The 56,854-nt window shown below is 73.6% G+C and carries 56 protein-coding genes and 1 riboswitch (1 of these 57 cut by a window edge); of the genes, 39 read left to right on the top strand and 17 right to left on the bottom strand.

Going from position 1 to position 56,854, the window contains the following annotated elements; translation table 11 throughout:
• Both GCL84_RS21805 and GCL84_RS21800 read right to left on the bottom strand, forming a co-directional pair.
• On the bottom strand, positions 1-14 hold the 5' end (the start) of the coding sequence (locus GCL84_RS21805; protein ID WP_156757391.1) for a DUF4397 domain-containing protein. 853 nt of this gene lie to the left of the window's left edge; the window shows 14 of its 867 coding nt (coding positions 1-14); it begins with the start codon at positions 12-14; its stop codon lies off the left edge, out of view.
• A 13-nt stretch (positions 15-27) separates the two neighbouring features.
• On the bottom strand, positions 28-1,848 hold the full coding sequence (locus GCL84_RS21800; protein WP_156757390.1) for a hypothetical protein: 1,821 nt from the start codon (positions 1,846-1,848) through the stop codon (positions 28-30).
• Positions 1,849-2,298: 450 nt separating this feature from the next.
• On the opposite strand from GCL84_RS21800, the gene GCL84_RS21795 reads away from it, so the two are divergent.
• The 6 genes from GCL84_RS21795 (at position 2,299) to GCL84_RS21770 (ending at position 7,704) form a co-directional block, all read left to right on the top strand.
• The gene (locus GCL84_RS21795; RefSeq protein ID WP_156757389.1) at positions 2,299-2,571 is read left to right on the top strand and encodes a DUF167 domain-containing protein; all 273 of its coding nucleotides are present in this window, start codon (positions 2,299-2,301) and stop codon (positions 2,569-2,571) included.
• 132 nt (positions 2,572-2,703) lie between these two features.
• Entirely contained in the window at positions 2,704-4,185 is a 1,482-nt protein-coding gene (locus GCL84_RS21790; RefSeq protein ID WP_156757388.1) for a potassium/proton antiporter, read from the top strand.
• A gap of 62 nt (positions 4,186-4,247) precedes the next feature.
• Positions 4,248-4,364, top strand: a riboswitch (SAM riboswitch).
• Positions 4,365-4,398: 34 nt separating this feature from the next.
• Positions 4,399-5,754, top strand: a complete 1,356-nt coding sequence (locus GCL84_RS21785; protein ID WP_156757387.1) for an aminotransferase class V-fold PLP-dependent enzyme — start codon at positions 4,399-4,401, stop codon at positions 5,752-5,754.
• Positions 5,755-5,839: 85 nt separating this feature from the next.
• On the top strand, positions 5,840-6,421 hold the full coding sequence (gene lspA, locus GCL84_RS21780; RefSeq protein WP_235926558.1) for a signal peptidase II: 582 nt from the start codon (positions 5,840-5,842) through the stop codon (positions 6,419-6,421).
• A gap of 37 nt (positions 6,422-6,458) precedes the next feature.
• Entirely contained in the window at positions 6,459-7,343 is an 885-nt protein-coding gene (locus GCL84_RS21775; RefSeq protein WP_156757408.1) for an RluA family pseudouridine synthase, read from the top strand.
• Between the two features lie 94 nt (positions 7,344-7,437).
• The gene (locus GCL84_RS21770; protein ID WP_156757385.1) at positions 7,438-7,704 is read left to right on the top strand and encodes a hypothetical protein; all 267 of its coding nucleotides are present in this window, start codon (positions 7,438-7,440) and stop codon (positions 7,702-7,704) included.
• Positions 7,705-7,713: 9 nt separating this feature from the next.
• On the opposite strand, the gene GCL84_RS21765 is transcribed toward GCL84_RS21770, so the two are convergent.
• Both GCL84_RS21765 and GCL84_RS21760 read right to left on the bottom strand, forming a co-directional pair.
• Entirely contained in the window at positions 7,714-8,685 is a 972-nt protein-coding gene (locus GCL84_RS21765) for a polyadenylate binding domain-containing protein (RefSeq protein WP_156757407.1), read from the bottom strand.
• Between the two features lie 94 nt (positions 8,686-8,779).
• Positions 8,780-9,421: a nucleoside/nucleotide kinase family protein gene (locus GCL84_RS21760; protein ID WP_156757384.1), complete on the bottom strand. Its 642-nt coding sequence runs from the start codon at positions 9,419-9,421 to the stop codon at positions 8,780-8,782.
• A gap of 110 nt (positions 9,422-9,531) precedes the next feature.
• On the opposite strand from GCL84_RS21760, the gene dnaE reads away from it, so the two are divergent.
• From dnaE to GCL84_RS21720, 9 genes are all read left to right on the top strand, one after another.
• A complete protein-coding gene (dnaE, locus tag GCL84_RS21755) occupies positions 9,532-13,062 on the top strand; it encodes a DNA polymerase III subunit alpha (RefSeq protein ID WP_156757383.1) in 3,531 nt (1,176 codons plus the stop codon).
• A 222-nt stretch (positions 13,063-13,284) separates the two neighbouring features.
• Positions 13,285-14,505 carry a cytochrome P450 family protein gene (locus GCL84_RS21750; RefSeq protein ID WP_156757382.1) on the top strand — a complete coding sequence of 407 codons (1,221 nt, stop codon included), beginning with the start codon at positions 13,285-13,287 and terminating at the stop codon, positions 14,503-14,505.
• Positions 14,506-14,637, top strand: coding sequence for a hypothetical protein (locus GCL84_RS30715; RefSeq protein ID WP_268891386.1), 132 nt, complete (start codon positions 14,506-14,508; stop codon positions 14,635-14,637).
• A 117-nt stretch (positions 14,638-14,754) separates the two neighbouring features.
• On the top strand, positions 14,755-15,495 hold the full coding sequence (locus tag GCL84_RS21745) for a hypothetical protein (protein ID WP_156757381.1): 741 nt from the start codon (positions 14,755-14,757) through the stop codon (positions 15,493-15,495).
• Between the two features lie 36 nt (positions 15,496-15,531).
• Positions 15,532-16,800: an adenosylmethionine--8-amino-7-oxononanoate transaminase gene (locus GCL84_RS21740; protein WP_156757380.1), complete on the top strand. Its 1,269-nt coding sequence runs from the start codon at positions 15,532-15,534 to the stop codon at positions 16,798-16,800.
• 166 nt (positions 16,801-16,966) lie between these two features.
• The gene (bioD, locus tag GCL84_RS21735) at positions 16,967-17,692 is read left to right on the top strand and encodes a dethiobiotin synthase (protein ID WP_156757379.1); all 726 of its coding nucleotides are present in this window, start codon (positions 16,967-16,969) and stop codon (positions 17,690-17,692) included.
• Between the two features lie 78 nt (positions 17,693-17,770).
• Positions 17,771-18,808, top strand: a complete 1,038-nt coding sequence (gene bioB / locus GCL84_RS21730) for a biotin synthase BioB (protein ID WP_235926557.1) — start codon at positions 17,771-17,773, stop codon at positions 18,806-18,808.
• 16 nt (positions 18,809-18,824) lie between these two features.
• Positions 18,825-19,028, top strand: a complete 204-nt coding sequence (gene bsaP, locus GCL84_RS21725; RefSeq protein WP_156757377.1) for a biotin synthase auxiliary protein BsaP — start codon at positions 18,825-18,827, stop codon at positions 19,026-19,028.
• Between the two features lie 56 nt (positions 19,029-19,084).
• Complete coding sequence (locus tag GCL84_RS21720; RefSeq protein WP_235926556.1) at positions 19,085-19,684, top strand: DUF2567 domain-containing protein; 600 nt, start codon at positions 19,085-19,087, stop codon at positions 19,682-19,684.
• Positions 19,685-19,694: 10 nt separating this feature from the next.
• On the opposite strand, the gene GCL84_RS21715 is transcribed toward GCL84_RS21720, so the two are convergent.
• Together GCL84_RS21715 and GCL84_RS21710 are read right to left on the bottom strand one after the other, a co-directional pair.
• Positions 19,695-20,375 (bottom strand): LON peptidase substrate-binding domain-containing protein, encoded by a 681-nt coding sequence (locus tag GCL84_RS21715; RefSeq protein ID WP_156757376.1) that lies wholly within the window; start codon positions 20,373-20,375, stop codon positions 19,695-19,697.
• 60 nt (positions 20,376-20,435) lie between these two features.
• Positions 20,436-21,128, bottom strand: coding sequence for an NUDIX hydrolase (locus GCL84_RS21710; protein ID WP_197523433.1), 693 nt, complete (start codon positions 21,126-21,128; stop codon positions 20,436-20,438).
• A 59-nt stretch (positions 21,129-21,187) separates the two neighbouring features.
• Between GCL84_RS21710 and nadA the strand changes: the two genes are divergently transcribed.
• From nadA to nadC, 3 genes are read left to right on the top strand one after another with little or no spacing between them, the layout of a single operon-like run.
• Entirely contained in the window at positions 21,188-22,195 is a 1,008-nt protein-coding gene (gene nadA, locus GCL84_RS21705) for a quinolinate synthase NadA (RefSeq protein ID WP_156757374.1), read from the top strand.
• Positions 22,192-23,817 (top strand): L-aspartate oxidase, encoded by a 1,626-nt coding sequence (locus GCL84_RS21700; protein ID WP_156757373.1) that lies wholly within the window; start codon positions 22,192-22,194, stop codon positions 23,815-23,817. Before nadA ends, GCL84_RS21700 begins: the two co-directional genes overlap by 4 nt.
• Entirely contained in the window at positions 23,814-24,635 is an 822-nt protein-coding gene (nadC, locus tag GCL84_RS21695) for a carboxylating nicotinate-nucleotide diphosphorylase (RefSeq protein ID WP_156757372.1), read from the top strand. The genes GCL84_RS21700 and nadC overlap by 4 nt, the downstream gene beginning before the upstream one ends.
• A gap of 477 nt (positions 24,636-25,112) precedes the next feature.
• Here the strand turns inward: nadC and GCL84_RS21690 are convergent, their stop codons facing one another.
• Positions 25,113-25,691, bottom strand: coding sequence for a TetR/AcrR family transcriptional regulator (locus tag GCL84_RS21690; RefSeq protein WP_156757371.1), 579 nt, complete (start codon positions 25,689-25,691; stop codon positions 25,113-25,115).
• 86 nt (positions 25,692-25,777) lie between these two features.
• On the opposite strand from GCL84_RS21690, the gene GCL84_RS21685 reads away from it, so the two are divergent.
• Complete coding sequence (locus GCL84_RS21685; RefSeq protein WP_156757370.1) at positions 25,778-27,079, top strand: cytochrome P450; 1,302 nt, start codon at positions 25,778-25,780, stop codon at positions 27,077-27,079.
• Between the two features lie 3 nt (positions 27,080-27,082).
• Here the strand turns inward: GCL84_RS21685 and GCL84_RS21680 are convergent, their stop codons facing one another.
• Complete coding sequence (locus tag GCL84_RS21680; protein WP_156757369.1) at positions 27,083-27,859, bottom strand: carbon-nitrogen hydrolase family protein; 777 nt, start codon at positions 27,857-27,859, stop codon at positions 27,083-27,085.
• Between the two features lie 53 nt (positions 27,860-27,912).
• On the opposite strand from GCL84_RS21680, the gene GCL84_RS21675 reads away from it, so the two are divergent.
• From GCL84_RS21675 to GCL84_RS29455, 6 genes are all read left to right on the top strand, one after another.
• A complete protein-coding gene (locus tag GCL84_RS21675; protein ID WP_156757405.1) occupies positions 27,913-29,403 on the top strand; it encodes an ABC transporter substrate-binding protein in 1,491 nt (496 codons plus the stop codon).
• Complete coding sequence (locus GCL84_RS21670) at positions 29,370-30,578, top strand: aminotransferase class V-fold PLP-dependent enzyme (RefSeq protein WP_156757368.1); 1,209 nt, start codon at positions 29,370-29,372, stop codon at positions 30,576-30,578. Before GCL84_RS21675 ends, GCL84_RS21670 begins: the two co-directional genes overlap by 34 nt.
• 76 nt (positions 30,579-30,654) lie before the next feature.
• Complete coding sequence (gene hisD, locus GCL84_RS21665; RefSeq protein ID WP_156757367.1) at positions 30,655-31,977, top strand: histidinol dehydrogenase; 1,323 nt, start codon at positions 30,655-30,657, stop codon at positions 31,975-31,977.
• Complete coding sequence (locus GCL84_RS21660) at positions 31,974-33,080, top strand: histidinol-phosphate transaminase (protein WP_156757366.1); 1,107 nt, start codon at positions 31,974-31,976, stop codon at positions 33,078-33,080. The genes hisD and GCL84_RS21660 overlap by 4 nt, the downstream gene beginning before the upstream one ends.
• A complete protein-coding gene (hisB, locus tag GCL84_RS21655) occupies positions 33,077-33,679 on the top strand; it encodes an imidazoleglycerol-phosphate dehydratase HisB (protein ID WP_156757365.1) in 603 nt (200 codons plus the stop codon). The genes GCL84_RS21660 and hisB overlap by 4 nt, the downstream gene beginning before the upstream one ends.
• 2 nt (positions 33,680-33,681) lie before the next feature.
• Positions 33,682-33,843 (top strand): hypothetical protein, encoded by a 162-nt coding sequence (locus GCL84_RS29455; RefSeq protein ID WP_197523432.1) that lies wholly within the window; start codon positions 33,682-33,684, stop codon positions 33,841-33,843.
• Positions 33,844-33,892: 49 nt separating this feature from the next.
• Here GCL84_RS29455 and soxR read toward each other — a convergent pair whose 3' ends face one another.
• Positions 33,893-34,357, bottom strand: coding sequence for a redox-sensitive transcriptional activator SoxR (soxR, locus tag GCL84_RS21650; protein WP_156757364.1), 465 nt, complete (start codon positions 34,355-34,357; stop codon positions 33,893-33,895).
• A 78-nt stretch (positions 34,358-34,435) separates the two neighbouring features.
• On the opposite strand from soxR, the gene GCL84_RS21645 reads away from it, so the two are divergent.
• Positions 34,436-35,113 (top strand): thiamine pyrophosphate-dependent enzyme, encoded by a 678-nt coding sequence (locus tag GCL84_RS21645; protein WP_156757363.1) that lies wholly within the window; start codon positions 34,436-34,438, stop codon positions 35,111-35,113.
• 2 nt (positions 35,114-35,115) lie between these two features.
• Positions 35,116-36,021 carry a transketolase family protein gene (locus tag GCL84_RS21640; RefSeq protein WP_156757362.1) on the top strand — a complete coding sequence of 302 codons (906 nt, stop codon included), beginning with the start codon at positions 35,116-35,118 and terminating at the stop codon, positions 36,019-36,021.
• 60 nt (positions 36,022-36,081) lie between these two features.
• On the opposite strand, the gene GCL84_RS21635 is transcribed toward GCL84_RS21640, so the two are convergent.
• Positions 36,082-36,357 (bottom strand): hypothetical protein, encoded by a 276-nt coding sequence (locus GCL84_RS21635; RefSeq protein WP_156757361.1) that lies wholly within the window; start codon positions 36,355-36,357, stop codon positions 36,082-36,084.
• A 147-nt stretch (positions 36,358-36,504) separates the two neighbouring features.
• Between GCL84_RS21635 and hisH the strand changes: the two genes are divergently transcribed.
• Positions 36,505-37,137: an imidazole glycerol phosphate synthase subunit HisH gene (hisH, locus tag GCL84_RS21630; RefSeq protein WP_156757360.1), complete on the top strand. Its 633-nt coding sequence runs from the start codon at positions 36,505-36,507 to the stop codon at positions 37,135-37,137.
• Positions 37,138-37,157: 20 nt separating this feature from the next.
• A complete protein-coding gene (gene priA / locus GCL84_RS21625; protein ID WP_156757359.1) occupies positions 37,158-37,889 on the top strand; it encodes a bifunctional 1-(5-phosphoribosyl)-5-((5-phosphoribosylamino)methylideneamino)imidazole-4-carboxamide isomerase/phosphoribosylanthranilate isomerase PriA in 732 nt (243 codons plus the stop codon).
• 209 nt (positions 37,890-38,098) lie between these two features.
• Here the strand turns inward: priA and GCL84_RS21620 are convergent, their stop codons facing one another.
• On the bottom strand, positions 38,099-38,470 hold the full coding sequence (locus GCL84_RS21620) for a PPOX class F420-dependent oxidoreductase (protein ID WP_156757358.1): 372 nt from the start codon (positions 38,468-38,470) through the stop codon (positions 38,099-38,101).
• A gap of 93 nt (positions 38,471-38,563) precedes the next feature.
• Between GCL84_RS21620 and GCL84_RS21615 the strand changes: the two genes are divergently transcribed.
• The 3 genes from GCL84_RS21615 (at position 38,564) to hisI (ending at position 41,416) form a co-directional block, all read left to right on the top strand.
• Positions 38,564-40,204 (top strand): alkaline phosphatase D family protein, encoded by a 1,641-nt coding sequence (locus tag GCL84_RS21615; protein ID WP_156757357.1) that lies wholly within the window; start codon positions 38,564-38,566, stop codon positions 40,202-40,204.
• A gap of 76 nt (positions 40,205-40,280) precedes the next feature.
• Positions 40,281-41,054 (top strand): imidazole glycerol phosphate synthase subunit HisF, encoded by a 774-nt coding sequence (gene hisF, locus GCL84_RS21610; RefSeq protein WP_156757356.1) that lies wholly within the window; start codon positions 40,281-40,283, stop codon positions 41,052-41,054.
• Positions 41,051-41,416 (top strand): phosphoribosyl-AMP cyclohydrolase, encoded by a 366-nt coding sequence (gene hisI, locus GCL84_RS21605; RefSeq protein ID WP_156757355.1) that lies wholly within the window; start codon positions 41,051-41,053, stop codon positions 41,414-41,416. The genes hisF and hisI overlap by 4 nt, the downstream gene beginning before the upstream one ends.
• Before the next feature lie 129 nt (positions 41,417-41,545).
• Here hisI and GCL84_RS21600 read toward each other — a convergent pair whose 3' ends face one another.
• Entirely contained in the window at positions 41,546-42,160 is a 615-nt protein-coding gene (locus GCL84_RS21600) for a TetR/AcrR family transcriptional regulator (protein ID WP_156757354.1), read from the bottom strand.
• 108 nt (positions 42,161-42,268) lie between these two features.
• Between GCL84_RS21600 and GCL84_RS21595 the strand changes: the two genes are divergently transcribed.
• From GCL84_RS21595 to lgt, 6 genes are all read left to right on the top strand, one after another.
• Entirely contained in the window at positions 42,269-43,819 is a 1,551-nt protein-coding gene (locus GCL84_RS21595) for an anthranilate synthase component I (protein ID WP_156757353.1), read from the top strand.
• 44 nt (positions 43,820-43,863) lie between these two features.
• Entirely contained in the window at positions 43,864-44,343 is a 480-nt protein-coding gene (locus tag GCL84_RS21590; RefSeq protein WP_235926555.1) for a Trp biosynthesis-associated membrane protein, read from the top strand.
• A 136-nt stretch (positions 44,344-44,479) separates the two neighbouring features.
• Positions 44,480-45,289, top strand: a complete 810-nt coding sequence (gene trpC / locus GCL84_RS21585; RefSeq protein ID WP_156757351.1) for an indole-3-glycerol phosphate synthase TrpC — start codon at positions 44,480-44,482, stop codon at positions 45,287-45,289.
• Positions 45,268-46,542 carry a tryptophan synthase subunit beta gene (trpB, locus tag GCL84_RS21580; protein ID WP_407924418.1) on the top strand — a complete coding sequence of 425 codons (1,275 nt, stop codon included), beginning with the start codon at positions 45,268-45,270 and terminating at the stop codon, positions 46,540-46,542. The genes trpC and trpB overlap by 22 nt, the downstream gene beginning before the upstream one ends.
• The gene (gene trpA / locus GCL84_RS21575; RefSeq protein ID WP_156757350.1) at positions 46,542-47,336 is read left to right on the top strand and encodes a tryptophan synthase subunit alpha; all 795 of its coding nucleotides are present in this window, start codon (positions 46,542-46,544) and stop codon (positions 47,334-47,336) included. The genes trpB and trpA overlap by 1 nt, the downstream gene beginning before the upstream one ends.
• Before the next feature lie 32 nt (positions 47,337-47,368).
• Entirely contained in the window at positions 47,369-48,412 is a 1,044-nt protein-coding gene (lgt, locus tag GCL84_RS21570) for a prolipoprotein diacylglyceryl transferase (RefSeq protein ID WP_156757349.1), read from the top strand.
• A 68-nt stretch (positions 48,413-48,480) separates the two neighbouring features.
• On the opposite strand, the gene GCL84_RS21565 is transcribed toward lgt, so the two are convergent.
• From GCL84_RS21565 to GCL84_RS21545, 5 genes are all read right to left on the bottom strand, one after another.
• A complete protein-coding gene (locus GCL84_RS21565) occupies positions 48,481-49,578 on the bottom strand; it encodes a hypothetical protein (protein WP_156757348.1) in 1,098 nt (365 codons plus the stop codon).
• A gap of 10 nt (positions 49,579-49,588) precedes the next feature.
• Positions 49,589-50,695, bottom strand: coding sequence for a hypothetical protein (locus tag GCL84_RS21560; RefSeq protein ID WP_156757347.1), 1,107 nt, complete (start codon positions 50,693-50,695; stop codon positions 49,589-49,591).
• A 124-nt stretch (positions 50,696-50,819) separates the two neighbouring features.
• Positions 50,820-51,632 carry an ABC transporter ATP-binding protein gene (locus tag GCL84_RS21555; protein WP_197523431.1) on the bottom strand — a complete coding sequence of 271 codons (813 nt, stop codon included), beginning with the start codon at positions 51,630-51,632 and terminating at the stop codon, positions 50,820-50,822.
• Entirely contained in the window at positions 51,629-52,642 is a 1,014-nt protein-coding gene (locus tag GCL84_RS21550; RefSeq protein WP_156757346.1) for a FecCD family ABC transporter permease, read from the bottom strand. Before GCL84_RS21550 ends, GCL84_RS21555 begins: the two co-directional genes overlap by 4 nt.
• The gene (locus tag GCL84_RS21545) at positions 52,643-53,566 is read right to left on the bottom strand and encodes an ABC transporter substrate-binding protein (RefSeq protein ID WP_156757345.1); all 924 of its coding nucleotides are present in this window, start codon (positions 53,564-53,566) and stop codon (positions 52,643-52,645) included.
• Between the two features lie 219 nt (positions 53,567-53,785).
• Here GCL84_RS21545 and gltB point away from each other — a divergent pair.
• The coding region (gltB, locus tag GCL84_RS21540) for a glutamate synthase large subunit (protein ID WP_156757344.1) at positions 53,786-56,854 on the top strand (3,069 nt) is incomplete at its 3' end.

The following is a 56,854-nucleotide window of genomic DNA, read 5'->3' as shown; positions in this document are numbered from 1 at the left end:
CGGCGGGGCCGCATCGCAGCATTCCTCTCAAGGGGTGTCGAACGGGGCGAGCAGCCCCGCCGGGGCGCCGGGCGGGTACCGCACCAGTACGCCGTCGGGACCGGTGGAGACCGACTCGGGGCGGTAGGGGCCGCGTTGACCGGCGAAGTAGCGGGCGACCTGCTCGGCCTGCTCACCCGCGGCGACCAAGACGACCTGCCGCCGGGGCGCCCCGGCGGCGTCCTCGCCCGCGACGGGGGGCAGCGCGCCGATCCGCACCGGTCGGGACGAGGCGAGCCCGGCGAGCGCGGTGAGCACCCGGGGGTCGGTGTGGCCCGCGCGCAGCGCGGCGGCCACGGCGGGGTGGGAGGTGACGCGGGGCGAGTCCGCCAGGGCCGCCCCGGCCCGGGCGCGCGCCCCCGCCTCGGTCGAGACCACGGAGGTGCCGGGGCGCAGGACGGCCACCTGCTCGGGGCCCGCGCCGAACACGGCCATCACCTCGCCGCGCGTCGGGGCGGCGGCGAGCAGGGTGGACGGGCCCAGCGGGCGTTCGACCGGGCGGGCCCGCTGCCGTGGGCTGAGCAGGACCCACGCCTCGGCCGGGCACTGCTCCCCGCAGGCGGAGGCGCGCAGCGTGGTGGCGGGGTCGCGGCCGGAGTCGACCAGGTCCACCCAGGTGCCGTCGTCGACGATGACCGGGGTGCCGGGCAGGTTGTCGCGCAGCCAGCCCGCGGCACCCGCGACGGGTGCGGGGGCGGCCGCGTCCGCGGTGAACGCGTTCGGCCAGTGGGGCGCGGTCAGGACCAGGGCCAGCACCGCGGCCAGCGCGATCGGCGCGCGCAGGAGCAGGGCGCCGACGCGGCCGCGGTGGGCCAGCGCGCGCTCGACCACGCCCGCGCCGAGCAGCACGGCGGGCGCGGCGGCCACCGCGGCCGCCCCCGCCCCCGGCCCGCCCGGCACCAGCGCCAGCGCGAGCAGGGCGACGACGCCGACCGCCAGCGGCCGGAGCCGGAAGCAGAACAGCCCGCCGACCGCCCCGACCACGCACACCGCGGCCACGGCCGGGTCCAGTCCCGCCCACAGCAGCGGGTCCGGCCCGTCCCCGGCCGACCGCAGGCCGCTGAGCGCGCCGCCGAGGCCGAGCCCGAGCCCGGCGCCGAGGGCGAAGGTCGCGCCGAGCACCTGGGCCAGGCGCCTGCGCCCGCGCCGCCAGACCAGCCACGCCGCCGTCCCGGCCAGCGCGACGGTGATCGGCGCGGTGATCACGGAGACGACCAGCAGCAGCACGGCCCACAGGTCCGGCGCCGGGCGGCGGTGCCGGTTGTGCGTCCACAGCAGAGCCAGCCCGCACAGCGCCCACGGGGTCGCGATGTTCTCCGGCCGCAACCCCACCTGCGCGGCCACCACCAGCGGCGACAGTGCCGCGACGGTGCCCGCCGCGGCGGCCGACCAGCGGGTCAGCCCCATCCGGCCCGCCAGCACCCACAGGAGCACGGCGGTCGCGGCGGCGGCGAACGCGGTGGCCTCGCGGGCGCCCGCGAGCGGGGAGGCGTGCCGGGCGAACGCGTCGGTCGCGGCCGTGTAGAGACCCGCTTGCAGCCAGGCCAGCGAGGCGTCGGCGGGCCCGTCGAGCAGGACGCCGAGCCGGTCGAGGGCGAAGGTCTGGGCCAGGTGCCTGGCCTCGCCCGCCTGCGCCGCGGTGGACCCGGCCGCCAGGCGCACCACGGCGGTGACCGCGGCCAGCGCCACCGCCGCGGCGATCGCGAGCAGGGTGCGTTCGGTCGCGCGGGACTGCTCGTCGGCGGCCCAGCGCCAGGCGCGCGGGATGGGGTGGGCAGCGGGCCGGTCGGTCCAGCGGTGCGAGGTCATGGGCAGCCAGGGGTGCGCGGGTGAGCGGGTGGACCGCCGTTGGGGACGACGTCGACTGAGGCCGTGCTTCGAGGCCGGGGGGACACCGCGCGCGCTGCGGTGGGGCAATAGTAGACCGCACTCACGCAATTGCGAATTGCAACTTTACGTGTCGGCGGAGTACGGCTGACCGGGTGATGGAGTAGCTGAGCTTACGCTGTACGGGTGCTGTGCGGGCCGCTTGGAGCCGTGTCCGGCCCCCTGGATCGCCAAGTGGTGGGTGCTGTGCCACTCGATCCGGTGATGCGCGAGCCCGTGGGCCACGATCGCGTGATTCCTGGCGGGAATGCGACAGTTTGCGGACAATCGCAACACGACCGGGGCCGAACGTCGCAGTCCCTTGGTTCCGGTGCGGGCCGGTGCGGACGAGGTCGTAAGGTCAGGCTGTCGACCACGAGCGCGGGAGGGCTGATGCGGTTCACCATCCGGGTGCGGCCCGGCGCCCGCGCGGACGCCGTCGGCGGGCGCCGGGGAGACGCGCTCGTCGTGTCCGTGGCGGCGCCCGCGGTGGAGGGCAGGGCGAACGAGGCGGTGTGCAAGGTGCTCGCCGGGGCCTTCGGGGTGCGCGCGCGGGACGTGGCGATCGTCCACGGCGACCGGGGCCGGGACAAGCTCGTGGAGATCGAGCCCGCACCGCCGGACGGGCCGGGCCTGCTCGCCCGGCTGCGCGACAGCGCGTCGTGACCCGTGCCTCACCTGGGGGCGCGGTCGCGGTGAACCGCGGCGGACCGCCCGGGGTGGGAGACAATGCCCGGTGGTCGACCGCACGACTTGGCCCACTCCGGCGGGGAGTGGCATGAGCCGCAGGAGGTGTGGGTGAGCGACCTGACCCTGGCGTTGGGGATCGGGGCCGCGGTCCTGTTGCTGGCGGTGCTGGCGGTGCGCGTCTCGACGCGCCTGGGCCTGCCCTCGCTGCTGCTCTACCTCGCGCTCGGCGTGCTCGTCGGCGAGGCCGGGCTGGGCATCGAGTTCGCCAACGCCGAACTGACCCAGTCGCTCGGCCTGGCCGCGCTGGTCATGATCCTCGCCGAGGGCGGGCTCACCACCCGCTGGTCGGAGGTCAAACCCGCGCTCGGGCCGGGCATCGCGATGTCCACAGTGGCCGTCGGGCTGAGCATCGGGATCACCGGCGCCGCGCTGCACTACCTGCTGGGCTTCGACTGGCGGCTCGCCCTGCTGTGGGGCGCGGTGCTCGCCTCGACCGACGCCGCCGCGGTCTTCAGCGTGCTGCGCAACCTCTCGGTCACCCGCAGGCTCGTCGGCTCGCTCGAACTCGAGTCCGGACTCAACGACGCCCCCACCTACATCGCCGTGGTGCTGCTGGCCTCCACCGACCCGGTGACCTGGAGCCTGCCGCTGGTGCTGGGCTACCAGTTGCTCACCGGCGCCGTCCTGGGCGTGGGCCTGGGCTGGCTGGGCGCGCAGGCGCTGCGCCGCGCCGCGCTGCCCGCCACCGGCCTGTACCCGCTGGCCACCGTCGCGGTCTGCTTCCTGGCCTTCGCCGCCGGGCAGGGCGCGCACGCCTCCGGTCTGCTCGCCGCCTACGTCGCGGGCCTGGTGCTGGGCAACTCCAAGCTGCCGCACCGCTCCGACACCGTCTCCTTCGCCGAGGGCGTGGGCTGGCTGGCCCAGATCGGCCTGTTCGTCCTCTTGGGACTGTTCGCCTCGCCGTCGCGGCTGATCGACGCCCTGGTGCCCGGCCTCGTCGCGGGCGCGGTGCTGACCCTGCTGGCCAGACCCATCTCGGTGCTGGTGTCGATGGCGCCGTTCCGGATGCCCTGGCGAGAACAGCTCTTCCTGTCCTGGGCGGGACTGCGGGGCGCGGTGCCCATCGTGCTGGCGATGATCCCGCTGTCGCAGGGGGTGCCCGGCGCGCAGCAGCTCGTCGACGCCGTGTTCGTGCTCGTGATCGTGCTGACCCTGGTCCAGGGCACCACCCTGGGCGCGCTGGCGAAGGTGCTCAGGCTCGACAGTGGGGCCCGGCCCAAGGGCGTCGACGTGGACGTGGCCACCCTCGACGAGATCGACGCCGAGCTGCTGCAGGTCACCATCCCCGCGGGCTCGAAGCTGCACGGCGTCTACCTGTCCGAGCTGCGCCTGCCGCCGGGCGCGACGGTCAGCCTCGTCGCGCGCGCGGGCGGGGCGTTCACCCCGGTCTCGACCACGCGCCTGCAGGAGCTCGACCAGGTGCTCGTGGTGACCACGCAGGACGCGCGCGTGGCCACCGAGAGCCGCATCCGAGCGGTCGACCAGGCAGGCCGCTTCGCCAAGTGGAAGGGCGTCAGCGGGGATAGCTGAGTCTCATCCGGGTGGCCCGGGCTACCGGTCCACCCGGGTTGGGGTTATCGTCGAGCACGAAAGGTCATGAGTCCCAGCGCCAAGCCCCGGCTCGCTGGGCGGCAACCCTCCTCCGCGGTGGGGTGCCCCGGGTGAAGACCAGGTCCCCCCGCGCGGTGCGGGCGGGGCAAGCGCGGACCCGTCGCACCGGGTCCCCAGGACCCGGAGGCAGACATGACGCTCGCGATCCCCAGCCCCACCCGCGCCGCCGAGGCGGTCCCCGCCGTGCCGCCGGTCGTCGGCTCGCGGCTGGTGGTCCCGCTGGTGGACGGCACCCGCGTGCCGTACGCCAACCTCGACCACGCCGCCAGCGCGCCCTGCCTGGAGGCGGTGCGCGACGCCGTGGACGAGCTGCTGCCCTGGTACGCCAGCGTGCACCGGGGCGCGGGCTTCGCCTCCCAGGTCAGCACCCGCGTGCTGGAGCAGTCCCGCGAGGTGCTGCGCCGGTTCGTCGGCGCCCACCGCACCGACGCGGTCGTGTTCACCCGCAACACCACCGACAGCCTCAACCTGCTGGCGCGGGCGGTGCCCGGGGGAACCTCCGTGGTGCTGTTCGACACCGAGCACCACGCCGCACTGCTGCCCTGGCGCGGGCCGCGGGTGCGCAGGCTGCGCACCCCCGCCGACGCGGACGGGGCCGTGCGCGCGCTGGACAACGCGCTCGCCGAGTGCGCTGCCGGGCCGCGCCTGGTCGTGCTCACCGCCGCCTCCAACGTCACCGGCGAGCTCTGGCCGGTCGCCGAGCTGGCCGCGGTCGCCCGCCGCCACGGCGCCCGGACCGTCCTCGACGCCGCGCAGCTCGCCCCGCACCGCCCGGTCGACATCGGCGCGCTCGACGTCGACTGGGTCGCGCTGTCCGGGCACAAGCTCTACGCCCCGTTCGGCGCGGGCGCGCTGATCGGCCGGGCCGACTGGCTGCGCGCCGCCGAGCCCTACCTGGCGGGCGGGGGAGCGACGGCGTCGGTCACCGACCGCGGCGACCGGCTCGCTGTCAGCTGGTCGCCCGGTGTGGAGCGGCACGAGGCCGGGTCGCCCAACGTCGTCGGCCCGCACGCGCTGGCCGTGGCCTGCGAGACCATCACCCGCCACGGCTGGGACGCGGTGGTCGAGCACGAGCGGGTCCTGCTGAGCAGGTTGCGCGCGGGCCTGGCCACCGTCCCCGGCCTGCGCCCGCTCGACCTGTTCGGCGCCGACCGGGTGGGCGTCGTCAGCTTCACCGTCGACGGGCTCGACTCGGGCCTCATCGCCGCCGCCCTGTCCGCCGAGCACGGCATCGGCGTGCGCGACGGGCTGTTCTGCGCGCACATCGCCACCGAGCGGCTGCTGCGCCGCGCGGGCGGCCACGAGAAGCGGGCCGTGCGGGCCAGCATCGGCCTGGCCACCACCGCCGAGCACGTCGACCGGCTGGTCTCCGCGCTGCGCTCGCTGGTCGCCGACGGGCCCGCGGCCGAGTACCACCTCGTCGACGGACGCTGGGCCCCCGTCGACGACCCGCGCCCGCTGCCCCCGTTCGTGCGCGAGGTGCGCTGAGAGGGGCCGCGCGGCCACCGTGGACAATGGTGCGGTGAGCAGTGGTGAGCACGATGGTGTGACGGATGAGCCAGGAGTCGGGCAGGTGACGCCGAACCCGGCGCCGCTGCCCCCGCGGCGGGCGGTGTTGTTGCTGGTCACGGCGTTCCTCGTGTACGCGCTGGACCTGGTCACCAAGATCCTGGTCACCGCCAACCTCGAGGGCGAGCCTCCGGTGCGCATCCTCGGCGGCGTGGTCTACCTCGACCTGATCCGCAACTCCGGCGCCGCGTTCTCCATGGCCAGCGGGATGACCTGGTTGCTGACCCTGGTCGCGATCGGCGTCGTCGTGGCGATCGTCTGGATCATGCCCAAGCTGCGTTCGGTCGGCTGGGCGCTGGGCCTCGGCTTGGTCCTCGCGGGCGCGCTGGGCAACCTGACCGACCGGCTGTTCCGCGCCCCCGGCCCGTTCGTGGGCCACGTCGTCGACTTCGTCTCCCTGTTCGGGCCGAACGGGGAGTACTTCGCGGTGTTCAACGTCGCCGACTCCGGCATCAGCGTGGGCGGCGTGCTGATCGTCCTGCTGGCCCTGCGCGGCCGCGAGTTCGACGGGTCCATCATCAAGAAGGAACCGAAGAAGCCCAAGGGTGAGAAGCCTGTGAAATCCGAGGAGACCGCCGGTGAGTGACCTGCGCACGCTCCCCGTGCCCGACGGCCTCGACGGCATGCGCGTCGACGCAGGCCTGTCCAAGCTGCTCGGCCTGTCGCGCACCGTCGTGGCCACCCTCGCCGAGTCCGGCGACGTCCTGGTCGACGGCCGCCCGGCGGGCAAGTCCGACCGGCTGGTCGCGGGCGCCTGGCTGGAGGTCGCCCTCCCGCAACCGGAGCGCCCGGTCGAGGTCAAGGCCATCGCCGTCGAGGGCCTGGAGGTCATCCACCAGGACGACGACGTCGTGGTGGTCGACAAGCCCATCGGCGTGGCCGCCCACCCCAGCCCCGGCTGGAGCGGGCCGACGGTCATCGGCGGCCTCGCCGCCGCGGGCCTGCGCATCTCCACCTCCGGCGCCGCCGAGCGCCAGGGCGTCGTGCACCGCCTCGACGTCGGCACCACCGGGGTCATGGTCGTGGCCAAGAGCGAACACGCCTACACCGCGCTCAAGCGGGCGTTCAAGGAGCGCACGGTCGAGAAGCGCTACCACGCCCTGGTCCAGGGCCACCCGGACCCGAGCGAGGGCACCATCGACGCCCCCATCGACCGCCACCCCCGCCACGACTACCGGTGGGCGGTGGTCGCGGGCGGCAAGCCCAGCATCACCCACTACTCCACCATCGAGGCGTTCCGCGCGGCGTCGCTGCTCGACGTCAAGCTGGAGACCGGCCGCACCCACCAGATCCGCGTGCACTTCAGCGCCCTGCGCCACCCCTGCGTCGGCGACCTCACCTACGGCTCCGACCCCACCCTGGCCAAGCGCCTGGGCCTGTCCAGGCAGTGGCTGCACGCCCGCACCCTGGGATTCCACCACCCCGCCGACGGCCAGTGGGTCGAGTTCACCAGCGACTACCCCGCCGACCTCGCGGGCGCCCTCGCCGTCCTCGCCGACGACTACTGACCCGCGTGTCCTGGGTGTTCTGGGTGTCGCGAGGCCCGGTCACCGGTTACCGTGAGGACCACGAGACCGGGCCGAGCGACCCACGGAGGCCGCCATGACCACCCCCCGCGACACCGACAACTTCACCGGCGACCTCATCGTCGACGGAGTGATCGGCGCCCCCGACGAGCAGCCCGCGGCCCCCACCGCCGCGCCGGACGCGGACACGGGCCGCATCCCGGTGCAGCAGCCCCCGGCGACGCAGCCCTTGACGGCGAAGCAGCCCCCGGCGGCGACAGAGCCGCCGACCGCGCCGATCCCGGTGCAGCGCGCGGACGAGCCGAAGAAGGGCTTCCTCGCCCGCCTCTTCAACCGCGGCTAGGGTCCCGCCCTAGTTCTCGACGGTCCAGTTCAGGGCCAAGTCCTCCTCGTCGGGCCGCGGGGTCCAGCGGACCGAGGTGACCGCCAGCTCCTCGGGCACGACGTACACGGTGTGCCCGCCCGCCGTCTCGCCGGGCGCGACACCGATGCGGTGCGGCGGCCGGGACGACAGCGAGACCGGGGCCTTGCCCACCGTCTCGCCCTCCGGGGTGACCAGCTCCAGGTACAGGTCGGGCAGGGTGCCGAACGGGATCGAGCCGCGGTTGGTCAGCTCGGTGTGCACGACCACCGAGCGCTCGCCCTCGCGCAGGCGGTACCCGGCGGCGGTGAACAGGTAGTCGGCCGGGTCCACGACCTCGACCAGGCGGACCGACAGGCGCTCGCCCTCCAGGCCCGAGGTCTCGAGGGCGTCGCCGACGGCGCCCTTGCGGCTGGCCGTCGTGCGGGTGGTCGGCTGCGTGCGGTCCACCGAGCCCATCGGGGCGGGCGGCTGGTCGCCCCTGGCCCAGGACGCCACCTGCGGCGGGCCCCAGGTGCTCATCGGCTCGCCCGCCGCCGGGAACGGCTGGCTGGGCGGGTTCTGCTGGAAGTTCTGCGTCACACCCTGGGCCAGGCCGACGTTCACCGGGCCGGAGTGCTGCGGCTGCGCGGCGAAGGGCTGGCTGGGCGGGCCGAGCGGGGCCTGGAACGGCTGGCTCGGCGGGTTGACCTGGTACGGGCCGCTGTGCTGGCCCGGGTGGCCGGGCTGCTGGTACTGCTGCGGGTAGGGCTGCTGGTACTGGCTGGGCGCGCCGTACCCCGGCTGCTGGTTCTGCTGCCTGGCCAACGCCGCGCGCAGGCCGTTCTGGTCGCACTCCACGCCCACGAGCAGCGGCAGGCCGGACCCGGACAGCGCGACGAGCCGCGAGGCCGCCTCGCGCGGGTCCATGCCCAGGCGCGCGGCGACCTCGTGCACCGCCGCCCTGCCCATCTCGGCCACCATGGCGAGCAGGCGCGCGTCAACTGGATCGACCACGGTGGGCACGCTACCCGGTCGACCACCCGCCCGCGCCGCCACGCCGCGACACGGGCCAAGATCACCCAGGCCGCCCCGCGGGCTCCAGCACGGCGGGGTGGCGCGGGTCGTCCCCGCGCACGCCGAGGTCGGCGGCGCGCAGCGGGTCGACCTCGCGGTCGTAGTCGGCGAAGGCGGGCAGCGCCCAGTGCTCGTCCGCGGGCAGCCCCCTCGCCAGCGCGCCGGGGGACAGCCACAGGTGCGCGGACAGCTCGTGCGGCAGGCCCCGGCCGAGCAGGAACTCCCCGTCGACCAGCACGACACCCCCGGCGGGCAGCCCCACGTACCCGGCGCGGGTGGCCCGGTCGGTCGCGGCGTCCCACAGCGCGGGCAGCGCCCGGCCGGACCCGCCGGGGCCGAGCGGGTCGAGGACCTCGCGGCGCAGCGCGGCCGCGTCGAGCCACCGGTCGCGGCGCGCGTCCGGGTCGCGCTTGCCGTGCTCGAAGCGCAGCGACGCCGGGCGCAGGAAGTCCCCCGCGCGCACCCTGAGCACCTCCCGCCCCAGGACCCTCAGCGGGTCGACCGCGGCGTCGGCGAGCGCGTCCGGCCGGGCGGGCCCCGCCCCGTCCACGAGCACCCTGGTCCACCCCGCGCGGTCACGCGCGGCGACCCGCTCGACCAGTTCGGTGACCAGTGCCTCGGGGCGCACGGGGCGGAATCTCATGCGCATGTTCCTATCAGCTTTCCGGAAAATACAAGGGAAGTGGCGACCGGCGGGGACACGCGCGGCCCCAATGCCGCGCGCCGCCCGCCGCCATCGCTAGGGTGTTCGACGTGGCCGACTCCTTCGCTCATCTGCATGTGCACACCGAGTACTCGATGCTCGACGGAGCGGCCAAGCTCAAGGACATGTTCGCCGAGTGCGAGCGGCTCGGGATGACCTCGGTGGCCATCACCGACCACGGCCACACCAACGGCATCTACGACTTCCACCAGCAGGCCACCAAGGCCGGGATCAAGCCGATCCTGGGCATCGAGGCCTACGTCGCGCCCGCCTCGCGCCACACCAAGGACCGGGTCCGCTGGGGCGACCCCGGCCAGAAGTCCGACGACGTGTCCGGCAGCGGCGCCTACACCCACCAGACGATCTGGGCGAAGAACGCGGCGGGCCTGGGCAACCTGATGCGGCTGTCGAGCCGGGCCTCGATGGAGGGCCAGCTCGGCAAGTGGCCGCGGATGGACCGGGAGCTGATCTCCGAGCTGTCCGACGGCCTGATGGCCACCACCGGCTGCCCGTCCGGCGAGGTGCAGACCCGGTTGCGGCTCGGCCAGCCCGCCGAGGCGCTGCAGGCCGCAGCCGACTGGCGCGACATCTACGGCAAGGACAACTTCTTCGTCGAGCTGATGGACCACGGCCTCGAGATCGAGAACCGGGTCCGCGGCGGCCTGGTCGAGATCGCCCGCAAGCTCGACATCCCGTTCGTGGTCACCAACGACTCGCACTACACCTACAAGGACGACAGCACCGCCCACGACGCGCTGCTGTGCGTGCAGACCGGCAAGACCCTGCAGGACCCGACCCGGTTCAAGTTCGACGGCGACGGCTACTACCTCAAGTCCCCGGACGAGATGCGCGCGGTCGACTCCTCCGACCCGTGGCAGGAGGGCTGCCGCAACACCCTGCTGGTCGCCGAGAAGGTCGAGCCGGAGGGCATGTTCGCCGTCCGCAACCTGATGCCGAAGTTCCCGATCCCCGAGGGCAAGACCGAGGACGAGTACTTCCGCGAGCAGGTGTGGGCGGGCATGCGCCGCCGGTTCCCCGACGGCGTCGACGAGGAGCACAGCAAGCAGGTCGAGTTCGAGATCGGCGTCATCACCCAGATGGGCTTCCCGGCCTACTTCCTGGTGGTCGCCGACCTGATCGGCTGGGCCAAGTCCAACGGCATCCGGGTCGGCCCCGGCCGCGGCTCGGCCGCGGGGGCGCTGATCGCCTACGCGATGGGCATCACCGACCTCGACCCGCTGGCGCACGGGCTGATCTTCGAGCGGTTCCTCAACCCCGACCGGGTCAGCCCACCCGACATCGACATCGACTTCGACGAGCGCCGCCGCGGCGACGTCATCCGCTACACCACCGAGAAGTGGGGTGCGGACAAGGTCGCCCAGGTCATCACGTTCGGCACGATCAAGGCCAAGGCCGCGATCAAGGACTCCGCCCGGGTGCTCTACGGCCAGCCCGGCTACGCCATCGCCGACCGCATCTCCAAGGCCTACCCGCCCGCGGTCATGGCCAAGGACATCCCGCTCAACGGCCTGTTCGACCCGCAGCACAAGCGCTACGCCGAGGCCACCGAGATCCGCGAGCTCTACAACTCCGACCCGCAGGTCAAGGAGATCATCGACACCGGCCGCGGCATCGAGGGCCTGATCCGCAACGCGGGCGTGCACGCCTGCGCGGTCATCCTCTCGGCCGAGCCGCTGATGAACAGCATCCCGCTGTGGAAGCGGCCGCAGGACGGCTCGATCATCACCCAGTTCGACTACCCGACGTGCGAGTCGCTCGGCCTGCTCAAGATGGACTTCCTGGGCCTGCGCAACCTCACGGTGATCGACGACGCGCTGCGCAACATCGAGACCAACGGCAAGCCGGTCCCCGACCTGGAGACCCTCGGCCTCGACGACAAGCCCACCTACGAACTGCTCTCCCGCGGCGACACGCTCGGGGTGTTCCAGCTCGACGGCGGACCCATGCGCGACCTGCTTCGCCTGATGCGCCCCGACAACTTCGAGGACATCTCCGCGGTCGGCGCGCTCTACCGCCCCGGCCCGATGGGCGCCAAGTCGCACACCAACTACGCGCTGCGCAAGAACAAGCAGCAGGAGATCACCCCCATCCACCCCGCGCTGGCGGAGGGCCTGGAGGAGATCCTCGGCACGACCTACGGCCTGATCGTGTACCAGGAGCAGGTCATGGCCATCGCTCAGAAGCTGGCGGGCTACACGCTCGGCCAGGCGGACCTGCTGCGCCGGGCGATGGGCAAGAAGAAGAAAGAGGTCCTGGACGCGGAGTTCGTCAACTTCTCCGGCGGCATGGAGAACAACGGCTACCCCAAGGACGCGATCAAGACCCTGTGGGACATCCTCGTCCCGTTCGCCGACTACGCGTTCAACAAGGCGCACTCGGCCGCGTACGGGCTGGTGTCGTACTGGACGGCCTACCTCAAGGCCAACTACCCCGCCGAGTACATGGCCGGGCTGCTGACCTCGGTCCGCGACGACAAGGACAAGGCGGCCATCTACCTGGCCGAGTGCCGCAAGATGGGCATTACCGTCCTGCCGCCGGACGTCAACGAGTCGGAGAAGAACTTCGCCCCGGTCGGCCAGGACATCCGCTTCGGCCTCGGCGCCATCCGCAACGTCGGCGCCAACGTGGTCGACTCGATCATCAAGGCGCGCACCGAGAAGGGCGACTTCGTCGACTTCTCCGACTACCTGCGCAAGGTCGACACCACGGCGTGCAACAAGAAGGTCGTGGAGTCCCTGATCAAGGCTGGGGCGTTCGACTCGCTCAAGCACCCCCGCAAGGGCCTGTTCCTGATCCACACCGACGCCGTCGACGCGATCATGGAGACGAAGAAGGCCGAGGCCGTCGGCCAGTTCGACCTGTTCGGCGCGGGCGGCGGGGACGAGGACGTCTCCGGCGTATTCGATGTCCGGGTGCCCGACGAGTTCTGGGAGTCCAAGCACCAGTTGGCCCTGGAGCGGGAGATGCTGGGCCTGTACGTGTCCGGCCACCCGCTCAACGGCGTGGAGCACATCCTCACCGCCCAGTCCGACACCTCCATCCCGCACATCCTCGAGGGCAGCGTCTCCGACGGCGCCCAGGTCGTCCTCGGCGGCATCCTCGCCTCGGTCAACCGCCGGGTGAACCGCAACGGCGAGCCCTGGGCCTCGGCCCAGTTGGAGGACCTCACCGGCGGCATCGAGGTCCTCTTCTTCCCCAAGACCTACGCCGTGATCGGCATGGGCGTCCTCGAGGACGCCATCGTCCTGGTCAAGGCCCGGGTGGCCAAGCGCGACGACCGCATCTCCCTCATCGCCAACGACCTGGCGGTCCCGGACCTGTCCAACGCCGCGGGCGCCCCCTTCCGCCTGAGCATGGCGGCCACCAAGTGCACCCCGCCGCTGGTCGCCCAGCTCAAGGACGTCCTGGCAGGGCACCCCGGCACCACCGAGGTCCACCTCAAGCTGATCAACGGCCACCGCCAGACCCTCCTCAAACTCGACGACGCCCTCCGCGTCAGCCCCTCGCCATCCCTGATGGGCGACCTCAAGGCCCTCCTGGGCCCGGGGTGCCTGTCCTAGCCCCGAGCGATGCCCGCCCGCAGGCGACCACCGCCATCAGCGAGCCGGCCCGCTTCCCCGATTAGGCCATGGCCGCCGAGCCCGCCGACCTGGTGTGGCGGGACAGCACCCTGGCCCGCGGCCTCCGATCGCGGCCGGTCCGCCTCACCTGATCCTCACGCTGGGTCACCGCTCGACCCGGTACGGTGGTGGTGAACGGGGTTCACCACCGAGGGGACGAATATGACAGTGCTGGACGGCGATGGCGTGGTGCGACTGGACTCCCAGGAGTACTTCCGGGACCCGCACCTGGTGCACGCGCGGCTGCGCGAGGTGGGTCCAGTGCGCAGGGCACTGTTCCCGCGCGGGTTCCACGGGTGGCTGGTCACCCGCTACGACGACGCGAAGGTGGCGCTGGCCGACCCGACGGTCAGCAAGGACGTGCGTGGGTTCGGCGAGCTGATGCAGCGCCACGGCACCACCGGCAACCCCCCGCAGCCCTACAGCGAGGAACTGACCTCGCACATGCTCAACACCGACCCGCCCGACCACACCCGGCTGCGCAAGCTGGTCACCCGGGCGTTCACCGGCCGGGTCGTGGCGAAGCTGCGGGGCAGGGTCGAGGCCATCGCCGACGAGCTGCTCGACGCGATGGCGGCCCGGGAGAGCGTGGACCTGCTCGACGACTACGCGTTCCCGCTGCCGATCACCGTCATCTGCGAGCTGCTCGGCGTGCCGGAGATGGACCGCGACGACTTCCGCTCCTGGTCGACGACCCTCATCACCAACGGCCGGGGCACCGACGTCCGGGCCGCGGCCGACGCGATGGGCGCGTACCTGGCCGAGCTGGTCGAGGCCAAGCGCGCCAACCCCACCGACGACCTGCTCTCCGCGCTGGTCGAGGCGCAGGAGGACGGCGACCGGCTCAGCCACCCGGAGCTGATCGGGATGGCGTTCCTGCTGCTCATCGCCGGGCACGAGACGACGGTCAACCTCATCGGCAACGGGGTGCTGAACTTGCTGCGCAACCCCGACCAGCTCGCCGCGCTGCGCGCCGATCCGGCGTTGATGCCCGCCGCGGTCGAGGAGTTCCTGCGCCACGAGGGGCCCATCAACATCGCCACCCTGCGCTACACCACCGCACCGCTCACCCTCGGCGACGTGCGGGTCCCGGCGGGGGAGTTCCTGTTCGTCAGTCTCGCCTCCGCCAACCGCGACCCCGCGCACACCCCCGACCCCGACCGGCTCGACATCACCCGCCCGCAGGCGCCGCACCTGGCCTTCGGGCACGGCATCCACTACTGCGTCGGCGCCGCGCTGGCCCGGTTGGAGGGCGCCACGGCGATCGGCAGGCTGCTGGACCGGTTCCCCGCGCTGGCGCTGGCCGCGCCGCCGGAGGAGCTGGGCTGGCGGGAGAGCACGCTGGTGCGCGGGTTGGAGCGGTTGCCGGTCCGCCTGCGCTGAGTGCTGGGCCGAACCGTGCCCGACCACCTGGCGGGCGTGTTCCCCCGGCTCTGCCAGGTGCGCCGCTCCGGGGCCCGCGCCGACATCTCCGGCGCGACGCCCCGCGTGGTCCGCGCGGCGCGACCACGCTGACCGCTGCCTCCGGACCGTGTCCCGCGACACGGTCCAAAGGCAGCGGTCGCGAAAACGCGGGCGTGGCGAGGTCCGTTATCCGGCGAACCGCCAAGTCGGTCGGATAACGTGACCGGCGTGCGGGGGCAGGCGGAACAAGCGAAGCGCGGTGTGGTCGAGGCGCGGCTGCGCGCTGTCCGCCCGCACCTCGCCGCGCTGGCACTGGTCGCCCCGGTGGTCGCGGCGCTGGTCACCTTCCTGGCGGGCGCCCCGCTCGAGGCGATCGCCGTGCCCGTCCTGGTCGCCTTCGCCACGATCGGGTACCTGCGCTCCCGCGTGCTGCGCCCGCGCCGCTGGCCGCCCGCCGCCGCCGTGGCCGCCGGGGTCTCGGGTGTGCACATCGGACTGGTCACCGCGTGGCCGCTGGCGCCCGCCGCCGCGCTGGCACTGGGCGCGGGGGCCTTCTACCTGGCCCGCGACGCGCGCAGGCGGGTCCTGGAGCCCTACACGCCGGAGCTGGCCGACTCGCGGGTCGAGGTGCCGTGGCAGGCGCGCGGGGCCAGGGGCCTGGAGCTGCTGGTGGGCCACGACCGGATCACCCTCGCGGGCTCGCGCGGCCGCTTCCGGCTGGTGCGCCCCATGGTCGCGCTCAGCGGCGTCGGCGCGGTGGAGCAGATCCTGGTGTCGCGGCGGGCCACGCTCGAGGTGCCGGGGGTGGGGGAGCTGCGGGTCACCGTCACCCCGGGCCCGGCCGTGCGCATCACCGTCCCGCCCGGCCAGTGGATCGTGCCCACCGACCACGGCCGCGAGATCGCCCGCCTCGTGGCGCGCCGCAAGGAACTCGCGGGCGTGGAGGGCGTGGAGGGCTCGCCGGGCTGAGCGTCCACTCCGGAGCGGGTGGCCTAGGCTCCGCTGGTGACCCCCGACGAGCTGATCGCCCTCGACCGAGCCCACGTCTGGCACCCCTACGGGCCGATGCCCGGCAGGCAGGACCCGCTCGTGGTGGCGGGCGCGCGGGGCGTCCGGCTCACCCTGGCCGACGGCCGCGAGCTCGTCGACGGCATGTCGTCGTGGTGGGCGGCGATCCACGGCTACCGCAACCCGGTGCTCGACGCCGCGCTCAAGTCCCAGGCGGACACCATGAGCCACGTCATGTTCGGCGGCCTGACCCACGAACCCGCGGTCGCGCTGGCCAAGCGGCTCGTCGACATCACCCCCGAGCCGCTGCGGCACGTGTTTCTCGCCGACTCCGGCTCGGTCAGCGTCGAGGTCGCCATCAAGATGTGCCTGCAGTACTGGCGGTCGATCGGCAGGCAGGGCAAGACCAAGCTGCTGACCTGGCGCGGCGGCTACCACGGCGACACCTTCCACCCGATGAGCGTGTGCGACCCCGACGGCGGCATGCACAGCCTGTGGCGCGGCGTGCTGCCCGTCCAGGTCTTCGCCGACGCACCGCCGCGCGACGTCGAGCACGACTACGTCGCCCACCTCGCCGAGGTCATCGAGACCCACGCCGACGAGCTCGCCGCCGTCATCGTCGAGCCGGTCGTGCAGGGCACGGGCGGCATGCGCTTCCACGACCCGCGGTACCTGCACGTCCTGCGCGAGCTGTGCCTCACCCACGACGTGCTGCTGGTCTTCGACGAGATCGCCACCGGCTTCGGCCGCACCGGCGAGCTGTTCGCCGCCGACCACGCGGGCGTCAGCCCCGACGTGATGTGCGTCGGCAAGGCCCTGACCGGCGGGTACCTGACCCTCGCCGCCACCCTGTGCACCTCCCGGGTGGCCGAGGGCATCAGCCAGGGGGAGGTCCCCGTGCTCGCGCACGGTCCCACGTTCATGGGCAACCCCCTGGCCTGCGCGGTCGCGGGCGCTTCCATTGACCTGCTGCTCGCGGGCGATTGGCGCGCCGTGGTCTCCCGCATCGAAGGCGAACTGGCCCACGGCCTCGCCCCGGCCCGGGCCCTCGGCGGCGTTCGCGATGTTCGGGTCCTGGGCGCTATCGGCGTTGTGCAACTGGACCACGAGATCGACATGGCCGCGGCTACCGCCGCCGCTGTGGGGGAGGGTGTCTGGCTGCGTCCCTTCCGGGACCTCATCTACACGATGCCGCCGTTCATCAGCACCACCGAGGACATCGCCGCCATCACCGCCGGGGTCCTGGCCGCCGCCGCGGCGGGCTGATCCCGCCCGCCAACCAAGATCATCCGCACCTGGGGACCCCCGATTTCCACGTTACCGAGGGGCACCGACAAGGACCGTCCAGCGCGGTGGGGTTGTCCACAGGGTTGTCGTGCTGTGTGTTGGGTCGTGACCTGCGCGGTGGGGGTCGGGGCTAGCCTTGGTCACCGTGACTGTGCTGGTGATCAGCGGGACAGGTACCGATGTCGGCAAGACCGTGGTCACGGCCGCCGTCGCCGCGCTGGCGGTCGGGGCGGGGCGGCGGGTGGCCGTGCTCAAGCCCGCGCAGACCGGTGTGGCGCCGGGGGAGCCCGGGGACCTGGCCGACGTGGTCGCGCTCGCGGGCGAGGTCACGACCGCGGAGCTGCGGCGCTTCCCTGATCCGCTGGCCCCTGAAACGGCCGCGCGGCGGGTGGGGATGCCGCCGGTGCGGCCCTCCGAGGTGGCGGCCGCCGCGGCGGGGTTGGCCGTCGACCACGACCTGGTGCTGGTCGAGGGGGCGGGCGGGCTGCTCGTCCGGTTCGACCCCGACGGCGGGACGCTGGCCGACGTCGCCTGGTCGTTGCACGCCCCCGTGCTCGTCGTGGCCACGGCGGGGCTGGGGGTGCTCAACACCGCCGCGCTCACCACCGAGGCGCTGCGCACCCGGGGGATCGCCTGCGCCGGGCTGGTCGTCGGGGCCTGGCCCGCCGAGCCGGACCTGGCCGCGCGGTGCAACCTCGACGACCTGCCGTCGGTCACCGGGGCGCCGCTGGTCGGGGTGGTGCCCGAGGGGGTGGGGCGCCTGGACGGGGCGGCCTTCGCCGAGGGGGCGCGACGCTGGCTGGGGCCGGTCCTGGGCGGGGAGTTCGACGCCGAGCGGTTCGCCAAGGAGGTCGCCGACCGGCGGGGGTGAGATTCCTCGCTCGGTCATGGCGGAAGCATGCGGCACACTGTCCTCTCGGAAAGCACACGCAGTTCGAGGAGGAACACCGTGACGGCAGCCGCCGAGCGCACGCAGGACGCCAACCTCGCCGGGGACATCCTCGCCATCGCGCGCGAGCAGGTCCTCGAGCGCGGCGTCGGCCTCGCCGAGGAGCAGGTGCTGGCCGTCCTGCGCCTGGCCGACGACCGCCTGGACGACCTGCTGGCCCTGGCCCACGACGTGCGCATGCGCTGGTGCGGGCCCGAGGTCGAGGTCGAGGGCATCGTCAGCCTCAAGACCGGCGGCTGCCCGGAGGACTGCCACTTCTGCTCGCAGTCCGGGCGCTTCCCCACCCCCGTGCGCTCGGCCTGGCTGGACATCCCCGGCCTGGTCAAGGCCGCCCGCCAGACCAAGGCCACCGGCGCGACCGAGTTCTGCATCGTCGCCGCCGTGCGCGGCCCGGACAAGCGGCTGCTCTCGCAGGTGCGCGACGGGGTCAAGGCCATCCGCGAGGACGGCAACGACATCCAGATCGCCTGCTCGCTGGGCATGCTCACCCAGGAGCAGGTCGACGAGCTGGTCGCGATGGGCGTGCACCGCTACAACCACAACCTCGAGACCGCGCGCTCGAACTTCGCCAACGTGGTCACCACGCACTCCTGGGAGGAGCGCTGGGACACCCTGCGGATGGTGGCCGAGGCGGGCATGGAGGTCTGCTCCGGCGGCATCCTGGGCATGGGCGAGACCGAGGAGCAGCGCGCCGAGTTCGCGGTGCAACTGGCCGAACTGGACCCGCACGAGGTCCCGATGAACTTCCTGATCCCGCAGCCGGGCACCCCCTACGAGGACCACGAGCCGATCGGCGGCCGCGAGGCGCTCAAGATCGTCGCCGCGTTCCGGCTGGCCATGCCGCGCACCATGCTGCGCTTCGCGGGTGGTCGTGAGCTGACCCTGGGCGACCTCGGCGCCGAGAAGGGGATGCTGGGCGGGGTCAACGCGATCATCGTCGGCAACTACCTGACCAACCTGGGCCGCCCGGCGCAGCAGGACCTCGACATGCTCGAGGGCCTCAAGATGCCGATCAAGGCCATCAGCGACACCATCTGACCGGGAGCGACACACCGTGTACTGCGTGCACTGCGGCAAGCCCTCCGCGGCGGGCGACCACCTGCCCTGCCGCGGCGGGCGCGCCGCGCTGGAGCCACCGAGGTACTGCGCCGAGTGCGCCAGGCGGATGGTCGTGCAGGTGACGCCCGCGGGCTGGTCCGCGCGGTGCAGTCGACACGGCGAGCTGACCAGCGCGGGTGTGCCCGCCATGACCGACTAGTCTCGGGTGATCGGGTCCGCCGCTCCGGGCGGACCCGGAACCCGGGAGGAACGCGCGTGGCGGACTACGAGGTCACCGGCCGCGACGTGGCCCGACACCCCGTGGCGCAGGACTTCGGCCACGGCTGGCCCCCGCCGCACCCGCGCCCCCGCGTCGTCGTCCGCCGCGACCTGGTGCCCGCGGTCGGGGTCCTCGGCGTGATCGCGCTGGTCGGCCTCGCCCTGGGGTTCGCCTGGTCGCGGCTGGCCCCGGAGCAGGTCGTCCAGGTCCTCGACGGCGGCCGGGTCGCGTCCTTCTCCACGCAGAGCTACCACCGCTTCGACGGGCTGGTGCTGTTCGTCCTGCTGTCGCTGGGCGCGGGCCTGGTGACCGGCGCGGCGGTCTGGGCCGTCCGCGAGCGCCGGGGCCCGGTCTTCCTCGCCGCCGCCGTCCTCGGGTCCGCCCTCGCGGGCTGGCTCGCCCTGCGCGTCGGCGTCTCCTGGGCGGGCGCGGCGCACCCGCTGCCCGCGGCGCCCGCGGTCGGCGACGTGGTGGTCCTGGCGCCGCGCATCGAGTCCGGCTGGGCCTTCGTCGCCTGGCCCTTCGCCGCCGCCCTCGCTTACGCCGTCGCCGCCGCCTGGAACGGCATGGACGACCTCGGCCGCCGCCTGGGCTGAACCGCCCGGCTCAGTTGAGGTTGATCGGGTCGGTGAAGTGGGCGGGTGGGGCGGGGACCGCGCGCAGCGCCGAGAGGAACCCGGCCTCGCGGTTGAGCAGCCGCCCGACCATCCGGAGGCGGTGCAGGGGGCGCACTTCCTCGAGCAGGTCCTGGCGGTCGTCGAGGCTCAGCAGGCAGTCGGCGGCGAGCTGGTGGGCCAGGTGGCAGGTGTCGGTGTCGGCCGCGGGCTCGGTCCAGTCCTCGCTCTTCCACGCGGCCGTGCAGTAGCGGCGGTGCGCCGAGCGGGCGGATTCGGCCAGCGCGGACACCGACTCGGCGGCCGCGGTGGACTGCTCGGTGTCGGGCACCCACTCGACGGCGCCCATCAGGTACGGGGCGCTCGTGGTGTCCAGTTCGAGCAGTCGGAAGCGGCGCTCGCCGGTGGTGATGATGTCGAACCGCCCGTCGGGCAGGCGCTCGGCCTCGCGCAGGCGCGCCGAGCAGCCGACGGCGTGGAGCTGGTCGACCTCGGTGACCTCGCGGTCCACCGACGGTCGCAGGGCGATGATCCCGAAGGTCATGTCCGGGAGCTTGCCGCTGATCATGTCCATGGTGAGCTGCCGGTAGCGCGGCTCGAAGACGTGCAGCGGCAGGTTCGCCCCGGGCAGCAGCACCGCCTGAAGCGGGAACAGCGGAAGCGAATCGGCCACGCGCTCACGCTACGACGAAGTGGCCCGCTCCGCCGTCCGATACCCCGCGCCGGGGTGCGCTCAGCGCTGGTCCGCGGGCGGTTTGAGCACCGCGAACGCGTCGGTGACGGCCATCCGCGAATCGGCGAACCGGAACTGCGCCGCGGGCCTGCCGCCCGCAGGCCCCGGCTTGGTCGTCGACCCGGTCGGCTCGAGCAGACCGCGCCGGGTCAGCACCCGCTGCAGGTTGGTCGCCGAGACCCGGTAGCCCAACGCTCCCGAGTAGAGCTCGCGCAGCGCCGAGATCGTGAACGCGGGCGGGGCCAGGGCGAAGCCGATGTTGGTGTAGGACAGCTTGGCGCGGAGGCGGTCCCTGGCGCGCAGCGCGATCGCCCGGTGGTCGAACGCGGTGGCGGGCAGGTCGGCCAGCGGGTGCCAGGAGGTGTCCTCGGGGACCTCGGGGTCCAGGTGCGAGGGGACCAGGCACAGGAACGCCGTGCCGATCACCCGCGGCCCCGGCACCCGGTCCACTGCGCTGAACACCGCGAGCTGCTCCACGTGCGACACCTGCCCCAGGTCGACCTTCTCCGCGAGCTGGCGGCGGATGGAGGTCTCCACGTCCTCGTCGGCGGGCAGGGCGCCGCCGGGCAGCGACCACCGGCCCGAGTGCGGCTCCAGAGCACGCTGCCAGAGCAGGACCCGCAGTGTTCCCTGCCTCACTTGCAGGACCGCGGCCAGTACTTCGTGACCGATGCCGGTGGTACGATCGCCCATGTTTTCGATTCTAAGGCGAAAACCTGGCGAATCGGAAATCGGACATCTGAGGAGGACCCATGACCGCGGAGACGATCGACCTGACGCCCCACAGCGGGGTGGAGGCGGACGCCGCGTGGCGCGACGAGGTGCGTCGACTGGCCGAGCGGCGCGACGCCGTCCTGCTGGCGCACAACTACCAGCTCCCGGAGATCCAGGACATCGCCGACCACACCGGGGACTCCCTGGCGTTGAGCCGCATCGCGGCCACCAGCGACGCGTCCACCATCATCTTCTGCGGCGTGCACTTCATGGCCGAGACCGCGAAGATCCTCAGCCCCGGCAAGACGGTCCTGATCCCCGACGAGCGCGCGGGCTGCTCGCTGGCCGACTCGATCACCGGCGCGCAGTTGCGCGAGTGGAAGGCCGAGCACCCCGGGGCCGTCGTGGTGTCCTACGTGAACACCACCGCCGAGGTGAAGGCGGAGACCGACATCTGCTGCACCTCGTCCAACGCCGTCGACGTGGTCGCCTCGATCCCGGCCGACCGCGAGGTGCTCTTCCTGCCCGACCAGTTCCTCGGCGCGCACGTCAAGCGCGAGACCGGTCGCGAGAACCTGCACATCTGGGCGGGGGAGTGCCATGTGCACGCGGGCATCAACGGCCCCGAGCTGGCCGAGCGCGCCGCGGCCAACCCCGACGCGGACCTGTTCATCCACCCCGAGTGCGGCTGCGCCACCTCGGCGCTCTACCTCGCGGGCGAGGGCATCGTGCCCAGCGCGCAGGTCAAGATCCTCTCGACCGGCGACATGGTGACCCAGGCGCGCGCGACCAAGGCCACGTTGGTGCTGGTGGCCACCGAGGTGGGCATGCTGCACCAGCTCCGCAAGGCCGCGCCCGACGTCGAGTTCAAGGCCGTCAACGACCGCGCCTCGTGCACCTACATGAAGATGATCACCCCGGCGGCGCTGCTGCGCTGCCTGCGCGAGGGCCTCGACGAGGTGCACGTCGACCCGGACACCGCCGAGCGCGCCCGCGGCGCGGTGCAGCGCATGATCGAGATCGGCCAGCCCGGGGGCGGGGAGTGACCGCGCGCTGGGCGACCGAGGCGGACCTGGTCGTCGTCGGCAGCGGCGTCGCCGGGTTGACCGCCGCGTCGCGGGCGCGGGCGCTGGGCCTGCGGGTCCTGGTCGTGACCAAGGCCGCCGTCGACGACGGCAACACCCGCTGGGCCCAGGGCGGCGTCGCCGTCGTCCTGCCCGGCGAGCACGACGAGGGCGACTCGGTCGCCGCGCACGCCACCGACACGCTGACCGCGGGCGCGGGCCTGTGCGACACCGACGCCGTGCGCGCGCTCATCGCGGGCGGCCCGGCCGCCGTGGCCGGGCTGCGCGCCGGGGGAGCGGTGTTCGACGCGGGCGCCGACGGGCGGCTCTCCCGCACCCGCGAGGGCGGGCACAGCGCGTTCCGCGTCGTGCACGCGGGCGGCGACGCCACCGGGGCCGAGGTCGAGCGGGCGCTGGTCGCCGCCGCGCGCGACGGCCGGGTCCCGGTGCTGGAGGGGCACGTCGCCGTGCAGGTGCTGCGCACCCCGGCGGGGGCGGTGACCGGGCTGCACGTGCTCGACGACAACGGTGTGCCCGGCGTGCTCACCGCCCCGGCCGTGCTGCTCGCGACGGGCGGGCTCGGGCAGCTCTACCAGGCCACGTCCAACCCGGAGGTCGCCACCGGCGACGGGCTGGCGCTGGCGCTGCGGGCGGGCGCGCCGGTCGCCGACGTCGAGTTCGTCCAGTTCCACCCCACCGTGCTCTACACCGGGGCGGGCGCGCGCGGCCGCTGCCCGCTGGTCACCGAGGCGGTGCGCGGCGAGGGCGCGGTCCTGGTCGACGCGACCGGGGCCCGGGTCATGCAAGGCGTGCACCCGCTGGCCGACCTGGCCCCGCGCGACGTCGTGTCCGCCGCGATCACCCGGCACCTGGCGGCCGGGCCCGGCGGCGTCGACGACCACGTGTTCCTCGACGCCACGCACCTGGGCGCGGCGGAGTTCCGCCGCCGCTTCCCGACGGTGCTGGCCGCGTGCCTGGCCGAGGGCGTCGACCCGGCGGTCGACCCGATCCCGGTCGCCCCCGCCGCGCACTTCGCCTGCGGCGGCGTGGTCACCGACGTCGACGGCCGCACCCCGGTCGCGGGCCTCTACGCCGCGGGCGAGGTCGCCCGCACCGGCCTGCACGGCGCGAACCGCTTGGCGTCCAACAGCCTGCTGGAGGGCCTGGTCGTCGGGGCGCGCGCGGCCGAGGCGGTGGCCGAGGACCTGCGCGGCGGCCGACTGGCCGCGGGCAGGCTCACCGTCGTCGCCGACCTGCCGGTGGTCCCCGCCGCCGACCGCGACGCGCTGCAGCGGGTGATGTCGCGCTACGCCGGGATCGGCCGCGAGGCCGAGGGGCTGGCGATCGTCGGCTCGGTGCTCGACGTGACCACCTCCCGCCGCCCGCTCGACACCCGCGCCGCCGTCGAGGACGCCGCGCTGACCCTGGTCGCGCGCGCGGTGATCGCCGCGGCCGCGATCCGCACCGAGTCGCGCGGCTGCCACGTGCGCACCGACTTCCCCGAGCGCGACGACCAGGGCTGGTCCCGCTCGACGCCGGTGCGGTTGACCCCGTCCGGCCAACCGGTCCCCGTCTACGCCACCGAGATCCGAGGTGCGGCATGACCCACGACATCATCGCCACCGCCCTCGCCGAGGACCTGGCGCACGGCCCCGACGCCACCACCGAGGCGACCGTGCCGGTCGACGCGGTGGCCGTCGCCGAGCTGACCCCGCGCAGGCCGGGGACGCTCGCGGGCGTGGAGGTCGCGACGGAGGTCTTCCGCCGGGTGGTCCCCGGCGTGGAAGTGCTGTCCTGTCTGGAGGACGGGGCCGCGCTGTCGCCCGGCGCGCCTGCCTTGGTCGTGCGCGGCGCCACCCGCGGCCTGCTGACGGCCGAGCGCACCGCGCTCAACTTCCTGTGCCACCTCTCCGGCATCGCCACCGCCACCGCCGCCTGGGTGGCCGCGGTCGAGGGCACCGGCACGGCGATCCGCGACTCCCGCAAGACCCTCCCCGGCCTGCGCACCCTGGAGAAGGCCGCCGTCCGCAGCGGTGGCGGCGTCAACCACCGCCTCTCCCTCGGCGACGCCATCCTCATCAAGGACAACCACGTCGTCGCCGCGGGCTCGGTGGCCAAGGCCCTCGCCGCCGCCCGCGCCCACGCCCCGGACCTGCTGTGCGAGGTCGAGGTGGACACCTTGGAGCAGTTGGACGAGGCCCTGGCCGAGAACGCGGAACTGGTCCTGCTGGACAACTTCACCGTCGCCGACTGCGCCGAGGCCGTCCGCCGCGCGACGGGGACACCCACCCGCCTGGAGGCCTCCGGTGGTTTGACGTTGGACGTCGCCCGCGCGTACGCCGAGACCGGCGTGGACTACCTGGCGGTTGGCGGTCTCACACACTCCTCGCCCGCTTTGGACCTCGGGATGGACTTGCGCTGAACGCGCCGGGCCTGCCCTGTCCACAGGTGCGTGGGCCGTTTGGGAGTTGTCCACAGGCAAGATCCACTTCGGCGTGCCGAACGGGTGAAGCCGGTAGGATGGGTCACGGGACGCCCCCGGTGGTGTGGCGGGGTTTGGTGTCGCGCGGGGTGGGCTGAGCAGGCGGTGGAACTGGCTGTCCCTGGGGCCAATGCCACTTACTCAAGCTGTTCGCCCAGTTCGGATGGCCTACAGGGGTCAAATGCCGCCACTCTTACGGGAACCGCGATAATCCATTTAGGACAGTGCTTGTCGTGGTTGAGCGGAATTCCGCGGGAACCAGCCAGTCTCGCAGAGTGCGAAGATCCCTCTGAACGCTCCGTAGAACCGCCGCTGACCTGCGGAGATTCGCCTTGAGCAAGTGGCATCGCCCTGGGGCTGGGCGGCTGGTGTCGAGCTTGCGGCGTCAGTGCTCGGGGGTGGGTGGGGCGAACCCGGTCACCGGGACAGGTCGTGCAGGTCGTCGAGGCCTGCCAGGAGGTCGTCCGGGCGGGGGGAGCGCTTCGGGTCGAGCAGCCACTGCAGCGCGAGGCCGTCGCAGACGGCCATGATGAAACCGGCGACGGCCGTGCACCTGGGGTCGGTGGCGGGCACGCCGCCGCCGTAGGAGGTCGCGACGATCTCGGCGACCCGGGTGCGGGTGCGGTCCTGCAGGTCGGCCAACTGCTCGCGCAGCGCAGGGTCGCGCTCGGCCTGGGCCAGGGCCTCGACGAAGCTGAGCAGCAGCGCGCGCTTGTCGGCCAGGTGGCGCAGGACCGTGGCCCAGGTCAGGTGCGCGCGCTGGATCGGCGAGGCGGCCGGGTCGGCGAGGGCGACCTCGGCGAGCTGGTCGGTCCACTCCGCGAACACCTCGCCCAGCGCGGCGTTGAGCAGGCTGTTCTTCGAGCCGAAGTGGTAGCCGATGGAGGCCAGGTTCGTCCCCGACGCGGCGACCAGGTCGCGGGCGGTGATGTGGGCGTAGCCCTTGTCCTCCAGCAGCCGCCGCGCGGCCTCGAGCAGCAGTTGGCGATGTCCCACCTCGTCGATGGTAGGCCCCGCCCAGCTTGCCGGGGGCATCTATACGGATGTATAAATCGGGGAGTCGAACCTTTCCGGGAGTGCGGATGACCCACGTCGACCTGCCCGTGCGCGAGGGGATGCCCGACGGCCCCCGGCTGCCCAGGGTGGTGCAGACCGTCCTGTTCCTCACCTCGCGCGCGCTGGTGTCGCCGCGCTGGCGCGCGCGCTACGGCGACGCCTTCACCGTGCGGCTGGCGGGCGGTCGCACCATCGTGTCGCTGTCGCGGCCGGAGGACATCCGCGAGGTCTTCGCGGGCGCGCCGTCGGTGTTCCGCGCGGGCGAGGGCAACGCGGTCCTGGCCCCGGTCATGGGCCCGGACTCGCTGCTGATCCTGGACGAGGACGCGCACCTGGCCGCCCGCAAGCGCTTGATGCCCGCCTTCAACGGCGCCGCGCTGCGCGGCTACCACGACATGATGACCAGGCTGGCCGAGGAGACCGCCGAGGAGTGGCCCGTCGGCAAGCCCTTCGCCACCCACCGCACGATGAACGCGGTCACCCTCGAGATCATCCTCCGGGTCGTGTTCGGCATGGCCGACGGCGACCGGCTGACCCGCCTGCGCCCGCTGATCAACAAGGTCACCGACATCAGCGGCGTCGCGGTCCTGGGCTGGGGTTTCCCCAAGCTGCAACGGTTCTGGCCGTGGAAGCGCAACGCCGAGAACCTCGCCGCCGCCGACGCCCTGCTCTACGAGGAGATCGCCGAGCGCCGCGCCGCCGCCGACCTCGACTCCCGGGGCGACGTGCTCTCCCGCCTGCTGGCCGCCGACCCGGACGCCCCCGCGTCGCAGTTGCGCGACCACATGATGACCCTCCTGCTGGCAGGCCACGAGACCACCGCCACCGCCCTGGCCTGGTCCCTGCACGAGCTCAGCCGCGACCCCCGGGTGCTGCGGGCCGCCCAGGCCGCCGCCGACGCGGGCGACGACGAGTACCTGCAGGCCGTCACCAAGGAGGCCATGCGCCTGCGCCCGGTGATCTACAGCGTCGCCCGCAAGCTGACCGAGCCGACCGTCATCGCGGGCCACCGCCTCCCCCGCGGCACCGTCGTCTCGCCCTCGATCGGCATTGTCCAGCGCGACCCGGCGAACTTCGACGCCCCCGAGGAGTTCCGGCCGGAGCGCTTCATCGGCGCCTCGCCGGAGGCGGGCACCTGGATCCCCTTCGGCGGCGGGGTCCGGCGCTGCATCGGGGCGGGCTTCTCGCTGCAGGAGGCGGCGGCGATCCTCAAGGCCGTCCTGGTCCGGTACGACCTGGAGCCGGTCGGCCCGCCGGAGTCGCCCAAGAGCCGCAACATCACCCTGATCCCGGCCAAGGGCGCGAAGGTCGTCGCCCGCAGGCGCTAGGCGTCACAGCTTCCGGTTGGCCAGCACGGGGATCACCCGCCGGGTCCGCTCGGCCACCGCCGGGTCGATGTCGGTCACGAGCATCTCCGGTCCCTGCCCCGCCGCCACCGCGACCGCCCCCGTCGGGGTGATCACCGCGCTGTGGCCGATCCCCGTCGGCGCGTCGCTCGGCGTGCCCGGGTACGCCTGCCCGCAGGCCAGCACCCACGACGTCGAGTCCAACGCGCGCGCACGGGTCATCAGCTCCCACTGCTCGAGCTTGCCCTCGCCCGACCCCCACGACGCCGCGCACACGATCGCCGTCGCCCCCTCGGCCGCCAACGCCCGGTACAGCTCCGGGAACCGCACGTCGTAGCAGGTCGTCAGGCCCACGGTCACGTCGTCGACCTCGACCGAGGCCATCCCGGAGCCGGGGGCGACGGTGCGGGACTCCTGGAAGCCGAAGGCGTCGAACAGGTGGATCTTGTCGTAGCCCACGTGCCCGCCGCGGCCGGTGGCCAGCAGGGTGTTGAGCACGCGGCCGTCCGGCGCTGGGCGGAACATGCCCGCGACCACGACGACCCCGTGCTGGTCGGCGATCGCGCGGACCGAGGTGGCCCACGGGCCGTCCAGCTCCTCGGCCACCGGGCCCAGCGGCACGCCGAAGCAGCACATCGTCGCCTCGGGGAACACGACCAGGGCCGCGCCCGCGGCGGCGGCCGCGGCCACCCCGGTCCGGACCTGCTCCAGGTTGGCCCCGGGGTCCGGGGTGGACGTGATCTGGCACAGCGCGGCTCGCACCGGTTCGCCTCCCTCGTGGCCGGGCCCGACTACCCTCGGGACCCGTGCCGTTGATGTCCCACCGCGCCGTCGCGGCGTTGTCCTGCCTCGTGCTCCTCGCCGGGTGCACCGGGTCGCCCCCGCCACCCGCCTCCGGCGACCCCGACGGGACGACCCTCGTCCTCGGCGTCGCCGACGAGCCCGCCAGCCTCGACCCGCTGGACGGGTACGCCCCGTTCGGCGCGGCCCAGCTCTTCGACGGCCTCGTCGAGCACACCCCCGGCGGCGGGCTGCGCCCGGCGCTGGCGGCCGCCCGGCCCACCCCGTCGCCGGACGGGAGGTCCTGGACGGTGACGCTGCGCACCGACGTCAGCTTCACCGACGGCAGCGGGCTCGACGCCGAGGACGTCGTGGCCACCTACCGGGGCGTGCTCGCCGCGGACGCGCCGCTGCGGACCCGGTTCTGGATGCTCGGGGGCGCCCAGGTCGTGGACAAGACCACCGTCCGCTTCGACCTGACCACCCCGTACGCGGCCTTCCCCGAGCTGCTCACCCTGGGCGTGCGGTCCGACGACCCGGCCGCCGACCCGCCCGTGGGCACCGGTCCCTACGAGCTGGTCACCTGGACCAAGGGGGTGTCCCTGGAGCTGAAGGCCAACCAGGCCTACTTCGCCGGTCCTCCCGCGATCACCAAGGTTACCCTCGAATTCCTGCCGGACGACCAGGCGCGCGCCCAGCGGATGCGCGAGGGCAAGCTCGACGGCGCGGCGCTGCCCGGGGCGCTGGCCGAGCCCTTCGAGCGGGAGGACGGGCTCACCGTCGTCCAGCACAGCAGCGCCGACCTGCGCGCGGTCGACGTCCCGGCCTCCTCGCCCGCCGCCGACCCGGCGCTGCGGCTGGCGCTCAACCTCGCCGTCGACCGCGAGGCCCTGGTCGAGGACGTCCTCGACGACGCGGGGGAGCCCGCCTCGCAGCCGGTGCCGCCCGCCTCGCCCGAGTTCGTCGAGCCCGCCGCCGAGCTGCCGCACGACCCGGTCAGGGCCAGGGCCACCCTGGACGCCGCGGGCTGGGTCGCAGGCCCGGACGGCGTGCGGGCCAAAGAGGGGGTGCGCGCCGCGTTCGACCTGGCCTACCCGCAGACCGACGTGGTCGCCAAGGACCTGGCCACCGCCTTCGCCGCCGACGCCAAGGCGGTCGGCGTCGCGGTGACGCCCAAGGGCCAGGCCTCGACCGCGGCCGACCCGGCCGTGCCGCGCCTGGTGTCCTTCGGCGACCCGTTCGACCCGGACCGGGCGCTGCACCCGCTGCTCAACCCCGCCGGGGGCGAGCTCGCCGCCGCGCTGGCCGCCGAGCGGGCGAGCACCGACCCGGCCCAGCGCGCCGTCGCGTTCCGCGCGCTGCAACGCGCCTACGCCGCCGCGCCGACCATGGTCGTGCTCACCCAAGTCGACCACTCCTACGTGCTGCGGGAGAATTGGAACGGCTACCAGCCGGTCGTGGACGCGACCGGGACCGACCACACGTGGGGACCATGGTGGAACCTGGCGACCTGGACGCCGCGCTAGCCGCGGTCGACACCGACCGCGCCCAAACCGACACACCCGCCGCCCGCGAGGGCGTCTTCCTCGACAGCGCGGGCTCCTCGCTGCCGCCGGACCGGGTCGTCGACACCGTCGTGGCCCACCTGCGCCGCGAGGCCGAGGTGGGCGGCTACCGGGCCGCCGCCGAGCGCGCCGACGACCTGGCCGCCGGGTACGGGGTGTTCGCCGAGCTGTTCGGCTGCGCCGCCGACGAGGTCGCCTTCACCGACAGCGCCACCCGCTCCTGGCTCACCGCGCTCGACGCCGCCGAGCTGGCCGCGGGCGACCGGGTGCTGATCACCGAGGCCGAGTACGCGGGCAACGCCGTCCCGCTGCTCACCCTGGCCGGGCGGGTCGGCGCGACGGTCGAGCCGGTGCCGTCGGACCCCGACGGCGCGGTCGACCTCGACGCGCTGGCCGGACTGCTCGACGAGCGGGTCAAGCTGGTCTCGCTGGTGCACGTGCCGACCAACGGCGGCCTGGTCAACCCCGTCCGCGAGGTCGCCGACCTCGCGCACGGCGTGGGCGCGCTGGTGCTGCTCGACGCCTGCCAGTCACTCGGCCAGCTCCCGCTGCGGCTGCCCGACCTGGGCGTCGACCTGATCACCGGCACCGGCCGCAAGTGGCTGCGCGGCCCGCGCGGCACCGGCGTGCTCGTGGTGCCGCGGGCGGTGCGGGAGCGGCTCTCGCCCCGGCTGGTCGACCTGCGCGGCGGGACGTGGAGCGGGCCCGCCGAGGTCGCCATCCACGACGACGCCCGCGCGTTCGAGCTGTGGGAGTTCGGCGTGGCGCAGCGGCTCGGCCTGGTCGAGGCCGCCCGCTACCTGCTGGAGCTGGGGGTCGACGCGGTGGCGACCGCCGTCGCCGCCCGCGCGGAGTACCTGCGGGCCGGGCTGTCGACGGTCCAGGGGGTGACCATCCACGACCAGGGCGTGCAGCGGTGCGGGCTGGTCACGTTCACCGTGGACGGCGCCGAGCCCGACGCCGTCCGCGACGCGCTGCGCGCGCTGGGCGTCACGGTCACCGTGTCCGGCAGGCCCTCGACCAGGCTGGACATGACCCGCCGCGGGCTGACCCAGCTCGTGCGCGCCTCGCCGCACTACTTCCTCACCCGGGCCCAGCTCGACGCCGCCGTCTCGGCTGTCGGGACGCTGGCGTGACCACCCGCACCGCCGGGGAAAACGCGCTGGCCGCACCGCTTACCCTGGACAGGTCACTCTGATTGGGAAGGACCCCATGCTCTCGCGTACCGATCTGCGCTCCGCCGTCCCCACCGCCGCCGAGCTGCGCGCCACGCTGCCGCGCGCCGAGGTCGACGTGGACGCCGCGCTGCATCAGGTGCGGCCCATCGTCGAGGACGTGCGGGCCAGGGGGGTCGAGGCGGTCCTGGAGCTGACCGAGCGGTTCGACGGGGTGCGCCCGGCCGCCGTGCGGGTGCCCGCCGAGGCGCTGGCCACCGCGCTGGCCGAGCTCGACCCGGCGGTGCGGGAGGCGCTGGAGGTCTCCGCCGCCCGCGCCCGCGTGGTGCACGCCGACCAGGTGCGCGTCGACAAGACGACCCAGGTCGTGGCGGGCGGCACGGTCACCGAGCGCTGGGTGCCGGTCGGCCGGGTCGGGCTCTACGTGCCGGGCGGGCTGGCGGTCTACCCGTCCAGCGTGGTCATGAACGTCATCCCCGCGCAGGCGGCCGGGGTGGAGTCGCTGGTGGTGTGCTCGCCCGCGCAGGCCGCGTTCGGCGGGCTGCCGCACCCGGCGGTCCTGGCCGCGGCCGCGCTGCTCGGGGTCGAGGAGGTCTGGGCCGTGGGCGGCGCGCAGGCCCAGGCGCTGCTGGCCTACGGCGGCACCGACACCGACGGCTCCGAGCTGGCCCCGGTCGACATGATCACCGGGCCGGGCAACATCTACGTCGCCGCGGCCAAGCGGCTGCTGCGCGGCCTGGTCGGCATCGACGCCGAGGCCGGGCCGACCGAGATCGCGATCCTGGCCGACGAGACCGCCGACCCGGTGCACGTCGCCGCCGACCTGATCAGCCAGGCCGAGCACGACCCGCTGGCCGCCAGCATCCTGGTCACCACCTCGCTCGCGCTGGCCGACGAGGTCGACGCCGAGCTGGACCGCCAGGTCAAGGCCACCAAGCACGCCGAGCGCGTGGCGACGGCGCTGGCGGGCAAGCAGTCCGGCGCCGTGCTGGTGTCCACTGTGGACGACGGACTGCGGGTGGTCGACGCCTACGCCGCCGAGCACCTGGAGATCCAGACCGCCGACGCCCGCTCGGTCGCCGCCCGGGTGCGCAACGCGGGCGCGGTGTTCGTCGGCGCGTACTCCCCGGTCTCGCTGGGCGACTACTGCGCGGGCTCCAACCACGTGCTGCCCACCGGCGGCTGCGCCCGGCACTCGTCGGGGCTGTCGGTGCAGACGTTCCTGCGCGGCATCCACGTCGTCGACTACACCGAGGACGCGCTGCGCGAGGTCTCGGCGCACGTGGTCGCGCTGGCCGACGCCGAGGACCTGCCCGCGCACGGGCAGGCGGTCACCGCGCGCTTCCGGGACGGTTCGTGAGCACCCCGGGCGCGAGCGCGCGCCTGGACGACCTGCCGCTGCGGGAGGACCTGCGCGGGCTCTCGCCCTACGGGGCGCCGCAGTTGGACGTCGCGGTCCAGCTCAACACCAACGAGAACCCGCACCCGCCGCCGCCGGAGCTGGTCGAGGACGTCGTCGCGGCCACCCGCGAGATCGCGGCGACCCTGCACCGCTACCCGGACCGGGACGCGGTCGCGCTGCGCGCGGACCTCGCCCGCTACCTGGCCTCGGCGACCGGGCTGGCGCTCGGCGTCGAGAACCTGTGGGCCGCCAACGGGTCCAACGAGATCTTGCAGCAGCTCCTGCAGGCCTTCGGCGGGCCGGGGCGGTCGGCGCTGGGCTTCGAGCCGTCGTACTCGATGCACCCGATCATCGCCGCGGGCACGCGGACCGACTGGCTGCCCGCGCCGCGCCGGGCGGACTTCTCCCTCGACGTCGACGCGGCCGTGGCGGCGGTGCGGCAGCGGCGGCCGGACGTGGTGTTCGTGACCAGCCCGAACAACCCCACCGGGCAGTCGATCCCGCTCGAGGACCTGCGCTCGCTCGTCGCCGCCGCGCCGGGGGTCGTGGTCGTCGACGAGGCCTACGCGGAGTTCTCGCCGCAGCGCAGCGCGGTGCACCTGATCGACGAGTTCCCGGCGAAGGTCGTGGTCAGCCGCACCATGTCCAAGGCGTTCGCGTTCGCGGGCGGGCGGCTGGGCTACCTGGCCGCCGCGCCCGCCGTGGTCGAGGCGCTGCTGCTGGTGCGGCTGCCCTACCACCTGTCGTCGCTGACCCAGGCGGCCGCGCGGGCGGCGCTGCGCCACGCCGAGGGCACGCTGGCCTCGGTGCACAAGCTCGCCGCCGAGCGTGACCGGGTCATCGAGGCGCTGGGCGGGCTCGGCGCGCGGGTCGTGCCCAGCGACGCCAACTTCATCCTGTTCGGGCGCTTCGCGGACGCCCGCGCGGCCTGGCAGTCCTACTTGGACTCCGGCGTGCTCATCCGCGACGTCGGCATCCCCGGCCACCTGCGCGCCACCGTCGGCACCCCCGCCGAGAACGACGCGTTCCTGGCCGCCAGCAAGGAGATCGTGCACCCATGACCAACCGCGTCGGCCGCGTCGAGCGGACCACCCGTGAATCCTCAGTCCTGGTCGAGATCGACCTCGACGGCTCCGGCGAGGTCGAGGTCTCGACCGGCGTCCCGTTCTACGACCACATGCTCACCGCCTTCGGCACCCACGGCTCGTTCGACCTGACCGTGCGCTCCACCGGTGACATCGAGATCGACGCCCACCACACCGTCGAGGACACCGCCATCGTCCTCGGCCAGGCCCTGCGCCAGGCCCTGGGCGACAAGAAGGGCATCCGCCGCTTCGGCGACTGCTGGATCCCCATGGACGAGACCCTCGCCCACGCCGCCGTCGACGTCTCCGGCCGCCCCTACTGCGTGCACACCGGCGAACCCGAGGTCATGATCGGCTTCACCGTCGGCGGCAACTACCCCACGGTCCTCAACCGCCACGTCTTCGAGTCGATCTCCTTCCACGCCCAGATCGCGGTCCACCTGCGCGTCATCCACGGCCGCGACCCCCACCACATCACCGAGGCCGAGTACAAGGCCCTGGCCCGCGCCCTGCGCGCCGCCACCGAACCCGACCCCCGAGTCGGCGGCATCCCCTCCACCAAGGGAGTGCTGTAGCCGTGCCGAAGGAAGTCATCGTCGTCCTCCTGATCGCGCTGTCCGGCATCCTCGTCGGCGGGGTCAAGTCCACCTACGAGAACTCCAAGCCCATGGCCGCCCTCCTCGGCGTCCTGGCCTTCCTGGCCGCGGGCGGAGCCGTCGCCTGGTACGTCTCGTCCTGACGACGGCTCCAAGCCCGATCCCCGTCGCGCCGATCAGGTGGCGGTCGGGTCATGTGATGCCGCCCTCGGTGCCCGCGCGCAGGCGGGGGGCGCCCGGGCCGTACTTGGCCAGCACGTCGTCGGTGTTGATGAGGTGGCAGGACTTCAGGGACAGGCAGCCACAGCCGATGCAGCTCTCGAGGTTGTCCCGGAGGCGTTGCAGGGAGTCGATGCGGGCGTTGAGCTCGCCGCGCCAGGTCTTGGAGAGGCGGTGCCAGTCGGACTTGGTGGGTGTGCGCTGGTCGGGGAGGGTGGCCAGGGCGTCGTGGATCTCCTCCAGGGACAGCCCGACGCGTTGGGCCGTGCGGACGAACGCCAGCCTGCGCAGCACCGCGCGGGGGTAGCGGCGCTGGTTGCCCGCGGTGCGCACGGAGTGGATGAGCCCGCGCTCCTCGTAGAAGCGCAGGGCGGTGTGCGGGACGCCGCTGCGGTCGGCGACCTCGCCGATGGTCAACGAGTCGGGGAGCTTCGACACCCCGACGACTCTACACGCGACCTCGACGTTGCTCGAAGTGCTTGACCTCGACCTTGGTCGAGGTTGCAGGCTGTGGTCATGCGAACAGACACCGCGTCCGGCTACCGCGACCTGCCCGGCCTGATCGCCAGGATGGCCGGCGACGAGAAGCACGAGCAAGCGGCCACCTCCACCCTCGACGTGCTGTGGGTGCTCTACGACCGGGTCCTGCGCGTCGACCCGGCCGCCCCCGACGACCCCGGCCGCGACCGGTTCCTGCTCTCCAAGGGCCACGGGCCGATGGCCTACTACGCCGTGCTGGCCGCGAAGGGCTTCATCGATCCGTCCACCTTGGACACCTGGCTCACCTTCGACTCCACCCTCGGCTACCACCCCGACCGCACGCTGGTCCCCGGCGTCGAGATCGGGTCCGGCTCGCTCGGCCACGGCCTGCCCATCGCCGTCGGCCAGGCCATCGGGCTCACCGCGGGGCAGCGGGTCGTGGTCCTGGTCGGCGACGGCGAGCTCGACGAGGGCAGCAACCACGAGGCCATCGCCGTGGCGGGCAGGCGCGGGCTGGCCAACCTGACCACCGTGGTGGTCGACAACGACAGCGCCATGCACGGCTGGCCCGGCGGCATCGCCGCGCGCTTCGCCGTCGAGGGCTGGGCCACCGCCACCGTCGACGGCCGCGACCACGACGCCATCGAGCGCGCCGTCACCGCTGACCACCCCGACGCGCCGCTGGCCGTCATCGCCCAGATCCGGGAGGCCTGACCATGACCACCACCACGGGCATGCGCGACGCCTTCGCCCACACCCTCAACGCCGCCTTCGAGCAGGACGAGCGCGTCGGACTCGTCACCGCCGTCATCTCCGCCGACCGCTTCGCCGCCGCCGCGGACCGCTTCCCCGACCGCGTGGTCGACGTGGGCATCCGGGAACAGGCGATGGTCGGCGTCGCCGCGGGCCTGACGCTGACCGGCAAGCGCATGGTCGTGCACACCTACGTGCCCTTCCTCGTCGAGCGCGCCTTCGAGCAGATCAAGCTCGACTTCACCCACCAGGGCGTCAACCCGGTCCTGGTCAGCATCGGAGCCTCCTACGACGACCCCTCCATGGGCCGCACCCACCAGTCGCCGGGCGACGTCCCGCTCATCGACACGCTGCCCGGCTACACCATCCACGTCCCCGGCCACGCCGCCGAGGTCGAACCGCTGCTCACCGCCGCGCTGGCGGGCGACGACCCGGTCTACCTGCGGCTGTCGACGCGGGAGAACGCCACCCCGAGGCCCGTCGGCCAGGGCCTCGTCCCGCTCCGGCGCGGCGGCCTGGGCGTCGTGGTCGCCGTCGGCCCCGTCCTCGACCAGGTCCTCGCCGCCACCGAGGGGCTCGACGTGACCGTGCTCTACACCGCGACCGTGCGCCCCTTCGACCACGCGGGCCTGCGCGTCGCCGTGGACGCCGCGGCGCCCAACGTCGTCATGGTCGAGCCCTACCTGCGCGGCTCCTCCTCCGCCGAGGTCGCCACCGCCCTCGTCGACGTCCCGCACCGCCAACTGGGCCTCGGAGTCCTGCGCGACACGGAGGTCCACGCCTACGGGCTGCCCACCGAGCACGACGCCGTGCACGGCCTCGACCCGGGCGGCATCCGGCGCGCGCTCATCGGCTTCCTGCCGGCCTGAGACGCCGACGAGGCGGGAGCGGCGCTGGGGGTGCCGCTCCCGCCTCGGTGTTCTCGGGGGTCAGACGCTGTGCAGTGCGCGGGGGGTGTTGTTGGTCAGGCTGAGGGCTTCATGCGCCGTGGTGGGGAGATCTTCGCCGTCCTTGGGCGTGTTGTCCGCGCGGACGGTCAGGACGCCCGCGGCGAGCACGATCCACAGCACCGCGAGGGGGACCGGCCAGAGCACGCTCTCGCTCAGCGCGAGGTAGCTGTTGACGGCCGCGGCGACCGCGAGGGTGCCCGCGATCGTCCAACGAGCCGGTCCGCCTGCCAGAACCCCGGTCAGGGAAGTGCGCACGTGTCCTCCACACCATTCACCACAAAAACCAGCCCCGACAGCTTCTGCCGAGTACCCAGTGAGGAGCCTGCGCCAAACCATTGTCGGTAACGATCGGGCAACGGAGGGTTTGGTGGGGGTTTCGCGGACGAGGTCTAGGCTGCGGGGGTGGCACGCGTCGTCGTTTTGGACTATGGATCAGGCAACCTGCGCTCGGCCGAGCGGGCCCTGCGGCGGGTGGGGGCCGAGGTCGAGGTCACCTCCGACTTCACCGCGGCGGTGGAGTGCGACGCCCTGGTGGTGCCGGGGGTCGGCGCCTACGCGGCGTGCATGGCCGGGCTGCTGGAGGTGCGCGGCGACCGGATCATCGGCCGCAGGCTCGCCGGGGGCCGCCCGGTGCTGGGGATCTGCGTCGGCATGCAGGTGCTCTTCGAGCGCGGCATCGAGCACGGCGTGGAGACCGGGGGCTGCGGGCAGTGGCCGGGCACCGTCGACCGGCTCGAGGCCCAGGTCGTGCCGCACATGGGGTGGAACACCGTGCGCACCCCGGAGAAGTCGGTGCTGTTCGAGGGCATGGCGGCCGACACGCGGTTCTACTTCGTGCACTCCTACGCCGCCCGCACCTGGGACCTGCGCCCGGAGCCGCCGATGCCGGTCCCGCTGGTCACCTGGGCCGACCACGGCGGGGAGTTCGTCGCCGCCGCGGAGAACGGCCCGCTGTCGGCCACCCAGTTCCACCCGGAGAAGTCCGGCGACGCGGGCGCGACGCTGCTGGAGAACTGGCTGCGCGCCTGGAGCTGAGGGCTCGATAGGCTGACCGGGTGACTTTCCAGCTGCTCCCGGCCGTGGACATCTCCGACGGCAAGGCCGTCCGCCTGCACCAGGGGGAGGCCGGGACCGAGACGGTCTACGGCACCCCGCTCGAGGCCGCCCTGGCCTGGCAGGCCGCCGGGGCCGAGTGGGTGCACGTGGTCGACCTCGACGCCGCCTTCGGCACCGGCGACAACCGCGCCATCACCGCCGAGATCGCGGGCACCCTGGACGTCAAGGTCGAACTCGCGGGCGGCATCCGCGACGACGACACCCTCGCCGCCGCCCTGGCCACCGGCGCCGCCCGGGTCAACATCGGCACCGCCGCCCTCGAGGACCCCGAGTGGTGCCGCAAGGTCCTCACCCAGCACGGCGACCGAGTGGCCATCGACCTCGCCGTCAAGGGCCAACCGGGCTCCTACCGCCTCGCCACCCGGGGCTGGACCACCGACGCGGGCGACCCCTGGGACACCCTCACCCGCCTCGACGCCGACGGCTGCACCCGCTACGTCGTGACCGACGTCAGCAAGGACGGCACCCTCACCGGCCCCAACATCACCCTCCTGCGCGACTTCGCCTGCCGCACGGAGTCCGCCATCGTCGCCTCCGGCGGCATCTCCAGCCTCGCCGACATCCACGCCCTGGCCGCCCTGGCGCCCGAGGGCATCGACTCGGCGATCATCGGAAAAGCCCTCTACAACGGCAACTTCACCCTCCAGGACGCCCTCGCCGCCGTCGCCTAGTAGCGGTTCCGGTGGAGCGGGACGGGCGGCCGCCCACGACCCGAGCATGAATCCCGGTCGGCGCCAAGGCGCGGGCGCGACGATGCCGGGTTGCTCCCCAGGACACCGACGCCGGGGAGACCTGACCCCGTCGGGCGTTGTCTACTGTGGTCACGCTGTGGGTCTGCCGATCGATGCGGACGCCGTGCCCGAGTCGGGCTCGGTCGACGCTAGAAGGTGATGGCGACCGCCACGGTGCCCCGGCTGCCGCGGCGCAGGCGGCTGCCGAGGGTGGTGAGCCAGCCGATGACGCCGTACTTCTTGCGGATGTTGGCGATGCCGTGGTCGGTGTCCTCGGGGGCGAGCAGGTGGGCGGTGGCGTCCTGGACGGCTCCGGTGATCTTGCCGCGCATGTCGCAGGGGGCCACCTGGATGCTGGGGTTGTTGCGGATCCGCTTGACCTTGCCGGAGTCGGCGACCGTCCAGAAGACGAGGCGGTCGGGGTCCCGGGTGATCCAGACGGGGGTGTCGACGGCGGAGCCGTCGCGCTTGAAGGTGCGGATCAAGAGGTACTTCTCGTCGCCGAGGGTGAGCGGGTCCATGGGGTCACGGTACTGGTGGGGGCGGCAGTGTTCACCGCGAGTTCGGCCGAACAGGGGGTGTGACATCGGGGTTGTCCGTGTATCACTGTTTGGGTGACCACCACCACATCACTCGACCGGCGCGCCTTCCTTCGGTCCTCCGCCGTGGCGGGCGGCGCGCTGCTGGTGCCCGCCGCGCTGGCGGGCGCGGCCGAGGCGGCCGCCGCCCCGCAGTTCGCGCACGGCGTGGCCTCCGGCGACCCGCTGCCCGACGGCGTCCTGCTGTGGACCCGCGTGACCCCGACCGCCGAGGCGGCGCCGGGGTCCGGGGCCGGGCCGGAGGTCGACGTGCGGTGGGAGGTCGCGCTGGACCCGGCGTTCGCGTCGGTCGTCGCGTCCGGGACCGTCCACACCGGCCCGTCGATCGACCACACGGTCAAGGTCGCGGTCTCCGGGCTGGCCCCCGCGACGGCCTACCACTACCGCTTCACCCTCGACGGCGTCCCCTCCGACGTCGGCCGCACCCGCACCGCCCCCGCCACCGACGCCGACGTGGCCAAGCTGCGCCTGGGGCTGGTGTCCTGCTCGAACTGGCAGGCGGGCTACTTCTCCAGCTACCGCCACCTCGCCGCCCGCCCCGACCTCGACGGCGTCCTGCACGCGGGCGACTACCTCTACGAGTACGCGGCGGGCAGCTACACCGCGCGCGGGGTCACCATCCGCCCGCACGAGCCCGCCCACGAGATGGTCGCCATCGCCGACTACCGGCGCCGCCACGCCCAGTACAAGTCCGACCCGGACCTGCGCGCCCTGCACGCCGCCCAGCCGTGGTTCATCACCTGGGACGACCACGAGTACGCCAACGACACCTGGTCCGACGGCGCGGAGAACCACCAGCCCGCCACCGAGGGCGACTGGGCCGCGCGCAAGGCCGCCGCCCGGCAGGCCTACTTCGAGTGGATGCCGGTGCGCCAGGGCCCCGGTGGCGAGATCTACCGCCGGTTCCGCTGGGGCCGCCTCGCCGAGCTGTCCATGCTGGACCTGCGCAGCTACCGCTCGAAGCAGACCACCCCGTCGGTCGGCGACCCCACCGACCCCGCGCTGACCATCACCGGCGACGCCCAGATGGACTGGCTCAAGTCCGGTCTGGCCGCCAGCGACGCGACCTGGAAGCTGGTCGGCAACTCGGTGATGATCACCCCGATCTCCGTCGGCAACCTGGAGGCGCGCTTCCTCGAGGCCGTCGGCGAGCTGATCGGCCTGCCGGTGGGCAACGTCGCCGCCAACTCCGACGCCTGGGACGGCTACACCGCCGACCGGCAGGAGCTGCTGGCCCACCTCAAGGACAACCGGGTCAAGAACACCGTGTTCCTCACCGGCGACATCCACTCCTCCTGGGCCGCCGACGTGCCGCTGGACCGCTCGACCTACTGGTTCAACGGCAACAGCGCCGCCACCGAGTTCGTCACCACCTCGGTCACCAGCGACAACATCGACGACATCCTCAAGATCGACCCCCGCACCCTGTCCATCCTCGCCGAGGGCGGCCTGCGCCTGGGCAACCCGCACCTCAAGTACATCGAGCTCGACTCCCACGGCTACTCGGTCGTCGACGTCGACCCCCAGCGGGTGCAGGTCGACTGGTACTACCTCGCCGACCGCACCAGCCCCACCTCCACCGCCAGGCACGCCAAGTCGATGGCGACGGTCGCGGGCTCGCAGAAGGTCACCACCGCGAGGGGGCCGGTCGCCTAGGCGCACGAGCTCAGGCTCCACGCGCACGCCCCTGCCGGACACCGCTGAACAGCGGTCACACCGTAAACTCGGCCCCATGCCGGTCGCCGTTCGTGTCATCCCCTGCCTCGACGTGGACGCGGGGAGGGTGGTCAAGGGGGTCAACTTCGCCGACCTGCGGGACGCGGGCGACCCGGTGGAGCTGGCCAGGGCCTACGACGCCGAGGGCGCCGACGAGCTGACCTTCCTCGACGTCACCGCGTCCTCCGGCGAGCGCGAGACCACCTACGACGTCGTGCGCCGCACCGCCGAGCAGGTGTTCATCCCGCTCACCGTGGGCGGCGGCGTGCGCGAGGTGGCCGACATCGACAGGCTGCTGCGCGCGGGCGCGGACAAGGTCAGCATCAACACCGCCGCCATCGCCCGCCCGGAGTTCCTGCGCGAGGCCTCGCACCGCTACGGCGCCCAGTGCATCGTCCTGTCCGTCGACGCGCGCCGCGTCCCCGAGGGCGGCGAGCCGACCCCGTCCGGCTTCGAGGTGACCACGCACGGTGGCCGCCGGGGCACCGGCATCGACGCCGTCGAGTGGGCGGCCACCGGCCAAGAGCTGGGCGTGGGCGAGATCCTGCTCAACTCCATGGACGCCGACGGCACCAAGGCGGGCTTCGACCTGCCGCTGATCGACCAGGTCCGCGCCCGCGTCGACGTACCCCTGATCGCCAGCGGCGGCGCGGGCTCGCTCGACCACTTCGCCCCCGCCGTCTCCGCCGGGGCCGACGCCGTGCTCGCCGCGAGCGTGTTCCACTTCGGCCAGCTCCGCATCCCCGAGGTCAAGGACACCCTGCGCGCCGCCGGGGTGGAGGTCCGATGAGCACTCCGACGAGCGCGCTCGACCCGACCACCGCCGCCAAGCTCAAGCGCACCCCCGACGGCCTGGTGTGCGCTGTCGCCCAGCAGCACGACACCCGCGAGGTCCTCATGGTCGCGTGGATGAACGACGAGGCCCTGCACCTGACCCTCACCACCGGCCGGGCCACCTACTGGTCCCGCAGCCGCAACCAGCTCTGGGCCAAGGGCGACACCTCCGGCCACACCCAGAAGGTCGTCGACGTCCGCCTGGACTGCGACGGCGACACGATCCTGCTGCTGGTGGACCAAACCGGCGCCGCCTGCCACACCGGCGACCGCACCTGCTTCGACGCCACCTCCCTCCTGCACCCCGAGAACGCGTAGAAGAGGCACCCCCAGCCCCGCCCTTGCTTTGTCCTCGAAGCAGCGCGCCCACCCGCCTACCGCCGCCCGGCCCCCGCTTTTGAAGCAGCGTGCCCACCCCAACGAGCCGCCCAAGCACAGAACCGTTCTTCAAAGCTCCCCGGTCAGGTACCGCTGCACCGTGGGCCCCACCGCCGCCACAACACCGTCCACATCAGTCCCAGCCAACGGCTCGAAGCAGGCCACGTACCGGGCCACCCCCAACCCGATGATCTGACTCGCCACCAGGTTCGCCCGCAGCTCCCACCGGTCACCCGCCACCAGCCGCCCGATCGGCCCGAACAGGTTGGCCAGGAAGAAGTCCCGCAGCGACTCCGCCGCCTGCGCGGGCCCGCTGACGGACCGGATCAGCGCGCTGAACCGGTCCGCGCCCCCCGGCGCGTCCCACACCGTCACGAAGTTCCACACGATGGTGGCCCCCAGCCGCTCGACCGGGACCGCCCGCAACCGCTCCACCACCGCGTCGACGTCCATCGGCAGGTGCAGCACGGACTCGGCGAACAGACCGCTCTTGCCGCCGAACCAGTGGTTGACCATCGCCGGGTCCACGCCCGCGCGGCCCGCGATGGCCCGGACCGTGGCGCCGGAGTAGCCCTGCTCGCCGAACACCTCCTGGGCCGCGGCGAGCAGCGCCGCCCGGGTGTCGGCCCCGCCCGGTCTGCGCCCGCGCCTGCGGGCGCCGTCGGCGCCGTTGCGGGTGGTCATGGCCCGCAATCATGCCCCACCGGACCGGACGGGACGGGATCGGCGCTGGTCGGGCACGCCCTCACCCCGGGGGGCGGTTCTGTCGGGGGAGCACGGCACAATGAGCCCATGGTCAGTCTCACGGGTGCCCCCGACCGCTCCGCGACCGGCGCGTCGATGGGCCAGGTCAGCCCGACCCGCGAGCAGTTCCACGCCATGGCCGCCGAGCGGCGCGTGATCCCGGTGGTCCGGCGGGTGCTCGCCGACGCCGAGACCCCCGTCTCGGTCTACCGCAAGCTCGCGGGCGACCGGCCGGGCACGTTCCTGTTCGAGTCGGCGGAGAACGGGCGGTCCTGGTCGCGGTGGTCGTTCGTCGGGGTGCGCAGCCCCGCCGCGCTCACCGCCACCGGCGGCGAGGCGCACTGGACCGGCGTCCCGCCGGTCGGGCTGCCCACCGGCGGCGACCCGCTGGCCGCGCTGAACGAGACGGTCAAGGCGCTGCACACCGACCCGCTGCCCGGCCTGCCCCCGCTCACCGGCGGCATGGTCGGCTTCATCGGCTACGACGCCGTGCGGCGGCTCGAGCGGCTGCCCGACGAGACCGAGGACGACCTGGAGCTGCCGGAGCTGGTCATGCTCCTGGCCACCGACCTGGCCGCCCTCGACCACCACGAGGGCACGATCACCCTCATCGCCAACGCGGTGAACTGGGACGACAGCCCCGAGCGGGTCGACGCCGCCTACGACGACGCGGTGGCCCGGCTCAACGAGATGATCGACGGGCTGCGCAGGCCCGCCGCCTCCACCGCCGTCACGTTCGACCGGCCCAGGCCGCGGTACCTGCGCAGGCGGACCCCGGAGGACTACCAGGCGGCCGTGCTCAGCGCGAAGGAGGCGATCCAGGCGGGCGAGGCGTTCCAGGTCGTGCTCTCGCAGCGGTTCGAGATGGAGACCGACGCCGACCCGCTGGACGTCTACCGGGTGCTGCGCACCTCCAACCCGAGCCCGTACATGTACCTGCTGCGGCTCGACGGGTTCAGCATCGTCGGGTCCAGCCCGGAGGCCCTGGTCACCGTGCGCGACGGGCGGGCCACGACGCACCCCATCGCCGGGACGCGCTGGCGCGGGGTCGACCCGGAGGAGGACCAGGTCCTGGAGAAGGACCTGCTCGCCGACCTCAAGGAGCGCGCCGAGCACGTCATGCTGGTCGACCTCGGCCGCAACGACCTGGGCCGGGTGTGCAAGCCGGGCACGGTCCAGGTGGTCGACTTCTTCCGGGTCGAGCGCTACAGCCACGTCATGCACATCGTGTCCACGGTCACCGGCGAGCTGGCCGAGGGCAGGACCGCCTTCGACGCGGTCACCGCCTGCTTCCCGGCGGGCACGCTGTCCGGCGCCCCCAAGCCCCGGGCGATGGAGCTGATCGAGCGGCTCGAGCCCACCCGGCGCGGCCTCTACGGCGGCGTCGTGGGCTACCTGGACTTCGCGGGCGACTGCGACACCGCCATCGCGATCCGCACCGCCCTGATCCGCGACGGCGTGGCATACGTGCAGGCCGGGGCCGGGGTCGTCGCCGACTCGCGGCCCGAGGCCGAGGACACCGAGTGCGTCAACAAGGCGGGCGCGGTGCTCGGCGCCATCGCGGCGGCGGGGACCATGCGGGCGGCGGCCGGATCGTGACCCCGGCGGCGACCGGACCGCGCACCCGTCGTCCACTGTGGATCGTGGTGGGCCTGCTGCTGCTGGCCGCGGCGGGGCTGTGGGGCGCCTCCGGGCTGACCTGGTCGCACGTCACCGCGACCACCCCGGGCACCGGCGCGGTCACCACGACCCGCGTGCCCGTGTCCGAGGCGGTGCCCTCGGTGACGGCGCTGGCGCTGGTCGCCCTGGCCGGGGTGGCCGCGGCGCTGGCGCTGGGACCGGTGCTGCGGCGGGTGGCCGGGGTGCTGCTGGTGGGCGCGGGGGCGGTGGCGGTGGTGGGCGCGGTCGCCGGCGGCGCGGACACCGCGTGGCCGGTGCTGGCCCTGGTCGCGGCCGGGGCCGTGCTGGCCGCGGCGGGGGTCGTCCTGGCCCTCGTGGCGGGCAGGCTGCCCGCGATGGGCGCCCGGTACGCGGCGCCGGGGGCGGCCAAGGAGGCCGCGCGCGGGGGCGACGACCTGTGGCAGGCGCTGTCGGAGGGCGAGGACCCGACGGCGGGGAAGTGAAGGGGCGGCGTGGACCCGGCTCCCGGGGTGCGGGAGGCCCGGAGTTAGCATCACTTCGGCGGGAAGGGGCAGTGCTTGTGAGGGACTACACGCTCGTGAGGGACTACACCGGCGCGACGTCGAGGCGGGACGTCCGATGAACGTCCTGGAGTCGATCGTCGAGGGTGTCCGGGAGGACCTCGCCGCGCGCGAGGCGTCGGTCAGCTTCGAGGCGATCAAGGCGGCGGCGGCGAAGGCCGCGCCCCCGCTGGACGCCTACACCGCGCTGCGCGGCACCGACGTCGGCGTGATCGCCGAGGTCAAGCGGCGCAGCCCGTCGCGGGGCGACCTGGCGGCCATCGCCGACCCGGCCGCGCTGGCGCACGACTACGCCGCCGCGGGGGCCAGGGTGATCAGCGTGCTCACCGAGCAGCGCCGCTTCGGCGGCTCGCTGGCCGACTTCGACGCCGTGCGGGCCAAGGTCGACATCCCCCTGCTGCGCAAGGACTTCGTGGTCAGCCCGTACCAGGTGCACGAGGCCCGCGCGCACGGCGCGGACGTGGTGCTGCTGATCGTGGCCGCGCTGGAGCAGCCCGCGCTGGAGTCGCTGCTCGACCGGGTGGAGTCCCTCGGGATGACCGCGCTGGTCGAGGTGCACACCGCGGAGGAGGCCGACCGCGCGCTCGAGGCGGGCGCCAAGGTCATCGGCGTCAACGCCCGCGACCTGCGCACCCTGGAGGTCGACCGGGACGTGTTCGGCAGGCTGGCCCCCGGCCTGCCCGCCGACGTGGTCAAGATCGCCGAGTCCGGCGTGCGCGGCCCCAGCGACCTGATGACCTACGCCGGGGCGGGCGCGGACGCCGTGCTCGTCGGCGAGGGCCTGGTCACCACCGACGACCCGAAGGCGGCGCTGGTGCAACTGGTGACGGCGGGCTCGCACCCGGCGTGCCCGAGGCCGAGCCGATGAGCCCCCGCGACCCCGAGACCGAGCAGGAGGCCGATGTGGACCCGCACGCCCCCGGACCGCACGACCCGGACGCGCGCGGCCACTTCGGCCCCTACGGCGGCCGGTTCATGCCCGAGGCGCTGATCGGCGCCCTCGACGAGTTGTCCGCCGAGTACGACAAGGCCAGGCTGGACCCGGAGTTCACCACCGAGTTCACCCGGCTGCTGCGCGACTACGCGGGCCGTCCGTCGCTGCTCACCGAGGCCCCGCGCTTCGCCGAGCACGCGGGCGGCGCGCGGGTGTTCCTCAAGCGCGAGGACCTCAACCACACCGGCTCGCACAAGATCAACAACGTGCTGGGCCAGGCGCTGCTCACCAAGCGGATGGGCAAGAAGCGGGTCATCGCCGAGACCGGCGCGGGCCAGCACGGCGTGGCCACGGCCACCGCCTGCGCGCTGATGGGCCTGGACTGCGTGGTCTACATGGGCGAGGTCGACACCGAGCGGCAGGCGCTGAACGTGGCGCGGATGAAGCTGCTCGGCGCCGAGGTCATCCCCGTCAAGTCCGGCTCGCGCACGCTCAAGGACGCCATCAACGAGGCGCTGCGCGACTGGGTGACCAATGTGGACACCACGCACTACCTGCTGGGCACCGCCGCGGGCGGGCACCCCTTCCCGATCATGGTGCGCAACTTCCACAAGATCATCGGCATCGAGGCGCGCGCGCAGATCCTCGACCAGGTCGAGCGGCTGCCCGACGCGGTCGTCGCGTGCGTCGGCGGCGGGTCCAACGCCATCGGCATCTTCCACGGCTTCCTCGACGACCCGGGCGTGCGGCTGGTGGGCATCGAGCCCGGCGGCAAGGGCGTCGACAGCGGCGAGCACGGCGCCACGCTGGGCCACGGCACCCCCGGCATCCTGCACGGCGCCATGTCCTACCTGCTGCAGGACGAGGACGGCCAGACCACCGAGGCGTACTCGATCAGCGCGGGCCTGGACTACCCCGGCGTCGGCCCCGAGCACTCGGCGCTCAAGGACGCGGGCCGCGCCGAGTACCGGGCGGCCACCGACGCCGAGGCCATGCACGCGTTCCGGCTGCTCTCGCGCACCGAGGGCATCATCCCGGCCATCGAGTCCGCGCACGCCCTCGCCGGGGCGCTGGAGCTGGGGCGCGAGCTGGGACCCGACGGGCTGGTCGTGGTCAACCTGTCCGGGCGCGGCGACAAGGACATGGACACCGCGGCCAAGTACTTCGGCTTCTACGAGGGGTCCTGATGAGCGCGTTGGACGACCTGTTCGCTGGGGTCAACGAGCAGGGCCGGGGTGCGCTGATCGGGTACCTGCCCGCCGGGTACCCCACCGTCGACGGCTCGATCGAGCTGCTCACGGCGATGGTCGAGGCAGGCTGCGACCTGGTCGAGGTGGGCGTGCCCTACTCCGACCCGGTGCTGGACGGCCCCACCATCCAGGCCGCCGCCGACGAGGCGCTGCGCGCGGGCTTCCGGCTGCGCGACGTCTTCCGCACCGTCGAGGCGGTGTCGGCGGCGGGCGGCAGGGCCGTGGTGATGACCTACTTCAACCCGGTGCTGCGCTACGGCGTCGACGCGTTCTCCCGCGACCTGGCCGCCGCGGGCGGGCTCGGGCTGATCACCCCCGACCTGATCCCGGACGAGGCCGAGCTGTGGCTCGAGGCCTCGACCGCGCACGGCCTGGACCGGACCTTCCTGGTCGCCCCCTCGTCGTCCGAGGAGCGCATCGCCAGCACCGTGGCCGCGACGTCCGGGTTCGTCTACGCGACCGCGGTCATGGGCGTCACCGGCGCCCGCGACGTCGTCGGCGTGGGCGCGCAGACCCTGGTCTCGCGGGTCCGCGCGCACACCTCGCTGCCGGTCGGCGTCGGCCTGGGCGTGCGCTCCGGCGAGCAGGCCGCGCAGGTCGCCGGGTTCGCCGACGCGGTGATCGTCGGCTCGGCGTTCGTCACCGCCGCCGCGACCGGCGTCGACGCGGTGCGCGCGCTCACCGCCGAACTGGCCGAGGGCGTGCGCCGCACCCCAGCCCCGATCGGCTGACCCCGGGGCGGTCCCGTTACGGTGTGCCCGTGATGAGCGCTTCCTCGCGGGTACTCGCGTCCATCCCCAGCCCGGACCGGGGCGTGTGGGAGATCGATCTCGGGTTCCTGACCATCCCGATCAGGGCGTACGCGCTGTGCATCATCCTGGGCATCGTGATCGCGATTGCCTGGGGTGAGAAGCGGTTCCAGGCCCGGGGTGGCGAGAAGGGCGCGGTCACCGACATCGCGGTGTGGGCGGTGCCCTTCGGGCTCGTCGGCGGCAGGCTCTACCACGTCGCCACGGACTACTACCGGTACTTCGGCGAGGGCAAGAACCCGCTCAACGCGCTGAAGATCTGGGACGGCGGCCTCGGCATCTGGGGCGCCATCGCGCTGGGCGCGGTGGGCGCCTGGATCGCCTGCCGCCGCAAGAAGATCCCGCTGCCCGTCTTCGCCGACGCGATCGCCCCGGGCATCGTCACCGCCCAGGCCGTCGGCCGCATCGGCAACTACTTCAACCAGGAGCTCTACGGCGGTCCGACGACCCTGCCGTGGGGCCTCGAGCTCTACCAGCGCGTCAACGAGGCGGGCATCCCGGACAAGCTCAACGGTGTGGCGCTCGACCACACGCTCATCGATGGCAGCCCGGTGCACCCGACGTTCCTCTACGAGCTGGTCTGGAACCTGCTGGTCGCCCTGCTCGTCGTCGTCGTCGACCACAGGCTCCGCCTGGGCCACGGCCGCGCGTTCGCCCTCTACGTCGCCGGCTACACCCTGGGCCGCGGCTTCATCGAGATGCTGCGCACCGACGACGCCACCATGGTCCTGGGCCTGCGCATCAACGTCTGGGTCTCGGCCCTGGTCTTCATCGGCGCGGTCGTCTACTTCGTCCTCGCCGCCAAGCGCGGCCCCCGCGAGGTCCTCACCCGGGAGCCCGTCGCGGTCATCCCCGTCGACGAGGTGCCGGGCACCTCGGAGAAGCCGGACGAGGACCCCGAGCCGAGTCCCGGGGCCACCGCGGCCCCCGAGACCACCGAGGACGCCGCCGAGCCGACTGCCGACAAGCCCGAGAAGGCCACCGACAAGGCCGAGTAGGCGCCGCCGGACACAACAAGACCGCCGCACCCGGGAACGGGTGCGGCGGTCTTGTTGTTCGCGCAGGATCAGGCGGTGCTCACCGCCAGGGTGTTGCCGGGGCGGGAGAACAGGGAGCTGACCAGCCCGTTGTGGGGGCCGCAGCCGGTGAACGCGGGCAGGTCGTAGGTGCCGTTGAGCGTGCCGCCGTTCGCGACGGTGAAACCCTCGGCCTGGGTCAGGGTGAGCGTCGTCTTGCTGGTGCAGGACGTCTTGCCCTTGAGCAGCGGCAGACCCAGGACGGCGAGATCCGGCACGGAGACGGTCAGCGGCGCGGTCAGGCCCGTCGGGGTGCCGGTCAGCGGGCCCGGGGTGAGCCGCACCATCGCCGAGGCCGGGAAGAAGCCGAACAGCGTCGGTGACGCCGTGCCGGTGTCAGGCAGGGCGAGGGTGCCGGTGCTGCCCTCGTTGAGCGTGAGCGATCCCTGGCCGAGGTCGGTCTGGCCGCCAGCCAGGCCGGTGGTGGCGCTGACGACGTGCTTGACGGGCGCGGGCGCGGGGAGAACCTGGACGGTGTGCCAGGAGAAGCCGCCGGGGGGCGGGGGGATGCAGGAGACCCCGAGGTCTCCTAGCGCTGTCGGCGTCCCGTCAGCCTTGAGCGGTGTCAGGGTCCAGTCGAAGGTGAGCCAGTAGGTGAGGGTGTGGCGCTCTCCGATGCCGACGAAGGTCAGCGGGGGGAGTTCGCCCGAGCCGTTGAGGGAGAGGGTGTCGGCGCCGAGCGGGGCGGTGCCGCTGAGCGCGAAGGACACAGACGACGGCGAGCCCTGCGTGTGGTCCAGGGGGACGACGTACTCCGCGGCGATCGTCGTGGCCCCTGCCGCCGCCACGACGTCGTGGAGGGGGCTCCCGGGGGCCATGTTCAGCCGCAGGCTGCCGGTGGCCGAGTACGGCGATGGCGCTGTCGGCACGTTCACCACGGCGGTGTCGGGCAGGTCCAGGGTGACGTTGAAGTCACCGCTCCAGTCGGCGCTGGAGACGCCCGCCGCCGTCACCGTGCAGAGCGGGCGGCTTCCGGTCCGCTCGATCCGCACAGTCCCGGCCGAGGCCGGTCCGCTGGTGAGCAGGACGACGCTGCCCGCCGCCGTGGCGATCGCGGCGAGGAGCGCGGCAAGTCTGCGTTTGCGCATGGCGTGCCTCTCAGCTCGTGGTGATGGCAACGGTGTTGCCGGGGTGGGAGAACAGCGAGGTGACCAGTGGGGTGAAGGCGCCGCAGCCGGTGAAAGCCGGGAGGTCGTAGCGGCCGGTCAGTGTGCCGCCGCCGACGACGGTGAACCCGGCTTCCGGGGTGAGCGTCAGCGTCGTCGTGGCCGTGCAGGTGGTCTTGTCCTTGAACAGTGGGAAGCCCAGAACCGCCAGGCCGGGGATGGTGACGGTGACTGGGGCCGTGAGGCCGGTCGCGGTGCCGGTGACGGGGCCCGGGGTCAGCAGGACCTCGGCCGCGGCGGGGATGACGCCGAGCAGAGGTGGGGCGGCGGTTCCGGTCTGGGGCAGGGCCAGTTCGCCGGTGACGGCGCCCGCGGCGCCCTTGGTGAGGGTGAGCGAGCCCGCGCCCAGGTCGGTGGCGCCGCCCGCGGTCTCGGTGCGCGCGGTGACGACGTGCTCGGTGCTGGTCGGCGCCGCCACGACGTCGTACCAGTACCACGCGGGGATGTCCGGCGAGTGGACGCACATCACCTGGATGGTGCCGTAGGAGGTGGGGGAGCCGTCCGCCTTGCGCGGGGTGATCTGCACGCTGTGGTAGTTGGACGCGATGGCCACCCTGTCCCTGCCCGCCCCCGTCGGCAGCAGGCCGGGCAGCTCGCCGGAGCCGGATGCCCGCGCCTGCCCGGTGCTCAGCTCGGTCTCACCGCTGAACCGCAGCCGAACGAGCTCCCGGTAGCCCTCGTTGAGGAAGAAACGCGCCTCATACTCGGTCAGGTAGCTCGTGGCGCCCTCCTGCTCGAACGCGGTGCGCAGCACGCTGCCCTCGGAGAGGTCGAACTGGAGGACTCCCGAGGCCTGCCACGGTATCGGCGCGCTGCGCTGGCCCACGACCCCGGACGCGGGCACGTCCATCCGGACGTACATCGCCGAGTACCCCCGGACCTCCGGCAAACCGGGGAGGGTGGGGTTGCAGTAGATCGTCTGCTCTTTCTCCAGCCGGATGGTCTCGGCCGCGGTGGCCGACCCGTTCGTGAGCAGGACGGCTGAACCCGCCGCGATCGCCACAGCCGCGAGCGCGGCTGCGAGTCTTCTCCTACGCATAGAGCTCCCTCAGATCGTGGTGGTGGCGAACGTGTTGCCGATGCGGAGTGAAGCGCACATGTGCCAGCGTGCGGAAGAGCGGCTTTCTTGGCGTGGGAAAGTGCTCACGACCTGCGCGGAAAGTTCAGATAATACCGTCATCCGCACGCAACGACCTGCGGCGCGCGGGCACGACGACCGGGTCGCCCGCCGAGGTGCGCAGGACCTCCACCGCGGCGCTGTAGTGGCGGGTGGTGTTCGCCTCGGTGAGCACCTGCTCCGGGGTCCCGGACGCGACCGGGGCGCCCTGGTCGAGCAGTAGCACCCGGTCGGCGTACTGGGCGGTGAAAACCAGGTCGTGCAGGGTGGTGATGACCGTGGCGCCGTCCTCGGCGCGCAGCCGGTCGACCAGGTCCAGCAGGGCCTGGGCGTGGCCGATGTCCAGGCCGGTGGTGGGCTCGTCGAGCAGCAGCACGCGCGGCTGCTGGGCGAGGACCCGGCCGAGCAGGGCGCGCTGGCGCTCGCCGCCGGACAGGGTGCGCAGCTCGCGGTGGGCCAGCCGGGTCAGGTCGAGGCGCTCGACGACATCGGCGGCGATGGCCCGGTCCCGCCTGCCCTCCTTGGCCAGCCTGCCCAGGTGCGGGGTGCGGCCCAGCAGCACGTAGTCGGTCACCGTGAGCCCGTCGGGCACGACCGCGACCTGCGGGGCGTACCCGAGCACGCGCGCCCGCTCCCGCGCGGGCAGCGCCGCCAGCGGCTGCCCGCCCACCACGATCGAGCCCTCCGCCCGCACCACGCCCGCGATCCCCTTGAGCAGCGTCGACTTGCCCGCCCCGTTGGGCCCGACGACGGCCAGCCACCCGCCGCCGGGGACCTCGACCGACACCCCCGCGACCGCGGGCGGCCCGCCGTAGCCCACCGACACGTCCCGCAGCTCGACGGTGTCCCCCCGGCTCACCGGACCCGCTCCCGCCGCTGCCGCAGGACCAGCGCGAAGAACGGCGCCCCGACCACCGCCGTGACCACTCCCAGCGGCAGCTCCGCTGGCGCCAGCACCGTCCGCGCCACCTGGTCGGCGGCGATCAGGAACACCGCCCCGCCCAGCAGCGACAGCGGCACCACCACCCGGTGCCCCACCCCGGCCAGCAGCCGGACCACGTGCGGCACGACGATCCCGACGAACCCGATCAGGCCGCCAGCCGACACCGCCGCCGCCGTGGCCAGCGACGCCGCGAGCAGCACCAGCAGGCGCACCCGGCCCGGCCGCACGCCCAGCGACGCCGCCTCCTCGTCGCCGAGCGAGAGCACGTCCAGCAGCCGCGCGCAGACGCACAGCGCCACGGCCGACACCGCCACGTAGGGCAGCGTGCGCAGCACCTGGTCCCAGCCGCTGGTGTTGAGCCCGCCCAGCATCCACGTGTAGACCCGGGCGATCGTGTCGGCGTCGAGCTGCTGCACGAACGTCTGCACGGCGGTCAGGAAGGCGGCCACGGCCACGCCCGCCAGCAGCAGCACCGCCGTGCCGCCCCCGGCCACGCCGCTGAGCACCCAGGTCAGACCGACACCGCCCAGCGCGCCCGCGAAGGCGGCCACCGGCACGACCGCCGGGCCCGCCGAGGTGACCACGACGAGCGTCGCCGCCAGCCCCGCCCCGGCCGCCGCGCCCAGCAGGTACGGGTCGGCCAGCGGGTTGCGGAACACGCCCTGGTAGGCCGCGCCGGACACCGCCAGCGCCGCGCCGACCAGCCCGGCCAGCAGCACCCTGGGCAGCCGCACCTGCCACACGATCGCGGCCTCGCGCGCCGACAGCGGCGACACCCCGCCGGTGAGCTGCGCCCAGACCTCGCCGACCACCCGCTGCCAGCCCAGCCCGGCGGCGCCGATCAGCGTCGCGCCCGCGACCGAGGCGACGAGCAGGGCCAGGGCGGCGAGCAGGACGCCGGGGGTGAGGCGGGTGCGGGGCGCCACCTAGCGCTTGACCGCGTCGCCCACCGCGCGGACGAGGTCGACCACGCGTGGGCCCCAGCGGGAGGCGATGTCGTCGTCGAGGGCGATGACCCGGCCGGACTTCACCGCGTCCACCTCGGACCACCCCGGGCGCTCCCCGACGGTCCGCGCGGACTGCCCGCAGCACAAGCTGTCGGCCAGGAAGACCAGCGCCGGGTTGGCCTTGATGACGTACTCGGCGGAGAGCTGCGGGTAGCCGGAGCCGGTGGAGTCCGCCTCGTCGGCGATGTTCTCGAGGCCGAACAGGCCGTAGACCTGCCCGATGAAGGTCTTCGACGTCGCGCTGTAGAGGCCGGGGTCGAGCTCGTGGTAGTAGGTCAGGTCCGCCTTCGGCGCGTCGCGGACGATCGCGTCGATGTCGGACCGCATCCGCGCGACCAGCTCGTCGGCCGGGTGGCCGGTGGCGTCGCCGAGGACGTCGAGCTGGGTGTAGACGTCGTCCACCGTGGTCGCCGCGGTGAGCAGCAGGACCGGGACGCCGACCTTGGCCAAGCCGTCGACCAGGCCGCCCGGGTCGCCCGAGGCGATCACCAGGTCCGGGGTCCGCTCGGCGATGGCCTCCACGTTGGGCGTCAGGCCGGACAGGTCGGTCCTGGGTGCCTCGGCGGGGAAGTTCGACTGGTCGTCCACGGCCACGACCCGCGCGCCCGCGCCGATCGCGTACAGGCCCTCGGTGGCCGAAGAGGACAGCGACACGATCCGCTCCGGCCGCTCGTCGAGCGTCAGCGGCTGCCCGCCGGGCGGGGTGACCGTCACCGGGAAGACGGCCCCGGGGACCTCGGTCGGCGGGGGAGCGGCGGTGTCCTCGCGGGTGGCGCAGCCGCCGAGCGCGAGGGCGGCGAGGGCGGCCAGCAGGACGGCGGGACGGACGCGGCGGGGGGTCACGGGACCGGAACGCTAGCAGCCGCAAGCGGTGCGCGCCGGGGAGCCGCCCCCGAAGCGCTGGTCACCCCGGCCGGACCCGCCACCGCGGGTGTGACGTCGGTTTCTTACTCGTTTCAGGACTGTTAGGCTCGGAGCACTCCACGCGGGCCGCTGGCGTCCCGTGCCCAGACCCCGGACATCGCCCGACCTGAGCGCGAGAGACGTCAAGGAGGACCACGCATGATCTTCTCCGCACTGCCGCGCACCCAAGGCCTGTACGACCCCGCCCAGGAGCGCGACTCCTGCGGTGTGGCCATGGTCGCCGACATCCAGGGCAGGCGCTCGCACTCCATCGTCACCGACGCCCTGGTCGCACTGGCCAACCTGGAGCACCGCGGCGCCGCCGGGGCCGAGCCGACCAGCGGCGACGGCGCGGGGATCCTGCTGCAACTGCCCGACGCGCTGCTGCGCGCCGAGGTGGGCTTCGCGCTGCCGGACGCGGCCGAGGACGGGTCCCTGGCCTACGCCACCGGGATCGCGTTCCTGCCCGCGGACCCCGGCGAGCGGGACGCGGCCGTCGCGCTCGTCGAGCGGATCGCCGCCGAGGAGGGCCTGGTCGTGCTGGGCTGGCGCGAGGTGCCCACGGCCGCCGACGCCGCCGACATCGGCCCGACCGCGCGCGAGGTCATGCCGCACTTCGCCATGCCGTTCCTGGCCGCGGCGGGCGAGCGGCCGGTCTCCGGCGTCGCGCTGGACCGGCTGGCGTTCTGCCTGCGCAAGCGGGTCGAGCGGGAGAGCGGGCCGCTGGGCTGCGGCGTCTACTTCCCGTCGCTGTCCTCGCGGACGATCGTCTACAAGGGAATGCTGACCACCGCCCAGGTGCCCGCGTTCTTCACCGACCTGACCGACGAGCGGCTGACCAGCGCCATCGCCCTGGTGCACTCCCGCTTCTCCACCAACACGTTCCCGTCCTGGCCGCTGGCGCACCCGTTCCGCTACGTCGCGCACAACGGCGAGATCAACACCGTGCGCGGCAACCGCAACCGGATGCGCGCCCGCGAGGCCCTGCTCGCCTCCGAGCTGATCCCCGGCGACCTCAGCCGCCTCTACCCGGTCGTCGACCCGTCCGGATCGGACTCGGCCAGCCTCGACGAGGTGCTCGAGCTGCTGCACCTGGGCGGGCGCAGCCTGCCGCACGCGGTGCTCATGATGATCCCGGAGGCCTGGGAGAACCACCGCGCCATGGACCCGCGGCGGCGGGCGTTCTACCAGTTCCACGCCAGCCTGATGGAGCCGTGGGACGGCCCGGCCTGCGTCACCTTCACCGACGGCGCCCTGGTCGGCGCCGTGCTCGACCGCAACGGCCTGCGCCCGGCCCGCTGGTGGCGCACCGTCGACGACCGGGTCGTGCTGGCCAGCGAGACCGGCGTGCTCGACGTCGCGCCGGACCGGGTGGTCGCCAAGGGCAGGCTGCGGCCCGGCCGGATGTTCCTGGTCGACACCGCCAACGGCCGCCTGGTCGACGACGACGAGGTCAAATCGGCGCTGGCCGCCGAGCACCCGTACGGGGAGTGGCTGCACGCGGGCCTGCTCAAGTTCTCCGACCTGCCCGACCGCGCGCACGTCGTGCAGACCCACGAGTCGGTGCTGCGCCGCCAGCTCACCTTCGGCTACACCGAGGAGGAGCTCAAGGTCCTGCTCACCCCGATGGCGCTGACCGGGGCCGAGCCGCTGGGGTCGATGGGCACCGACACCCCGCCCGCGGTGCTCTCGCGGCGCTCGCGGCTGCTCTACGAGTACTTCAAGCAGAACTTCGCCCAGGTCACCAACCCGCCGCTGGACGCCATCCGCGAGGAGATCGTCACCTCGGTGCGCCGGATCATGGGCCCCGAGCAGAACCTGCTCGACCCCGGCCCGGCGAGCTGCCGCCACATCCAGGTGCAGAACCCGGTCATCGACAACGACGACCTGGCCAAGCTGATCCACGTCAACGACGACGGCGACCTGCCCGGCTTCGCCTGCACCGTCCTCGCCGGGCTCTACGAGGTCGACGGCGGCGGCCCGGCGCTGGCCGCGGCGGTCGAGCGGGTCCGCCGGGAGGCCTCGGCGGCCATCGCGGCGGGCGCGCGCACCCTGGTGCTGTCCGACCGCGACTCCGACCACCGGCTGGCGCCGATCCCGTCGCTGCTGCTGGTCTCGGCCGTGCACCACCACCTGGTCCGCACCAAGGAGCGGCTGCGGGTGGCGCTGGTCGTGGAGTCCGGCGACGCCCGCGAGGTGCACCACATCGCGCTGCTGCTGGGCTACGGCGCCGCCGCGGTCAACCCGTACCTGGCGCTGGAGACCGTCGAGGACCTGATCTCGCAGGGCTCGATCACCGGCGTCGAGCGGGCCAAGGCGGTCCGCAACTACACCCTGGCCCTGGTCAAGGGCGTCCTCAAGATCATGTCCAAGATGGGCATTTCCACCGTCGGCGCCTACACCGGCGCCCAGGTCTTCGAGAGCCTCGGCCTGGCCCAGGACCTGCTCGACGAGTACTTCACCGGCACCGCGTCCAAGCTCGGCGGCGTCGGCCTCGACGTGGTCGCCGCCGAGGTCGCCGCCCGGCACCGCCGCGCGCACCCGGACAACCCCACCGAACGGGTGCACCGCCGCCTCGAGGTGGGCGGCGAGTACGCCTACCGGCGCGAGGGCGAGCTGCACCTGTTCACCCCCGAGACGGTGTTCCTGCTGCAACACGCGACCAGGACCGGCCGCGAGGACGTCTACCGGCAGTACACCGCCGAGGTCGAGCGGCTCAACCGCGAGGGCGGCGCGCTGCGCGGCATGTTCGCCATGCGGACCGAGGGGCGCACGCCGATCCCGATAGACGAGGTCGAGCCGGTCGAGGCCATCCTCACCCGCTTCAACACCGGCGCCATGTCCTACGGCTCCATCTCCGCCGAGGCGCACGAGACGCTCGCCATCGCGATGAACCGGATCGGCGGCCGGTCCAACACCGGCGAGGGCGGCGAGGACCCCGAGCGCCTGCACGACCCGACCCGCCGCTCGGCGATCAAGCAGGTGGCCTCCGGCCGGTTCGGGGTGACCTCGGAGTACCTGGTCAACGCCGACGACATCCAGATCAAGATGGCCCAGGGCGCCAAGCCGGGCGAGGGCGGGCAGTTGCCGCCGAACAAGGTCTACCCGTGGATCGCCCGCACCCGGCACTCCACCGCGGGCGTCGGGCTGATCTCCCCGCCGCCGCACCACGACATCTACTCCATCGAGGACCTCGCCCAGCTCATCCACGACCTCAAGAACGCCAAC

The sequence above is a fragment of the Actinokineospora pegani genome (assembly GCF_009745975.1).
GTDB classification, from domain to species: domain Bacteria; phylum Actinomycetota; class Actinomycetes; order Mycobacteriales; family Pseudonocardiaceae; genus Actinokineospora; species Actinokineospora pegani.
This window is presented reverse-complemented; position numbering and strand designations above follow the sequence as displayed.

Coding starts and splice junctions, on each gene's coding strand:
- GCL84_RS21800 (WP_156757390.1), bottom strand. CDS start 1,848: ATGACCTCGCACCGCTGGACCGACCGGCCCGCTGCCCACCCCATCCCG.
- GCL84_RS21795 (WP_156757389.1), top strand. CDS start 2,299: ATGCGGTTCACCATCCGGGTGCGGCCCGGCGCCCGCGCGGACGCCGTC.
- GCL84_RS21785 (WP_156757387.1), top strand. CDS start 4,399: ATGACGCTCGCGATCCCCAGCCCCACCCGCGCCGCCGAGGCGGTCCCC.
- GCL84_RS21775 (WP_156757408.1), top strand. CDS start 6,459: ATGCGCGTCGACGCAGGCCTGTCCAAGCTGCTCGGCCTGTCGCGCACC.
- GCL84_RS21770 (WP_156757385.1), top strand. CDS start 7,438: ATGACCACCCCCCGCGACACCGACAACTTCACCGGCGACCTCATCGTC.
- GCL84_RS21765 (WP_156757407.1), bottom strand. CDS start 8,685: ATGGTGGCCGAGATGGGCAGGGCGGCGGTGCACGAGGTCGCCGCGCGC.
- GCL84_RS21760 (WP_156757384.1), bottom strand. CDS start 9,421: ATGAGATTCCGCCCCGTGCGCCCCGAGGCACTGGTCACCGAACTGGTC.
- GCL84_RS21750 (WP_156757382.1), top strand. CDS start 13,285: ATGACAGTGCTGGACGGCGATGGCGTGGTGCGACTGGACTCCCAGGAG.
- GCL84_RS21710 (WP_197523433.1), bottom strand. CDS start 21,128: ATGGGCGATCGTACCACCGGCATCGGTCACGAAGTACTGGCCGCGGTC.
- nadA (WP_156757374.1), top strand. CDS start 21,188: ATGACCGCGGAGACGATCGACCTGACGCCCCACAGCGGGGTGGAGGCG.
- nadC (WP_156757372.1), top strand. CDS start 23,814: ATGACCCACGACATCATCGCCACCGCCCTCGCCGAGGACCTGGCGCAC.
- GCL84_RS21685 (WP_156757370.1), top strand. CDS start 25,778: ATGACCCACGTCGACCTGCCCGTGCGCGAGGGGATGCCCGACGGCCCC.
- GCL84_RS21675 (WP_156757405.1), top strand. CDS start 27,913: ATGTCCCACCGCGCCGTCGCGGCGTTGTCCTGCCTCGTGCTCCTCGCC.
- GCL84_RS21670 (WP_156757368.1), top strand. CDS start 29,370: ATGGTGGAACCTGGCGACCTGGACGCCGCGCTAGCCGCGGTCGACACC.
- hisD (WP_156757367.1), top strand. CDS start 30,655: ATGCTCTCGCGTACCGATCTGCGCTCCGCCGTCCCCACCGCCGCCGAG.
- hisB (WP_156757365.1), top strand. CDS start 33,077: ATGACCAACCGCGTCGGCCGCGTCGAGCGGACCACCCGTGAATCCTCA.
- GCL84_RS21645 (WP_156757363.1), top strand. CDS start 34,436: ATGCGAACAGACACCGCGTCCGGCTACCGCGACCTGCCCGGCCTGATC.
- GCL84_RS21640 (WP_156757362.1), top strand. CDS start 35,116: ATGACCACCACCACGGGCATGCGCGACGCCTTCGCCCACACCCTCAAC.
- GCL84_RS21620 (WP_156757358.1), bottom strand. CDS start 38,470: ATGGACCCGCTCACCCTCGGCGACGAGAAGTACCTCTTGATCCGCACC.
- hisF (WP_156757356.1), top strand. CDS start 40,281: ATGCCGGTCGCCGTTCGTGTCATCCCCTGCCTCGACGTGGACGCGGGG.
- hisI (WP_156757355.1), top strand. CDS start 41,051: ATGAGCACTCCGACGAGCGCGCTCGACCCGACCACCGCCGCCAAGCTC.
- GCL84_RS21600 (WP_156757354.1), bottom strand. CDS start 42,160: ATGACCACCCGCAACGGCGCCGACGGCGCCCGCAGGCGCGGGCGCAGA.
- GCL84_RS21595 (WP_156757353.1), top strand. CDS start 42,269: ATGGTCAGTCTCACGGGTGCCCCCGACCGCTCCGCGACCGGCGCGTCG.
- trpC (WP_156757351.1), top strand. CDS start 44,480: ATGAACGTCCTGGAGTCGATCGTCGAGGGTGTCCGGGAGGACCTCGCC.
- trpA (WP_156757350.1), top strand. CDS start 46,542: ATGAGCGCGTTGGACGACCTGTTCGCTGGGGTCAACGAGCAGGGCCGG.
- lgt (WP_156757349.1), top strand. CDS start 47,369: ATGAGCGCTTCCTCGCGGGTACTCGCGTCCATCCCCAGCCCGGACCGG.
- GCL84_RS21565 (WP_156757348.1), bottom strand. CDS start 49,578: ATGCGCAAACGCAGACTTGCCGCGCTCCTCGCCGCGATCGCCACGGCG.
- GCL84_RS21560 (WP_156757347.1), bottom strand. CDS start 50,695: ATGCGTAGGAGAAGACTCGCAGCCGCGCTCGCGGCTGTGGCGATCGCG.